The organism is Nonomuraea sp. NPDC049419, assembly GCF_040676995.1.
GTDB lineage: Bacteria > Actinomycetota > Actinomycetes > Streptosporangiales > Streptosporangiaceae > Nonomuraea > Nonomuraea salmonea.
In genome coordinates, this window is record NZ_JBFAQB010000015.1 from 55,048 (window position 1) to 112,126 (window position 57,079).

A 57,079-nucleotide genomic window follows, 5' to 3' on the forward strand; every position below is an offset into this window, starting at 1 on the left:
GTGCGCGCCCAGTAGTCGAGCTGCCTGTAGGTGATGCCGGCCGCGGCGCAGGCCGTGGGCCCGCGGTATCCGATGTCGTCCGGCAGCGCCGTCGGCTGCTCGTCGAAGAGCAGGCCCTGCTCCCCGGCACGCTGCCGCGCGCTCTCGCGCCGCACCGGATCTTCCTGGCCGGCCGTCTTTCCCTCGCCGCTGCTGACCGCCACGCGGACCTCCGGCTTTCTCTCATCCCGTGGCCTGATCTGGGGGTTCGTAAAGGGCGGCCACGGGTTTCACTTGCACCGTAGGACCGTGACCATGCTCAGTCAACGATCCGGCTCGGCGCGTCGTGAAGCGTAAATGCACTGAAATACCTACCCCGCCCTGCCGAAGTCCTCGGGAGTGATCGTGTCAAGGAACTCCCTGAACTTCTCCACCTCGTCCTCCTGGTCGTCGGGGATGATCACCCCGGCCTCCTGAACGACCTCTTCGCTGGCGAAGATGCGCGCCCCCGTGCGCAGGGCGAGCGCGATCGAGTCGGACGGCCGCGCGCTCACCTCCACGCCGTTGGAGAAGACCAGATCGGCGAAGAAGATGCCGTCGCGCAGGGCGACGATGTTGACCGCGCGCAGGCCGACACCCAGGGCGCTCAGCACGTCCCGGAAGAGATCATGGGTGAGCGGCCGCGGCGGCGGCTCCTCCGCCTGGGCCAAGGCGATGGCCGTGGCCTCGGTCATGCCGATCCATATAGGAAGGAACCGCTCCCCGTGTGCCTCCTTGAGCAAGACGATCGGCTGATTTGTGGGCATTTCAACTCGAACGCCCACGACCTCCATCTGCAACACGGGCTGCTCCGTATTCCTGACCGGTCACCCGGCACAGCTCTTCGAACATCGCTTCTGCTGACTGGTTCAATTCAACGTAACACCCAGTGGGCCTGGAATGTGCCCTCGCCTCCCAGCTCGCTCCGGCATCAACGGCCCAGGACCGACCGCACCCCCGTGCGCACAAGGGATGCGTGCAGGTCGAGCAGGAGAATGGACAGTTCGCGGGCGACCTCGTCGGCCTCGCCGATGGCTCCCGGGCGGCGCCGCTTGAGTATCGGGGCGACGGTCTGCTCGACCAGCCCCGCCTCACGCTCGGCCGCCGCCTTGACCGCCCGCAGATGACGGGCGTGCAGGCCGAACCTGGCCAGGGCGCCCACGGCGCGGGCCACCTTGAGCGCCTCTTCGTCGTAGCGCCTGGCCACGGGGACCAGGAGGCCGTAGTCCTCCAGCTCGGTGAGCGTCTCGTCGTCGATGCCCGCCGCCTCGAGCAGCTCGGCCCTGCTGAGCTTGACCTCCTGCGCCTGTTGCACCGCGCGCGGGCGGCCGAAGCTCTCGGCCATCTTGTCCTTGATCACGCGCAGCGGCAGGTAGTGGTCGCGCTGCTCGGTCAGGATGAAGCGCAGCTGCTCGACGTGCAGGTGCGTGAACTTACGGTAGCCGGAGGGGCTGCGCTCGGGCTCGATCAGCCCTTCGCCCTCCAAGAACCTGATCTTGGAGATCGTCACATCGGGGAACTCGCCCTGCAGGAGCGCGAGCACTTCCCCGATGCTCATGTGCGAGCGTGCCGCCTGAGAAGTCATACGCCGGAGTTGCCCCGCATCAGGAAGAGAAGGCGGAACTTGCCGATCTGCACCTCGTCTCCCGAGTGCAAAGGAACCTCCTCGATGCGTTCCCGATTGACATAGGTGCCGTTGAGGCTGCCCACGTCGCGCACGGAGAACTGGCCGCCGCGGTGGCGGTAGAACTCGACGTGGCGGCGCGAGACCGTGATGTCGTCGAGGAAGATGTCGCTCTCGGGATGGCGCCCCGTCGTGGTGAGGTCTTTGTCCAGCCGGAAACGGCTCCCCTGATTGGGGCCCCTGGTCACCGTGAGCAACGCCGTGCCGGGCGGGAGCTGCTCGACGATCGCCCGCTCGGCCAGAAGCATGTCACCGGTCTCAGCCTCGTACGCCTCGATTCCCGCTATGGAGATCGTCGAGGTGGTGTCCCCGGAGACCTCGGGTCTGGTCAGCGGCGACCCACAACGGGAACAGAAACGGGCATCCTCGGGGTTGGCGTGCCCGCACTGCGTGCAGTAGACGCTCGGCATCGATCGGCTCGGCCTCCTACCGCGAAGACGCGGCGACGGTGCTCTGGGCGCGCCTCGCTTCGCTTTTTCACGTTTGCGAATGCCGCAACTTACGCTGATCAGCGGCAAAGGTCAAGGCGGGGCGCTGCACTGTGGTTCGGACGCAGATAAAGTTACCGCCGCCCCCGCCCCGTGGTCCATGCCGCCGCGCGTTTCTACATTACGATCTTGCGGCACTCTCTGGGCACGTCATCGGCGAACACTTTCCGATCACTCTGCGTGAGGGTGTCACCCGGCCGCCTGCTCGACCACGCGGGCCCAGCGTTCGAGCAGGGCCTGGGCGCCGTCCATGTCGCCCGCCTCGGCCCACAGGTCGGTCACCGGGTCGGCGGCGGCGGGCAGCACCAGCACCCAGCTCCCGTCGTCGCGCGCCACGCGCACGCCGTCGGTGGTGTCGACGCGGTGACCGTCGGGCTGGGCCTCGGCCGCCTCGATGACCGAGCGCATGACCGCGCCCTTGGCCGCCCACGGGGTGGGCACCGTCCGCCTGAGCAGCCAGACCTCGGGGATGCGCGCGTCGATCTGGCTGAGCGACAGCCGGGTGCGGGCCACCAGCCCGAGCAGCCGCATGAACGCGGCCAGCCCGTCGATGGCCGGGCTGAACTCGGGCACCACGAAACCGCCGCGCCCGTCCGCGGCGAAGATCATGTCGGGCCCCGCGGCGGCGGAGGTGAGCGCGTCGAGCGCGGTGGGGGTCCACCGCACCTGGACGCCGTGGAAGCGGCAGACCTGCTCGGCGACCCTGGTCGTGGTGACCGGCAGCGCCACCTGGCCGCCCCGCCGCTCGGCGGCCACCAGGTCGAGCACGACGAGCAGGGCGCGTTCCTCGCTGATGAGCTGGCCCTTCTCGTCCACCAGGGCGATGCGCTCCCCCACCGGGTCGAACCGCACCCCGAACGCCGCCCTTGAGGAGCTGACCAGCTCCGACAGGCGCTGCAGGTCGCGGCGGCGCTCGGCCAGCGTCTCGGTGGGCGAGACGTCGTCGAGCCTGGCGTTGACCGTGAGCACCTCGACGCCGACCCTGGCCAGCAGCGTGGGCAGCACCAGCGAGGAGGTGCCGCCCGCGCAGTCGACGACGACCTTCATGTCCCTGACGCCGCTCACGCCGACGTGGCGCAGCAGCTCGTGGGTGTAGTCCTCGACCGCCCGCGCCGGGTAGGTCAGCTCGGCGATCTCTCCGGGGAAGGCGCGGCGGAACTCCTGGCGGGAGAAGACCCGCTCCAGCTTGCGCTGGGCGGCCGGCGGCAGGTCGGCGCCGCGGTCGTCCATGATGACGATGTCCACGCTCTGCGGGTCACCGGGGGTGGTGCGCAGCGCGATGCCGCCGGCCGCCGACACCCTGGCCGTGTGGAAGCGGGTGACGGGCAGCGGAGCGGCCTCCAGGTCGAGGACGTTGATGGCGCCCGCGGTCAGCGCGCCGATGACGGCCCGCTTGAGCGCCCTGGCCGCCAGCGAGCAGTCGCGGGAGGTGACGACGTGCTCGCCCTTCTTCAGGGTGGTGGCGTACGCGCTGGCCAGGCGGACGCACAGCTCGGCGGTGATCTCGACGTTGACCAGGCCGCTGACGCCGCGCGGGCCGAACAGGTTGCGCTGGCCGCGCGACTCCCAGATGACGCTGGTGTTGACCACCGCGCCGGCCTCGATGGTCTTGAACGGATAGACGCGGACGCCGCTGGAGACGTACGCCTCGGCCTCGATGACGCACTCGTCGCCGATGATCGCGTTCTCCTCGATGCGGGCGCCGGCCATCACGTCGGTGCTCTTGCCGATGACGCAGCCGCGCAGGTGGGCGCCCGGCCCCAGGTAGACGTTGTCGTGGACGATCGCGCGGTGCAGGAAGGCGCCCTCGCGGACGACGGCGTTGTTGCCGAGCACGGTGTACTCGCGCAGCTCGGCCCCCGCCTCGACCTTGGCGTAGTCGCCGATGAGCAGCGGGCCCTTGAGCACGGCGTCGGGGTCGACGGAGGCGGAGTCGGCGACCCACACGCCGGGTGAGAGCTCGAAGCCGCCGATGTCGAGGGCGACCCGGCCGGACAGGGCGTCGGCCTGGGCCTTGAGATAGCTGTCGTGGGTGCCGACGTCCTCCCAGTAGCCGTCGGCGACGTAGCCGTAGATGGCGGCGCCGGAGTGGAGGAGGGCGGGGAAGACGTCCGAGGACCAGTCGACGGGCTCGCCGGTGGCGACGGCGTCGAGGATCTCGGGTTCCATGACGTAGATGCCGGTGTTGACGGTGTCGGAGAAGACCTGGCCCCAGGTCGGCTTCTCCAGGAAGCGCTGGACCCGGCCCTCCTCGTCCACGATGATGATCCCGAATTCGAGCGGGTTGGGGACCCTTTTCAGACCGATCGTGACAAGCGCGCCTTTTTCACGATGAAAACGGATCATGTCCGATAAGTCGATGTCTGTCAGGGCATCTCCGGAGAGGACCAGGAAACGGTCGTCGCGCAGGCGGTCGGCGGCGTTCTTGACGCTGCCCGCCGTGCCGAGCGGGACGTCCTCGGTGGCGTACTGCAGGCTCATGCCCAGCTCGTCGCCGTCGCCGAAGTAGTTACGGACGAGGGCGGCGAGGAACTGCAGGGTCACCACGGTCTCGGTCACGCCGTGCCGCCTGAGCAGGCGCAGGACGTGTTCCATGATCGGGCGGTTGACGACAGGGAGCAGGGGCTTGGGCTGGTTGGCGGTCATCGGACGCAGCCGAGTGCCCTCCCCGCCCGCCATGACGACCGCCTTCACCCGATCAGCCCCTTCTGGCCGCCGTTACCAGTTGACGCACCTGTACGACATACAGCGCCCCCGCCCACCAGTACAGGCCCGTTCCCCACAGAGCGAACGCCCACCCGACAATGCGTGCTATTTCGGCATACCACCCGGAGTGCGAGGCAAGGAAGAGCAGGGGGAAGGCGTACATGAGGTTGAACATGGCTGCCTTGCCCAGGAAATGCACTTGAAGTGCCTTATATCCATATTTGCGAAGAACGGGGGCGAAACAGGCGACGAAGACGTCACGGCCCAGGACGACCACGACCAGCCACCACGGGATCACGTCGCGCAGCAGCAGGGCGATGATGGTGGCGAACACGTACAGCTTGTCCGCGGCGGGGTCGATGATCCGGCCCAGCCTGCTCGTCTGGTTGAACGCCCGTGCGATCTTTCCGTCGAGCCAGTCCGTGAAACCGGCGACCGCGAGGATCCCGATGGCCCACCCGTCGGCCTTGGGCCCGAGAACCAGCCAGAAGAACACGGGCACGCCCAGGAGGCGCAGGAAGCTCAGCAGGTTAGGAACCGTCCAGATCCGGTCCTCGGCGGAAGTTTCGCTCACGCAGGAGACCCTACTGCGTGGAACTCCCTCGCAGCGGCCCGCGCTTCCCCCACCTCATCGGCCTCAGGGGATCCCGGCGGCCCGTCAGGTGCGGAGGAAGGCGTGGGTGCGGGCCAGCTCGGTGAAGCCCAGCCGGCGGTAGAAGCGTTGAGGCCAGTCGTCGGCGTCGGCCAGCAGGAAGATCAGGCCGCTCTCTCCCCCGCCGCTCTCTCCCCCTGCGGTCTCTCCCGCGGCGGTCTCTCTCCCGCCGGTCCCTCCCCCGGCGGTTCCGCCCGCGGGCCGATCGGCCGCGCCGCCCGCGCCCCCGCTCCTGCTGCCGGCGAGCAGGGCCGCGGCTTCGGCGAGGAGAGCGGTCATGAGGGTGCGGGCGTGGCCGGCGCCCCGGTGGAGGTGGCCGGTGAAGACGTTCTCGATCTGGGCGACGCCGTCGTGGACGTACAGGTCGGCGCGGGCGGCGATCTCGCCGGACGTGGTGCGTACGCCGTGGAAGCGCACCACGTCGGCGCCCGCCGGGCGGGCCTCGACGCGGCGGGCGAGGCCCTCGATCACCTCTTCCGGGGCCTCGGGAAGCGTGTGGCGCCAGTCGCGGCGCAGGACGGGGAGCAGCTCGTCCGGCTCCAGGCGCTCGGCCGGGGGCGGCGCCTCGGGGAGGCCGCCGGTGAAGGTCATGACGAGCGTGGTCTCCCGCTCGTAGCCGGCGGCGGTGAACACGGGGGCGCAGGCGGTGCCGAGGCGGTCGTCGTCCACGCAGATCAGGCGGTGACCCCGGGTGGCCAGGAGGTCGTCGGCCGCCTTCAGCAGGAGAGCCGGGTCCGCGTCCTCGGTGACGATCAGCTTGTTGTCGTCGTACGAGCCGGGGAAACGGTCGTCGAGCACGGCGAAACCGCCCGGTGCGGGCAGCACGCGGGGCGCGCGGCGGCGGGCGAACCCGTGCAGGAAACCGAGCACCCGCGCCAGGTCGCCGGTGACGGCGGGCGGCTGCTCAGGCGCGCCCGGGTCGCGCCCGGCAGCGGAGGCGGGAGGGAGGTCAGACATCGAGGCCGCGGGCCGCCTCGAGGAAGGATCTGATGAGGTCGGAGTCCTTTTTTCCCGGGGCGGTCTCGACGCCGCTGGAGACGTCGACGCCCCACGGACGGGCGGCGGCGACCGCCTCGGCGACGTTGCCAGGGGCCAGGCCGCCCGCCAGCATCCACTGACCGGAGGGGCGGCCGCGGACCGCCGCCCAGTCCCACGGCTGCCCGGAGCCGGCGTGGGGCGCGTCGACGATGAGCAGGTCTTCGTCGTAGGCGCCGCAGCGCAGGTCGGCCTGCGCGTCCACGGCCCTGACCAGGCGCACCCCGAGGTCCTTGAGCGCGGTGAAGTCGCCGTGGGGGTGCTTGCCGTGCAGCTGGACGGCGCGTACGCCGGAGGTCAGCGCGGCCTCGCGCACGGCCGTCGGGTCCTCGCCGCGGAAGACGCCGACCGTGAGGACGTGGGGCGGGACCAGCGCGGCCAGCTCGGCGGCCCGCTCGGGCGTGATGCGGCGCGGGCTCTTGGTCATGACGAACCCGATGGCGTCGGCGCCGGCCTCGACGGCGGTGGCGACGTGTTCCGGCTCGCTCAGCCCGCAGATCTTCACGTACACGCCTTCGACCTTAGCGGCGGCGGGCCGCCGCCGGTGACCAGACCCAGATGAGCAGCGCGGTGATGAGGCCGAACAGGATCACGCCGTTGGGCAGGTGGGCGCCCAGCCACAGCCAGGTGACGTGCTGGGCGAGGCCGACGACGAACAGCGCCACGCTCGCCAGCGCGGGCCAGCCCGCGCCGCGTCCCGGCCGCCAGAACAGCACCGCCAGGACGATCTGGACGAGCGCCACGAGGTGGACGACCATGCCGGCCATGACGTGGCTCTCACCCATCGACGCCGTCTCGACGGCCTGCCCGGCGAACGACGCCGCGACGACGAGCGCGACGCCCTGCGCGGTGACGGCCAGCCGCAGCCCGTAGAGCAGACCACCGGAGATCCGGTCCGCGCCACCGCTCCGCCGCTCCTGTGAACTGAGGGTCTCCTGCATGGGGGGTCCTTCCGCTACTGCGATCAACGTGCGACCACATGCTCCCGGACCGCCCCCGGCCCGGTCGTCCGCCCACCGGGTGACGCGGGGGTACACCCGCAGGCGGACCCCCGCCCGAGGACGGCGGCCCGGCCGGGCGAGGGGTCAGGGGCGGGGGTGGCGGACCGGGCGGAAGGAGGCGTCCACCAGGCCGGTGCGGTGGGCGATGACGGCGGCCTGAATGCGGTTGCGCAGGCCGAGTTTCTCCATCGCGGCCGCGATGTGGGTCTTGACCGTGGTGACGCCGACGTGCAGCTCCTCGGCGATCTCGGCGTTGGACAGGCCGGTGCCGACCAGGGCGAGCACCTCCAGCTCACGCTCGGTCAGCCCGGGCGGCGCGGCGGGCGCGGCCTGCTCCTCGGCGGCGAGGAAGCGTTCGACGACCCGGCGCAGCACCGAGGGGGCGAGGAGCTGCTCGCCCGCCGCGGCCCTGCGGACGGCCTCGACCATGCGCTCGGGGTCGTCGTCCTTGACGAGGAAGCCGACGGCGCCGGCGCGCAGGGCGGCGTAGACGTTGCCGTCCTCGGCGAACGTGGTCAGCACGACGATCCTGGCACCCGGCCGGGCGGCGAGCACCCGCCTGATGGCCTCCAGCCCGTCGACTCTGGGCATGCGCAGGTCCATGAGGATGACGTCGGGCAGATGCCGCTCGGCCAGGCGGACGGCCTCGGCGCCGTCCTCGGCCTCGCCCACGACCTCCATGTCACCCGTGGCCTGCAGCAGCATGCGCACGCCCGCGCGGACGAGCGCCTGGTCGTCGGCCACCAGCACGCGGATCACGCGGCGCTCCCTGGGGACAGGCGGGTGGGCAGGTGGACGGCGAGCAGCCAGCCGCCCTCGCCGTCAGGTCCCGCGCTGAGGGTGCCGCCGAGGGTGCGGACCCGCTCGCGCATGCCCGCCAGGCCCCGGCCGGAGGAGGGCAGGCGCTCGATGGCGGTCGGCGGGCGGCCGTTGCGGACCTCGACGGCGAGCCCCTCTTCCGAGGGGGTCACGGATACGCGGACCCGGGTGCCTGGGCCGGCGTGTTTGAGCACGTTGGTGAGTCCTTCCTGGACGATTCTGGCCGCGGAGGCGCGGGCGATGAGCGGGGTCTGGTCGGTGGCCGGATCGAGGTCGAGGTCCACGACGAGGCCGGCGGCGGCCATGCGTTCGGCGGACTCGCGGACGACGTCGGCCGGGTTGGCCAGCAGGTCGGGCTGGCGTTCGGGGTCGCGCAGCAGGTCGAGCAGGTCGCGCAGGTCCTGCAGCACCTGGTGTCCCGTCTCGCGGATGTCGTTGAGCGCGTCGGCGACGGGGCCGTCGGGCGCGGTGTAGCGGGCGGCGCTGGCCCGCAGCACCATGGCGCCGACGTGGTGGGCGACGATGTCGTGCACGTCGCGGGCGATGCGCTCGCGCTCGGCGAGCTGGTCGGCGCGCACCTGGGCGACGGCGGCGCGGGCGGCCTCCTCGGCGCGCAGCCGCTCGGACGCGGCGGCGGCGCGGCGCATGCCGAGGTAGCGGCCGATCGCGATGGGCGTGGCGACGAGCGTCATGAGCACGCCGACGCGGAAACCGGTGATGGAGGTGTCGTCACCGACGACGGCGATGGCGGTGAGCAGGCAGCCGGTCAGGTACGCGGCCACCGTCCAGGCCCACGACACCACCCGCATGGCGAACACGCCGATCGCGATCAGGGTGAGGATCACGCAGGTGTTGACCGCCTGGTTGAGGTAGGCGTCGGCGGAGACGAGCAGCACGCCCTGCAGCAGGAAGACCAGCCCGGGCAGCCGCCTGGCGACGCCGAGTGACAGGCCGCCGACCACGGCGAGCAGCCCGACGACCCAGACGGGCTGGGCGCCGGAGTGCCAGGACGTCCACGTGCTGAGCACGGTGATGGCGACGCCGCCGGCGGCGAGCAGCGCGTCGGGGGTGACGTCGCGCTCGTCGAGCCGCTCGGCCGAGCTGCGCAGGTAGCCGCCGAGCACGGCGGGGAAGACGGGCAGCAGCACGGAGTACATCCACGTGTTGCCGGTGAGCGCGATGCCGGGGTCGGCGATGTTGAAGGCGGTGGCGACGATGGCGGCGACGACGGCGAGGGCGGTGGCGCGGGCGCTGGCGAGGTATCCGGCCACGCCGAGCGCCACGCAGAGCAGGATCTGCGCGGTGTTGGAGGTGAACGAGCCGAGCTGGTCGGTGGTGGCGAGCATGGCCGCCAGGTAGAGGGTGACGAGGACCGGCCGGTGCCGGACGAGCCCCATGGGCAGGCCGACCAGCAGCGCCATGGGGATGTTCGCCTCGGCGGGCAGGACGTCGGTGTCGCCCGCGTGTGCCGTGGTCAGCAGGTCGAGGGCCACCCCCGAGGCCGCGAGCAGGACATCGAGCGGCACACCACGCCAACGCATGCACCACACCGTATCCGCACCGCTCCACCGGCTGATCCTCCGCGCGGAGGACCGCGCCTCCTCCAAGTGGCCGCAGGTCCGCCCGGAGGGCGGAGCGATCGGCGGCGACCAGCGCCTACATTCAGGGCATGCCCAACGACACCGCACTGTTCATCGGACAGTTCCTGCGCTCCCCCGCCACGATCGGCGCGGTCGCGCCCAGCTCGCGGCGGCTGGCGGCGGCCGTCTGCGCGCCGATCCCCGAGCGGGGCGAGCCGATCGTGGTCGAGCTCGGGCCTGGCACGGGCGCGTTCACCGCGGAGATCCAGCAGCGGCTGGGCGGCCGGGGTCACCATCTGGCGGTGGAGCTGAACGAGCAGCTGGCGCGGCTGCTGGCCGAGCGTTATCCGGCGGTGGACGTGGCGCACGACGACGCGACGCGGCTGGGCGAGCTGCTCGGCGAGCGCGGGCTGCGGATGGCGGACGTGGTGGTGAGCGGGCTGCCGTGGGCGGCGTTCCCCGATGACGTGCAGCGGGAGCTGCTGGGCGCGGTGACGGGGGCGATGAGCCCGGGGGCGGCGTTCACCACGTTCTCCTACATCCACGCGATCCCGCTCAGCTCGGCGCGGCGCTTCCGCGCGCTGCTGGCCGAGCGGTTCGAGGAGGTCGTGCCGGGCCGTACGGTGTGGCGCAACACGCCTCCCGCCTTCGTCTTCCACGCCCGCAGGCCCCGCTGACGGCCGGGCTGACGGCTCCGCTGGCAACCGGGCTGACGACCGGGCCGACGACCGGGCCGACGATCGGGCTGACGGCCGGCTGGAACGGGCGACGGAGGGAGGAGCGCGGGGTGTCCGGCCGCCCGATCGGCGCCGGGATCGGACGGGCCACGCCTTCGGCCGGGAGCTGCCTGCTCAACCCCTGGCGGCGCGGGCGTCCGGACCGCCCCCGCGGTTTCCCGCCGGCCTGCCGGCCGGCGTGCCCATCGCCGTACGGATCGCGTCCCTGGTCCCGCCATGAGGCGAAGGGTGGACCGGCCGGTGGGCTGGTCGCCGTGAGATGATCACGACGGCTGGATGACCTCCTCCCCCTGTGCGATGGACGCCCGGGCTCCGGGTGCCGGGGCGGCGTTCTCGACCTCGGCGGAAAGCGGCCCTTCGACGTCCACGCGCCCCGACTACCCGAGGGCGGGGGAAGCACACCAGGACGGTGAAAGCCGAGGTCAGCCGAAAGCGGGCGGCCGCTTCCCGCGCAGGGCCCGGACGCCCTCGGCGGCGTCGGGCCCGGTGAAGCCGAGGAACTCCATGGCCAGCGAGGCGTCGAAGGACGGGCCGGCCAGGCGCAGCCAGTTGTTGAGCGAGTATTTCGTCAGCCTGATCGCGTCTTGGGCGCCGGCGGCGAGCCTGACCGCGATCTCCATCGCCTTCTCGTGCACCTCGTCGTCCTCGACGCACAGGCTCACCAGGCCCATACGCTCGGCCTGCTCGCCGGTGACCGGCTCGCAGAGCAGCAGGTGGTATTTCGCCTTGGCCATGCCGCACAGCAGCGGCCAGACGATGGCGGCATGGTCGCCGGCCGCGACGCCGAGCCTGGTGTGGCCGTCGATGATGCGGGCGGTGCGGCCGGCCACGGAGATGTCGGCCAGCAGCGCCACCGCGAGCCCGGCGCCGACGGCGGGGCCCTGGATGGCGGAGACGATGGGCTTGGAGCAGTTGAGCACGTTGTAGACGATGTCGCGGGCCTCGGTGAACACCCGCATCCGGGTGTCGTGGTCGCGCATCATGTCCTCGATCATGGACAGGTCGCCGCCGGCGGAGAACGCGGCGCCCTCACCCCTGACCACGATCGCGCGTACGGACGCGTCGCGGTCGGCGTCGCGCCAGATCTCGCCGAGCTCGCGGTGCGCGGTGGCGTCGACGGCGTTGAGCCTGGCGGGCTCGCTGATCGTGACGCGGAGCACGCCGTCGGCCGGGGTGTCGAGCCGCAGCTTGGTGTAGGCGTCCTTCACAGGTGCTCCCGCAGCCGCTGCGCCACGTAGTCGCGCGCCTCGACGGCCTGGTCGAACAGGCCGGGCAGGCCGAAGAAGCCGTGGATGGCGCCGTCGTACCTGCGCAGCTCGGCGGGGACGCCCGCGTCGGCGAGGCGGGCGGCGTAGCGCTCGCCCTCGTCCCTGAGGACGTCGTATTCGGCGGTGACCACGGTCGCGGGGGCGAGACCTGAGACGTCGGGCAGGCGCAGCGGCGACAGGCGCGGGTCGGCGGGGTCGACGTCGCCGGCGTACCGGCTGACGAACCAGGCCATGTCGGCGGCGTCGAGGCCGTAGCCCTTGGCGTTCGCGGTGTAGCTGGGGGTGTCCATGGCGGCGTCGAGCACCGGATAGACGAGCGCCTGGTGGGCCAGGCGCAGGCCGGCGTCGCGGGCCTGCCAGGCGGCCACGGCGGCCAGGTTGGCGCCGGCGCTGTCGCCGATGACGGCGACGCTGCCGTTGCTCTGGTAGAAGGCCGGGCGGGCGAACAGGTCGCGCACGACCGTCCATGCGTCGTCGGCGGCGGCGGGGAACGGGTGCTCGGGCGCCAGCCGGTAGCCGACGGAGACCACCACGGCGCCGGTGCGGATGGCGAGGTCGCGGCCGATCGCGTCGCTGCGCTTGACGCTGCCGAAGACCCAGCCGCCGCCGTGGAAGTAGACCAGGACCGGCAGGGGCGCGTCGCCCGGGTCGGCGCGGTAGATGCGGATGGGCACGCCCTCGGCCACCTCGTCGCGGACGAACGGCAGCTTGGTCAGCGGCCCCCGGTGGACGGCCATGGGGTCGCTCGCGCGCATCTCCTGGATGGCGGCCAGGTCGAGACCGGCCAGCCCTTCGTCGTCGGAGCCGGCTAGGAACTGGGCGACGTAATCCCGTGCCTGGGGGTGCAGCGGCATGATCAGCAGCCTAGCGGGCCGCCTCGATGAACGCATCGAAGAGCCGGGTGTCGGTGCCGCGTTCGGGGTGCCATTGGACGCCGACGCCGAAGCGGTGCCCCTGCAGCTCGATGCCCTCGACGATCTGATCCTCTGCCCAGGCCACGGCCAGCAGGCCCGTGCCGAGCCTGCGTACGGACTGGCGGTGGGGCGCGCTGACCTCGACGCGGTCGCCGACGGCCTTGCCGAGCTTGCTGGTGACGCTGACCTGGATGACGTGGCCGCCGTCGGGCTCCGCGTGGCGGTCGCTGTCGAGGACGTCGGGCAGCCACGGGATGAGGGTGCCGCCCTGGGCGACGTTGAGCACGTGCATGCCGCGGCCGATGGCGAGGACGGGCACGTCGGCCCGGATGGCGGCCCTGGCCAGGGCCAGCTCGAAGCGGTCGCGGTGGGGCTGCGGCTCGTCGGCCCTGGGGTCCTGCTCGCCGTTGTAGGTGTCGGCGGCCAGCTCGGCGCCGCCGGCCAGGACGACGCCGCGCAGGCCGCTGACGTAGTCGTCGACCGCGCTGGGGGCGATGGGCGGCAGCACGACGGGTGCGCCGCCCGCCCGGCCGACCATCTTGGCGTAGGAGGGGGGAGACAGCACGGCCTCGCGTACCCAGTCGCCCCAGCGGGCGGCCTCGAAGTAGGCGGTGATGCCGATCAGCGGTCGGGACATGCGATCTCCCAAGGGCATGGTGGAGTTCGTACGGCCGCCCTCCGCCGAGGTGCGGGGGCGGCCCCATGCACTCCCCCATCATGGCGCACAGTCTTTCCGATATGTCACCCCTCCTGAAGATCCCCTCGTGCGGCTTGCCTCCCGTCCGACACCCTCTTCCCGGGTTGTCCGGTTAGCCGGGCGCATCCCGCCGTAAGGGTGACGATCATCCCGCCATACACGCATTTTTCGTCGCTCAATATGAAAATTAGTTGTTTTCATATTCGGCGACCGAAATTCCAGAGATCCCGAGCGCGGAGAATGACGGAGCCATTACTGATAGTTCTGCTTCGCGCCGTATTGGGGGGAAACGGTTGTGGCGGGTCATCGCGGGTGTAAGACTCGATTTCGAGCGTACGGACATGCCGGGGAGGGGTCCCGCGCTCACGACCCGGAACGTCAGGGAGGTGAACGGCGAGACCGGAATGCGTTTCCGGTCAAAGGGTGGGGTTGTTTTCATGTCGTTGAATCCGCGCCTGGTGAAGGAGAGTTTCTCCCTCGTCGAACCCGTGGCCGCCAAGGCCACGGCCTACTTCTACGGCCGCTTGTTCGCCGAGAACCCGCACTTGCGAAGCATGTTCCCGCCCGCGATGAACGTGCAGCGGGACCGGCTGTTCAGCGCTTTGACCAGGATCGTGTGGAGCCTGGACAGCCCGGACGGCATGGCGGCCCACCTCGGCCAGCTCGGCCGTGACCACCGCAAGTACGGCGTCGTCGCCGAGCACTACACGGCCGTGGGCAACGCCCTGCTGGCCACGATCCGCCGCTTCGCGGCCGACGTCTGGAACGACGAGATCGAGGCGGCCTGGGTGGCGGCGTACTCGGCGGCCGCCAATCTCATGATCGGCTCGGCCGAGTCCGACTCGGGGGTGTCCCCCGCGTGGTGGCTGGCCGAGGTCGTCGACCACGAGCTGCGCCACCGCGACATCGCGGTCATCACGTTGCGGCCGACGCAGCGGCTGCCGTACACGCCGGGCCAGTACGTCACCGTGCAGACCGCGCGCTGGCCGCGTGTGTGGCGGACGTTCTCCATCGCCAACGCGCCGCGCCCGGACAACATGATCAAGCTGCACGTGCGCTCGGTGCCCGGCGGCTGGGTCTCGACCACGCTGATCAGGCACACCCGCATCGGCGACACGCTCATGCTGGGCCCGCCCATGGGCTCGATGACGCCGCGCGAGCACAGCCCGCGCGACGTGCTGTGCGTGGCGGGCGGCACGGGACTCGCGCCGCTGAAGGCGATCGTGGAGTCCATCATCGCCTCGGGCCGCCGCCCCAACATCCACCTGCTGTACGGCGCCCGCACCTCGGGCGAGCTGTACGACCTGCCGGACCTGATCAGGATGCAGTCGTCGTTCCCGTGGCTGCGGGTGCTGCCCGTGGTCTCGGACGAGCCGGGCTACGAGGGCATGCGCGGCCACCTGCCCGAGGTGACCCAGCGCTTCCACTCCTGGTCGGAGCACGACGTGTACGTGTGCGGCCCCTCCAGCATGGTCAACGAGACCGTGCGCCGCCTCCAGAGTGACGGCGTCCCGCCGGCCCGCATCCACCGGGACGCCGTGCACGGCGAACGCTGACACTCGTGATCGAAAGGTTGACAATCGGGCGTGGAAGAGGCCATCTGGAGGGTGACCCCCCACGCGGAGGTGGAGCGTGCCCCTTCCCGCCCGGCGCCGTACGATCGGCGGACTCGTCGCCCTCGTGGCCGCGGCGTCGCTGATCGCGCCGGCGCCCGCCACGGCGTCCGAGGCGGTCCCCCTCACCGAGATCGGCCCCGAGGTCAGCACCACCGCGCCGCGGCCCGGCCCGCAGGGCGGCGCCGACACCTACCAGTGGGGCGACGTGATCGTGGCGGCGCACCAGACGGGCCGGTTGCCCGACGGAGGCGCGGCCGGCATCGCGTACGCGATGTCCGGCGACGGCGGCGCCACCTGGAGCAGGGGCACGCTGCCCGGGCTCACCACGGCGGCGGGCGGCGTGCACGCGCGCGCCTCCGACCCCTCGGTGGCCTACGACGCCCTGCACGGCGTGTGGCTGATCACCTCGATCGGGCTCACCCAGACCAGCGAGGTGACCGGCGGGGTGACCGGCGGGGTGACCGGCGGGGTCACCGGGGCGGCCGTGCTGACCAGCCGCTCCACCGACGGGGTGGCCTGGTCGCCGCCGGTCGTCACCGCCGTGGGCGGCGACCTGGACAAGAGCTGGGTGGTCTGCGACAACGGGGACGGCAGCCCGTACCAGGGGCAGTGCTATGCCGTGTTCGACGACCACGCCGTGGCGAACGCGATCAGGGTGGCGCGCTCGGTCGACGGCGGCCTGTCCTGGACCGTCGCGGTCACCAGAGCCGGCGGGCTGGGCGGGCAGCCGGCGGTGCGGCCCGACGGGACCGTCGTGGTGCCGTACCTGAGCAACGACGGCGAGATCCGCTCGTTCCGGTCCCGCGACGGCGGGGCGAGCTGGAGCGAGAGCACGCTGGTCTCGCGGGTGGAGCGGCACACGCCGGCGGGCGGGCTGCGGGCGTTACCGCTGCCCTCGGCCGAGACCGACGCCGCCGGCACCGTCTACGTCGCCTGGCACGACTGCCGCTTCCAGCACGGCTGCGCCGGCAACGACATCGTGCTCAGCACGTCGGCCACCGGCGAGCGGTGGGGCGACGTGCTGCGGGTGACCGACGACGGCGGCGACCACGTCATTCCCGGGCTCGGCGTGGACCGCGCGAGCAAGGGCGGGCGGGCGCGGCTCGCGGTGACGTACTACCGCTACGCCGACGCCGCCTGCGTGCCCGCCACCTGCCGCCTCACCGTCGGCCACACCTCCTCGGCCAACGGCGGGGCGAGCTGGTCGGCGCCGCTGGAGCTGCACGGGCCGATGGCGGTCGGCTGGCTGCCGGTCACCGGCCAGGGCAGGACGGTGGGCGACTACATCTCCGTCTCCGTCGTGCCGGGCGGCAACGCCTTCCCCGTCTTCGCCGTCGCCGCGCCGCCCGCCGAGGGCCTGCCCGACGTCCGCACGCACACCGTCACCGGCGGCCTGCCGATCGTGCCGGGCCCCGCACCCCTCGCCTCGATCGAGGCCGCGGTCGCCGCCGGCGAGCCGCCGCCCGCGCTCCCCCTCACCGCCCGCTGACGCGGAACGCCGCCGCCGTCTCCTCGTCGGCCGGCCAGAACGTCTCGATGGCCAGCTCGGAGACCGTGACGTCCATCGGCGTGCCGAACGTCGCGATCGTGGTGAACAGCGACAGCACCCGGTCGCCCGCGGCGATGCGCAGCGGGATGAGGAGGTCGGACGGCCCCACCAGGTGCGCCACGTCGGCCTCGACGCCGGCCCTGTCCTTGTAGGTGTACGCGGCCAGCTCGTCGTGCAGCTCGGCCAGCCGCCCGTCGCCCGACGACTCGGCCTGGCGGCGCAGCTGGCGCAGCAGGTGGCCGCGTACCTCGGCCAGGTTGAGCAGCCGCCCGCCCATCGCGTCGGGGTGCAGCGACAGCCGCATCACATTGACCGGCTCCTGCAGCAGCTCATCGGGCACGCCCTCCAGGAACATCCCGGCCGCCGCGTTGGCCGCCACCAGGTTCCACGCCACGTCCACCACGACCGCCGGATACGGCTCGTGCCCCGCCAGGATCGTGTCCAGCGCCTGGCGGACGGCCTGCAGCTCGGGCGCGCGCACCTCGCGTTCCGGATAGACCGGGGCGAAACCCGCGGCCACCAGCAGCCGGTTGCGGTGCCGCAGCGGCACGTCCAGCTCCTCGGCCAGCCGCGTCACCATCTCGCGGCTCGGCCTGGCCCGCCCGGTCTCCAGGAAACTGACGTGGCGGGCCGACACCCCCGCCTCGATGGCCAGGTCGAGCTGGCTCACCCGGCGCCGCTGCCGCCACGAGCGCAGCAGCGAACCGAAGGACTCCTCATGTACGGCGACCGCTTCCATGCCCCTCACCGTAGCGATCAGAGGGAAGCGTCTCGATTACCCCCCAGGTAAGCGAGACGCTTGCGATCGGAATCGCCCAGTCCTCGGTAACTGTCGGTGGCGCGTGGCACGATGACCGCAAGCGAACATGGGAGCGAAGTCATGAGTGACGCAATGCTCGCGGTCGGCACCCGTAAGGGCCTGTTCCTGGCCCGCTCGACGGGCGGCGGCCCGTTCGAGGTCCAGCCGATCCAGTTCTCCACGGTCGCCGTGCACTCGGTGGCGATCGACACCAGGGGCGCCACGCCCCGGCTGCTGGCCGGCATCGAATACGGCCACTTCGGCCCGTCGGTGATGTACTCCGACGACCTCGGCGCCACCTGGCACGAGGCCGACCACCCGCCCGTCGCCTTCCCGGAGAAGACCGGGGCGACGCTCGCCAAGGTCTGGCAGCTCGCGCCGTCGCCGTCCGAGCCCGACGTCGTCTGGGCGGGGGCCGAGCCGGCCGCGCTGTTCCGCTCGGAAGACCGCGGCGTCACCTATCGGCTGGTCGAGGGCCTGTGGGAGCATCCGCACCGCGAGCGGTGGGAGCCGGGCGGCGGCGGGCTGTGCCTGCACACGATCGTCAACCACCCCACCGACCCCGAGATCATGGCCGTCGCCGTCTCGGCGGCCGGCTTCTACCGCACCCGCGACGGCGGGCTGTCGTGGGAGGCGGCCAACAAGAACATCAGGGCCCCGTTCATGCCGGAGGGCCAGCAATATCCTGAGTTCGGGCAGTGCGTCCACAAGGTGTCGATGCACCCGTCCCGGCCCGAGCGGCTCTACCTCCAGCACCACTTCGGCGTCTACCGCAGCGACGACTTCGGGGCCAACTGGCGCGACATCGGCACCTCGCTGCCGTCCGACTTCGGCTTCCCCATCGCGGTGCACCCGTCGCGGCCCGACACGGTCTACGTGCTGCCGCTCCACGCCGACATGGACCGCACGCCGGTCGGCCACCGCTACCGCGTCCACCGCAGCGACGACGGCGGTGCCACCTGGCAGGCGCGCTCCCAGGGGCTGCCCGACGAGCCGGTCTACTCCACCGTGCTGCGCGACGCGATGACCGCCTCCGACGCCGGGGTGTTCTTCGGCACCCGCTCAGGCGAGGTCTACGGCTCGCGCGACGACGGCGAGACGTGGTCCACGGTCGCCCGCCACCTGCCCGACGTGCTCACCGTGCGTGCGGCGGTGCTCTAGATCATGGCCAGGCCGGTGACGATGGTCGTGTTCGTGCTGCCCAGCTCGCTGCGGCGGTGGGTGAGCGGGCGCCAGGAGGTCGCGGTCTTCGCCGTGGGCGACGACCGCGACTCGCCGCCCACCCTGCGTTCGGCGCTCGACATGCTGCGGCGCACCCACCCCATGCTGGAGGAGCGGCTGCGCGACGAATACGGCCGCATCCGCCGCCACATCAGCATGTTCGTGTGCGGGGAGAACTCCAGGGGGCTCGGCGGCCTCGACTGCGCCATGCCGCCGGGCGCCGAGGTCTACGTGCTGCCCGCCCTCGCCTGATCCCCCGGGGTCAGACCTTGCGCCAGCCCGGGATCCAGGCCCCGTCCTCGACGACGTAGTCGCCGAAGAGGGCGGGGGCCTCCTCGCGCATCAGCTCGCCGATGCGCTGGAACAACAGGCGGATCTCCTCCTCCGCGCCGGCCGCGGTGCGGGCCTCGATGGTGTGCCGCAGGGTGCGCACGTTCGCGGTCCACACCAGGCCGGTCGCCACGCCCTCGGGGGCGAAGCGCCGCATGAACGACGTGCGGTGCTTCTTCTCGGAGAACGGCACGCCCTCCTCGTCGAGCCCGAAGTGGCCGGCCATCCAGATCTGGAACCGCTCCAGCTCCTCCAGCACGGCCGTGGCCCGCCGCATCAGCTCGTCGTCCTCGCGCGCCCACTCGGGAAACCAGAACGGCAGCTCGTCGAGGCGGACGAAGCGCAGTGACTCCTGCGAGATGGCCACGCCGGGCCGGTGGCGTACCAGCTCGTGGGTCAGCACCCGGCTGACGTCGTGCAGCACGAAGCTGAAGCTCACGTGCTCCAGGACCGAGCCGTGGGCGCTGGCCAGGATGTTGCGCAGGTAGTCGTCCTGGTTCTCCCTGATCTTCGTTACGTTGGGGTTGAGGCCAGGCTCGAACGAGCGGTAGCAGAGCCGGCCGGCGAACTCGGCGAGGTTCTGCGCGTCGAGGTCGCCGCGGTCGAGCCGCTCCAGCCAGCTCTCCCCGCCGACCTCGGCGAGGTAGCGGGCCAGCTCGTCGTAGTCGAGCGCCGGGCGGGCGACGATGAAGACCTCGGGTTCGGCAGTGCGCATGGGAGCCCCCGCTCGGTTTCCGCAGTGAGACGCCTGACCAGGGCTCGGCACCCGCCGCCCCCCTCGCATGGTGCGGCGGGCGCCTGCCCAGGTCAACCCGCGTGCGCGGGCCGTCGCCCGGCGGTCACCCGGCGGTCACCCGGTCCGGCGTCACGAGCCGGTACGGCAGCGCGGCGCGGGCCTGTCGCGGGTCACCAGGTCGGTGTTCCCGTCGGTGCCGTCGAGCCAGACGACGGTTCTGCCCTCTCCGGAGGCGAAGTAGTCCTGAAATCCCCGGTTGCACGAGTAGCGCTGCGGGGTTCCGCCGCCGAGCGGCACCTGGTGGATCTTCGGCAGGATCGCGTTCGAGATCCCGGTCCCGCTGCCGTCGGGCCACACGCCGATGGTGGCGACCTCGTCGTTGGCGTCGAACCAGTTCGGCCCGGGCGCCTGCGGGCCGTCCTGCACGACGACGGCCCTGCGGGTGCCGTCGGGTGCGGCCCGCATGATGCCGTAGCGGCCGTCGTCGTCCGCGTCGTACGTCCAGACGAGGTGACGGCCGGTCAGGATCGGCCTCGCGGTCCACGAGCCGGCCGGCATGGGGATGACGGTCTCGGCGCCGGTCCTGAGGTCGAGGACGGCGGGTGCGCTGCGCAGCGCGCCGTCCTCCGTCCAGTACCGCTCGTAGGCGAGCCTGCCGCCCTTGAGCGACGGCGAGAACCCGTGCACGGCGGCCTCGGCGGTGACCTCGACGGGCGCCGCCGAGCCGCGCTTGACCCAGACCCCGTGCTCGCCGTCGGCGCCGACGCCGTCCCACACGATCGTGTCGCCGTCGATCGCCACCGAGTCGACGAGGCTCGGGGCGTCGAAGACGAGCTCGGGCGGCGAGCTGCGGTCGAGCGGGCGGACGTGGACCTGGTAGTGCTCCTGCGCGGCGTCGAACGAGGTCCACGCGGCCCGCCTGCCGTCGGTGGCCGGGACGGAGTTCCACCGCTCGCCCTCCGACAGGCGCACCGGCTTGCCGCCGCCGATCCGGCCGGTGAGGATCACGCTCGGCGACAGGGCGTCGGGTGAGGTGTTGGAGACGACGTAGCGGTCGCCGGCCACGTCGGGGCGCGCCAGGCGGTCGGTGATGCCGTCGATCAGCACGCGCGAGTCGGTGCGCAGCGCGCGCTCCCAGCCCGCCCTGATGCCGTGCCGGTCGAACGCGCGGGCGACGGTCAGCTTGTCGCGGGCGGACATGCCGAGCGCGCGGGCCGCCGACTCGACGGCGCGGCGGCCGTCCACGAAGTCGTCCAGCGGCGTCATGTACTCGGTGAGCGCCTTGTAGACGAGCCGGTCGGCGACGGCGCCGCCCAGCGCCTCCCTGACGTCCCAGAGGGCGCCGGAGAAGATCGTGGAGTTGTAGTGCACGCCGCCGTTGTCGTAGCCGACGGCGAAGCCGAGGTAGTCCTCGCCGGCCACGCGGCCGTCGTCGAGGTCACGGCCGGCGCACTCCTCCGGCGGGGCGGTCTTGCACAGCGTCTCGCCGAGCAGGCTCGCGTTCGGGTCGCTCATCGGGATGCCGTACGTGTCCACCTGGATGGCGTTGCCGAAGTAGTCGGCCAGGCCCTCGTTGATCGCGCCGGACTGGCCGAGGTAGACCAGGTCGGCGCTGTGCGTGATGACGCCGTGGGTCATCTCGTGGCCGACGACGTCGAGCGCGGCGGCGAAGGAGTGGTAGTCGCCGCCTCCGCCGTAGACCATCTTGGTGCCGTCCCAGAAGGCGTTGGTGTACGGCTCGCCGTCCGCCGTGACGTTGACCACCGAGTACATGGTGCCGCCCTGCCCGTCGAGCCCGTCGCGGCCGAGCCCGCGGTAGTACGCGTAGACCTGGCCCGCGCTCCAGTGGGCGTCCACGGCGCCGGTCTCGGTGTGCTCGGGGCCGAAGGCGGGGGTGGCGGAGCGGACCAGCTCGGTGCCCTCAGGGATGCCGGGGGTGAAGAAGTCGAAGAAGGTGCGGCCGGCGGCGTCGTAGGTGAGGATCTCGCCGTCGGTGCCGTCCCACATCGGACGGGTGCGGTCGCGCAGCTCGTAGGCGCCGTCGGCGCGCTCGTAGGCGTTTAGCTCCACCGTACGGCCGTGCGAGGTCTGCCCGCTGCCGGTCACCGGGCCCTCCATGCGCAGGCGGTCCACGGCGAACAGGGGGCGGCCCGAGTGGGCGTCCACGTACGCGTCGAGCAGCAGCGGCTTCTTGGCGACCGCGTCGCGGCCGGTGAGCACCACGTGCCAGGCCAGCTGGCCGGCGCCGCTCGGCACCACGACGAGCCCCGCGGCCTGGGCGGTGGCGCCCTCGCGGGACCGGTGGTCGCGGATCATGGTGGTGTGGGCGATCCGCGCGGCGGTCTTCCCGGTGACGGTGGGGGTGGTGGAGACGGTCAGCTCGGTGAGGAACCGGCCGCCCGCGCCCACGACCTCGCGCCGGTCGCCGTCCTTGCGGAAGTGCACCAGGTAGTGGGCGCCGAAGACGGGCACGCCTCGGTGGCGCTGGGCGAATCTGACCGTCTCGTCGGCGCCGTCCACGACCGTCCTGAGCGGGGCCAGGTCGGCGGGGTCGAGGTGGTAGCGGGGCTCGGCCAGGTGCGCCTTGGCGGCGGCCACCGGGTCGCCCGCCTGGGCGGGCTCGGACAGGCCGTGCACCTCTGCCGGGGCGCGGGTGCCCGTACGCTGCTCCACCTCGGGCGGCGGGTCGTCGGCCGCCGCGGTGCCCGGCACGGTGAGCGCCAGGCATAACGCGGCCACGAGGGTGATGGGACGCCAGGACACGGCACCTCCAAGGGGTAGGTTTGTCTGGCGCCACCGATCATGACAGCGATATTGACAAATCGACAAGAAACGATCGGGCTTTTGAAAAACGGGAAATTTGGATTTTTATTCGGGCATTTCACCCCCAGGGCCCGGCACCGCGTGCGAAGGAGGCCGGCGACCTGCCCGAACGGGCGGCGAGGCCGAGGACAAGGCCCCATAGGCGCCTGCCGGCGCGCGGCAGAGGCCGAGGGGATGCGGCCGCGCGGGAAGGGGCGCGCGGCGGAAGCCGTTCAGCGGGTGGGCGTGAGTGGTGGCGTGCGCAGCCGTCAAAGGCGGTAGATGCGGCGGGCGTTTCCTGAGCCGATCATGTGGGCGATTCTGGAGGCGTCGGCGGTGCTCCACTCGCCCGAGTCGATTCTGGTGGCCAGGGCTCGGGACAGGGCTCGGCGGTAGGTGAGCGCGCCCAGGTAGGCGGTTTCGGCCAGGCCGCAGGCGCCGGAGCCGAACAGCTGCTTGTGGAACGGGGCCAGCTCCAGCAGCTCGTCGATGACGCGGGCCGCGGCGGCGGTGTGCGGCGGGGCGAGGCCGACGTCCACGTACACGTGCGGGAAGGCCGCCGCCAGATACGCGGCCTGGCGGTGGAACGGGTAGCTGTGCAGCAGGATCATCGGGACGCCGAGCGGCTGCAGCGCGCCCGCGAACGCGCTCAGCCTGGCCGGGTCCGCCCGATGCGGCTCGCCGAGCGGCCCGCCCCCGGGCCGGGATTCGAGGCCGCCTCCGAGGCCGCCTCCGAGACCGCCTCCGAGACCGCCTCCGAGGCCGCCTCCGAGACCGCAGTGGAACTGCAGGGGGAGGCCGCGTTCCCTGGCCACGTCCACGGCGCTCCAGACCAGGTAGTGGAGCAGGACCGGGTCGGTGAGCGGGGGCTTGGGGTCGGCGAGGCGGCGGTTGGCGGCGGCGATCACGGCGCCCCGGGCGGGCCTGGAGCCCTCCAGATCGAGGCCGTACAGCGCGCCCGCGACGGTCTTGAGCCCGACCGCGCGCGCCGCCCTGGCGGTGAGCTGCTCGCCCAGGTCGTCGAGGTAGTCGACGGCGAGCTGGGCGGAGGCGGCGACGTCGCGTTCGATGTGCTCGACGCGGACCAGCTCGTCGGCGGCGGCCCCGCCGTGGCGGCCCATCTCGGTGGCGCTCAGCAGCTCGCCGTCCTGCGAGGCGGAGTCGACGAGGAACGCCACCACCCCGGCCCCGGCCAGCAGCCGACGGTTGACCTCCCCGGCGCCCAGCTCCTCGCGGCGGGCCAGGTAGACGGCGGGCGGCGCGTGCGGCTCCAGGTCGAGCAGCGGCCCGCACCACCGCCGTACGGCGACGCCGAGCGGCGTGTCGAAGTGGGTGGTGCCGGGCGGCGCCGGGCTGCCGGCCCCGCTGATGAGCAGCTCGAAGCCGGCCCTGCCGAGGTCGTCGCGCCGCACCCCGTGGCAGTGGTGGTCGACGAGCGGGGCGAGCAGCGCGTCACGCACCGTGCCGGGCAGGTCTACGGGGAGCATGCGGAGACTCTAGGGGAGCCCCGCACGCCCCCGCCCGGGTTTTACTCATCTGCGGGCGAGCCGCAGGACGTTCGAGATGATCTTGGCGCCCGCGTTGCCCTCCTGGGTGAGGATCGACTCGGGGTGGAACTGCACCGCGAAGCGCCGCCGCGCGGTGTCCTCGATGGCCATGACGTTGCCGTCGGGCGTGAGCGCGGTCGGGGTGAAGCCGACCACGCCAGGCCGCTTGGCGTGCAGCGAGTGGTAGCGGGCCGCGGTGAACTCCTCGGGCAGCCCCTCCAGCAGCGCGCTCTCGCTCACCCTGGAGACCTGGCCGCGCTTGCCGTGCTCGGGGTAGTCGAGCAGCTCGAGGGTGCCGCCGGCCTGCTCGACCATGGCCTGCAGGCCCAGGCAGACGCCGAAGACGGGCAGGTCGCGGGCGTAGACCTCGTCGAGCAGCGCCGACATGCCGAAGTCGGTCGGCCAGCCGGGGCCGGGCGAGAGCACGACCAGGTCGGGCGCGATCTCGTCCATCATGTGGGTCGGGAAGCCGTGGCGCAGCGTGACGACGTCGGCGCCCTCCTGGCGGAAGTAGTCGGCCAGGGTGTTGACGAAGGAGTCCTCGTGGTCGACGAGCAGCACCTTCATGCCGAGGCCCGGCTGCTGCCTGGTCTCGGCGACCGGGACGGCGCCCGGCTGGTTGACCGCGGCGAGCGCGCCGAGCAGGGCGCTGGCCTTGAGCTCGGTCTCGCGCTCCTCGGACTCGGGGTCGGAGTCGAACAGCAGCGTCGCCCCTGCCCTGACGGCGGCGACGCCGTTCTTGATCTGCGCGGTACGCAGGGTGAGCCCGGTGTTCATGGACCCGTCGAAGCCGATGAAGCCGATGGCGCCGCCGTACCAGCGGCGGGTGGTGGCCTCGTGGTCCTCGATGAACTGCATGGCCCACGTCTTGGGGGCGCCGGTGACGGTGACGGCCCACATGTGGGTGAGGAAGGCGTCGAGGGCGTCGAACTCGGGGCGCAGCCGGCCCTCGATGTGGTCGACGGTGTGGATGAGCCGGGAGTAGAGCTCGATCTGGCGGCGGCCGATGACCTTGACCGTGCCGGGGACGCAGATGCGCGACTTGTCGTTGCGGTCGACGTCGGTGCACATGGTCAGCTCCGACTCCTCCTTCACGCTGGACAGGAGGGTGCGGATGGCCTCGGCGTCCTCGACCGGGTTGCGGCCGCGGGCGATGGTGCCGGAGATGGGGCAGGTCTCGACGCGGTCGCCGGTGACGCGGACGTACATCTCGGGTGAGGCGCCGACGAGGTGCTCGCCCTCGCCGAGGCTGATGATGAACTCGTACGGGGCGGGGTTGCTGGTGCGCAGGCCGCGGTAGAAGGCGGACGGGTCGGTGCAGGTGGCGTGGAAGACCTGGCCGGGCACGACCTCGAACAGGTCGCCGCGCTTGAACTTCTCCTTGGCGGCGGCCACGACCTTGGCGTATCCGCCCTTCGGCGGGTTGGGCGGCACCTCGGCGGGCGTGACGGGCGGCGCGGTGTCGCCGGTGCGCTCGAGGCCGCGGGTGGTGGCGCCGTCGACGGTGAACTCGTAGCGGTGCTCGACGCTGGTCTCGCGCTGGCGGTCGATGACCACGAGCCGGTCGGGCAGGTGCAGCACGAGGTCGCGCTGGTCGTCGGGGCGGACGAGCTCCTGCCTGATGGGCTCGAACTGGAAGGCCAGGTCGTAGCCGAAGGCGCCGTAGAGGCCGAGGTGCGGGTCGTCGCCCTTGAAGGCGGCGATCACCTCGCGGATGGCGGTGAACACGGTGGGCCTGCGGCTGCGCATCTCCTCGGGCAGCAGGTCCTCGGACTCGGGGACGTGGACCTCGACCCGGTCGGCGGTGGGCTCGGTGACGGGCTTGCCGGCGGCCAGCAGGCACGTGGTGATCGCGGGCAGCACGACGCGGCCACGCTCGTTGAGGGCGGTCGCCGAGATCGTCCGGCCCTTGGCGACGATCTCGAGACACGGATCGACGTAACCGAACGCCCATCGGCTGTAGCGGCCGGGGTAGTCCATGCCGGAGGAGAAGGCGCCGCCGCGCCGCTCCGACAGGGCTGTCACGATCTCTTCGAGTGCGGCCTCGTCCACCTCGCGTGTCTCGCGCTCGACACCGATGCCCCCGGCAGTGGTATATCCGCTCTTCTCCACTTCCTGCCCCTTCAAATGATCGAGCCCCGGGGGCGGACACGAGAAAGGCCGCCATCCGGGGCGGCCGTCCGTTGTGGAATGCGAAACACGCGCCGCCTAGAAGCGGCGCCACCACTGGAGCTGAGCGTGATTTCGCATGTGGCCAAGGTTAACCCCCCGGCCATGATCGCGCAACGCGCCCACTACCGGTGTGGCGCACCTAGGCACACTACCTCCTCTCCTTGGACGGCCCTCTATTTCAATACAGAGCAGTACTGTATCGTTTCTTAGCGAAGGGAGAGACCCCCATGACCGAGACGATCACCATGCCCGCCGGGCGGCCCACGCCGTTCGACCCGCCGGCCGAGCTGGCCCTGCTACGCGAGCGCGGCCCCATCGTTCCCCTCGCCTATCCCGACGGGCACCAGGGGTGGCTGGTCACCGGCCACGCCCTGGCCCGCGAGGTGCTGGCCGATCCGCGTTTCAGCGCCCGTTCCGAGCTGCGGCACCTGCCCACCGCGTCGGAGGCGCCGCAGGGGCGGCCCGCTCCGCCCGGGCTGTTCGTCGCGATGGACCCGCCTGAGCACACCCGCTACCGCCACCTGCTCACCGGCGAGTTCACCGTACGCAGGATGCGCCGGCTGACCGAGCGGATCGAGGAGGTCACGCGGACGTGCCTCGACGCGATGGAGCGGCAGGGGCCGCCGGCCGACCTGGTGGCGGCGTTCGCCGCGCCGATCCCCGCCGTGGTGATCTGCGAGCTGCTGGGCGTCCCCGAGGCCGACCGGCCCGCCTTCATCGCGCAGATGTCCAGGCTGAGCGGTCCTGAGCTGACGATCGAGGAGAAGTACGCCGCGTTCGCCGCCGTCCAGGGGCAGATCAAGGAGCTGGTGGCGGCCAAGCGGGCGGCGCCCTCCGACGACCTGCTGAGCGGGCTGACCCGCGGCGACCTCGACGACGACGAGCTGGCCACGATCGGGTTCATGCTGCTGGGCGCGGGCCTCGACACCACCGCGAACATGCTGGCGCTGGGCACGTTCGCGCTCCTGGAGCATCCTGGCGCGGCGGCCGCGCTGCTCGACGACGTGGACCAGGCGGTGGAGGAGCTGCTGCGCTACCTCAGCATCGTGCCGTTCCTCGTCCGCACCGCGCTGGAGGACCTCGACCTGGGCGGCGTACGGGTCGCCAAGGGCGAGTCGGTGACCGTCTCGCTGGCGGCGGCCGACCGCGACCCCGGCCGCTTCCCCTCCCCCGACCTGCTCGACCTGTCCCGTCGCTCCGGGAGCCACGTGGCCTTCGGGCACGGCGTGCACCAGTGCCTGGGCCAGCAGCTGGCGCGGGTGGAGATGCGGGTGGCCTTCCCCGCGCTGTTCGCCAGGTTCCCCTCGCTGCGGCTCGCCGTGCCGGCGGCGGAGGTGCCCCTGCGTACGGACATGGCGATCTACGGCGTGCACCGGCTGCCCGTCGCCTGGGACGCGCCTCAATAGACTCCTGCGGGACGACGGGACGCTGACCGGAGGGGCATGATCGACGACCAGGCGCCGCGGGTGCGGGCGGCGGGCCGGCCGCGCAGCCAGGAGGCCGACCTGGCCATCCTGGCGGCCGCGCTCGACCTGCTGATCGAGCAGGGCGCCCAGCAGACCAGCATCGAGCAGGTGGCGCGGCGGGCCGGGGTGACCAGGGCGACGGTCTACCGCAGGTTCGCCGACAAGACGGCGCTGCTGGTGCGCACGCTGGAGTGGGCCAACCACGACGACGACCCTGCGCTGACCGGCTGGCCCGACCTGGAGGCGATGTTCGCCGACTGGGGCCGCTACCTCGCGGTCCCCCGTAACAGGCGGCTGCTGCGCCGCCTGTACGGCAGCCGCGACGATTACCCGGAGCTGCTGGACACCTACAGGAAGGTCAACGGCGGGCGGCGCGCGGCGGCGGTGCGCGAGGTGCTGGCGCGCACCCGCGACCGCGGCCGCCTGCCCGCCGAGGTGGACGTGGACGTCGTGCAGGAGGTGCTGACCGCGGCGGTCATGCTGCACGTGGGCCTGGGTCCGGACGACGAGGACCCCGAGCGGATAGCGGCGCGTTTCATGGCCATCATGGCGCAGTTCGGCCACCGTTCCGCGTGAGACGGCTGGGGTTATGGACAGTTCGCCTGACCAGATTACATTTCTGTCCGCAAAGTAACTTTTTGCGACACCTATTGCTTTCCCGACATGATCAATTCACTCTTCTCGACAGAGGCGTAAAGATCACGCCTTCGCCCGTCGAGAAGGAGAGCACGTGCCCCAAACCCCCCGCTGGCGGATGATCCTCACGGGGATCGTCGTGGCCGCCACCGGTCTGCTGGTCCCGCAGACCGCGGCACAGGCGGCGCCAGAGTCCGACAAGATAGACGCCGCCGTGCAGGCGCGGCTGACGCAGGACGACAAGGCCACCTTCTGGGTCAGGATGAAGGGCTCCGCCGACCTCAGCGGCGCCCGCAGGGCCGCGACCAAGGAGCTCAAGGCCGAAGCCGTCTACGAGGCCAAGAGCGAGCGGGCGAAGTCCTCCCAGGAGGGCTTACGCAAGTTACTCGACGCCCGCAAGGCCGAGTACACCCCCTACTGGATCGTCAACGCGGTCAAGGTGACCGCCGACGAGAAGCTGGCCGGCGAGATCGCCAAGCTGCCCGAGGTCGAGCGCATCCAGCCGATCCGCCAGCTGAACGTGCCGAAGCCGGACGAAGGCCAGGCGCAGAACCGGGTGAACGCCGTCGAGTGGAACATCGACCGGGTGAACGCCCCGCGCGTCTGGGAGGAGCTGGGCGACCGCGGTGAGGGCATCGTGGTGGCCAACATCGACACCGGCGTGCAGTTCGACCACCCCGACCTGGCGGCCACCTACCGGGGCAGGAACCCCGACGGCAGCTACAGCCACGACTACAACTGGTTCGACCCGGCCCGCGTGTGCCCCTCGACCGCGCCGTGCGACAACAACGGCCACGGCACCCACACGATGGGCACGATGGTCGGCGCGAACGGCATCGGCGTGGCGCCGGGCGCGCAGTGGATCGCGGCCAAGGGCTGCGAGCTCAACACCTGCACCGACGCCTCGCTGCTCGCGGCCGGCCAGTGGATCGTGCGGCCCACCGACCTGAACGGCGACAACCCGCGTCCCGACCTCGCTCCCGACATCGTCAACAACTCCTGGGGCGGTGACGGCTTCGACCCCTGGTACAAGGAGGTCGTCGACTCCTGGATCGCCGCGGGCATCTTCCCCGCCTTCTCCAACGGCAACGAGGGCCCGTCCTGCCGCTCCAGCGGCTCACCCGGCCAGTACGTGACCGCCTACAGCGCCGGCGCCTTCGACGTGAACAACGCCCTGTACGCCCGCTCCAGCAAGGGCGAGGGCGAGAACGGCGAGATCAAGCCGAACATCGCCGCCCCCGGCGTCAACGTGCGCTCCTCGGTGCCCGGCAACGGCTACGACTCCTACACCGGCACCTCGATGGCGTCGCCGCACGTGGCCGCCACGGTGGCGCTGATCTGGTCGGCGGCCCCGGGCCTGACCGGCGAGATCGAGACCACCAGGTCGCTGCTCGACGGCACCGCCGTGGACACCGCCGACACCAGCTGCGGCGGCACCGCGGCCGACAACAACGTGTGGGGCGAGGGCAAGCTCGACTCCTACGCCGCCGTCCAGGCCGCGCCCAAGGAGGGCCTCGGCGACCTGTCCGGCACCATCACGGCCGGCGGCGAGCCGCTGTCCGGCGTGACGGTCACCGTCACGGGCCCGCTGACCCGCACGGTCACGACCGGCGCCGACGGCACGTACGCGCTGCCCCGCCTGCTGCCCGGCGACTACCGGCTGACCGCCGCCAAGTTCGGCTACGCCGAGGCCACGGCGGACGTGACGATCACCGCCGAGCAGGCGACCACCTCCGACCTGACCATGACGGCCCAGGCGAACGCCGTGGTGTCGGGCACGGTCAGCACGGCGGGCACGCCCGAGGCGGGCGCCACCGTCGCGGCCGCGGGCACGCCGGTGAGCACGGTCACCGACGAGGCGGGCCGCTACAGCCTGACGCTGCCGCACGGCTCGTACGAGCTGGCCGTCACGCCCTCCTCGCGCTGCTCCAGCACCGCGACCGCGGAGATCACGCTGGACGGCGACCTGACCAAGGACATCGAGCTGCCGCTGCGCGGCGACAACTTCGGCTACACCTGCGCCTCCGGCGCGCAGGCGTACGTCGAGGGCACCGAGAAGCTGGCGCTGACCGGTGACGACGAGGCCGTGCAGGTCACGCTGCCGTTCCAGGTGCCGTTCTACGGAGCCGGCCAGAGCCGGGCGTGGGTCGCCACCAACGGCTTCCTCACCTTCGCCACCGACCGGGCCACGGCCGCGGGCAACGTCCGGCTGCCGGCGAGCGGCACGCCGAACAACGCGGTCTACCCGTACTGGGACGACCTCATCGTGGACGCCCAAGGCGGCGTCTACACGGGTGTGACGGGCACGGCGCCGCACCGGCAGTTCGTGGTCGAGTGGCGCAACGTCACCTTCTACAACGAGACCGCGCAGCGGGTGTCGTTCGAGGCGCTGCTCGGTGAGGACGGCTCGATCGCGTTCCGGTACAAGGACGTCGAGAGCGAGCGCGACAAGGGCCTCAGCGCCACCATCGGCGTCGAGAACGCCGCGGGTGACGACGCGCTGCAGTACTCCTACCTGGAGCCGGTGGTCGCGACCGGGCAGGGCCTGACCTTCACGGCCAGCCGGCACGGCCTGGTCACCGGCGCCGTCACCGACGCCAACGACGGCGAGCCCATCGCCGGGGCGACGGTGAAGGTGGGCGACGTGGCCACGTTCACGACCGGCGAGAACGGCACGTTCTACGGGCAGGTGCTGGCCGGCGACTACGACGTCGAGGTGTCCAAGGAGCACTACGGCACCTTCACCCAGCCCGTCACGCTGGCGCCGACCACGGTGACGCGGGTGGACACGGCGCTGGTCACCGGCCGGGTGAGCGCGTCGTCGGCGGAGCTGACCGTCGTGCAGCCGGCCGACACCACTCGCAAGCGCACGATCGAGCTGACCAACCTCGGGGCGGCGACGCCGTACACGGTGACCGGCGACTCGTGGTTCACGGTGTCGCCGGCGTCCGGGCAGCTCGCCAAGGGGCAGAAGGCGAAGCTGACCGTGGAGGTGTCGAGCGCGGGGGTGGCCGCGGGCACGTACCGCTCGGGCACGCTGCTGGTGAAGTCGGCCAGCGGGCGGCAGCCGACCATCGAGGTCGCGGTGACCGTCGTGGTGCCCAAGCTGCAGGTCGCCGTGGACGTCGGCGCGACGAGGAACACGGTGGACGCCGCCGGTGACACCTGGACGCCCGACAGGAGGTACAGCACCGGCGGTCACGGCTACGTGGCCGGCAAGAACAAGACGCTGAGCACGTCCAAGAGCATCTCCGGCACCACCGACCAGACGCTGTTCAAGACGGCGCGGGAGGACATGCTGGAGTACCGCTTCGACAACGTGCCGGACGGGACGTACACCGTCGAGCTGAACTTCGCCGACCTCGAGCGCACGCAGATGGGCAGGCGGGTGTTCGACGTGCTGGTCGAGGGAGAGCTGGCGATCCCGGCGCTCGACCTGGCGCTGGAGGCGGGCACGTACACGGCGGTGAGCAGGCAGTACACGGTGCAGGTGACCGACGGGCAGCTCAACGTGCGGTTCGCGGCGCGGCAGGGCTCGACGCTCGTCAACGGGCTGCGCATCTCGGAGCGCCCCGACAAGGCGGCATCCTAGGGGGCCCTGATGGTGCGCCCCTGAGATGACCCTGATGTGCGCCGCCCCGGGCTACTCGCCCGGGGCGGCGTATGTTACTGGTTGGTATATGAGACGCGTGCGGATCAGACGCGACCTTCCCGTGCCGATGCCCGACGGCGTGACGCTGCTCGCCGACCACTACGCGCCGCCGCACGGCGGTCCCGCCCCCGTCGTGCTCATGCGCTCCCCGTACGGGCGGCGCGGCATGCTCGGCTGGTACTACGGGCGCGGCTTCGCCCGGCAGGGCCTCCACGTCGTCATCCAGAGCTGCCGCGGCGGCTTCGGCTCGGGCGGACTGCTCGACCCGCTCGGCGACGAGCACGACGACGGCCTGGCCACCATCGCCTGGCTGCGTGAGCAGCCCTGGTACGGCGGCTCGTTCGCCATGTTCGGCCCCTCCTACCTGGGTTACACGCAGTGGGCCGTCGCGCCCTTCGCCGGCCCCGAGCTGAAGGCGATGGCCACGCAGATCACCGCTTCCCAGTTCAGGGACGCCGCGTACGTGGGCGGCGCGTTCGCGCTGGAGTCGACGCTGAGCTGGACCACGCTCACCGACGGCATGTCGCGCAGGTTCGGCGGCGCCTCGGTGCTGACCGCGCCCCGCCTGACCCGCCGCGCGGTGCTGTCGGGGCGGCCGGTGGCGGAGCTCGACCTGGTCTCGGCGGGCCGGCCGCTCCGCTTCTACCAGGACCTGCTCGCCCACCACGCCGACCCGGCGGTCCCGTATTGGCACAAGCGCGATTTCTCCGCCAAGGTGGGCGAGGTGGAGGCGGCGGTGACGATGCTCGGCGGCTGGTACGACGTGTTCCTGCCGTGGCAGCTCAAGGACTACGCGGCGCTGCGGGCGGCCGGGCGGCGGCCGTACCTGACGATCGGCCCCTGGTACCACATCGACGCCAGGCACGGCCGGGCCACCATGGAGGAGGCGTCGGCGTGGTTCCGCGCCCACCTGCTCGGCGACCGGTCGCGGCTGCGGCCCGACCCGGTGCGGATCCACGTCACGGGGGCGGGCGAGTGGCGCGACTACCCCGACTGGCCGGTGCCGGGAATGCGGGAGACCCGCTGGCACCTGCGTGAGGGGTTCGGGCTCGGGCCCGGCGGGCCGCCGGAGGGCGGGCCCGACCGGTTCCGCTACCACCCGGACCACCCGACGCCGCGCATCGGCGGGCCCGTGCTGCTGGGCGACTCCAGGCCGCGCGACCAGCGGCGGCTGGAGGAGCGGCGCGACGTGCTGGTCTACAGCTCCCCCGCGCTGCGCTCGGCCGTGGAGGCGATCGGGCCGGTGCGCGCCGAGCTGTACGTCCGCTCCAGCACGCCGTACGTGGACGTGGTGGTGCGGGTGTGCGACGTGCATCCGGACGGGCGGTCGTACAACGTGTGCGAGGGGGTCAGGCGGTTGGGACCTGGGGCCACCGACGAGGACGGCGTGCGGCGGGTCGAGGTGGACCTGTGGCCGCTCGGGCACCGGTTCCGGCGCGAGCACCGGATCCGGGTGCACGTGGCGGCGGGGGCGTACCCGACGATCGCCCGCAACCCCGGCACCGGCGAGCCGCTCGGCTCAGGGGGCGGCCGGATGGTGCCGGCCGACGTCGAGGTGTTCCGTTCGCCCGAGCGGCCGTCGGCCGTGGTGCTGCCGCTGTGCGCGCCGCGCGGCTGATGTCGCTGGTCCTGCTGCTGCAGGCCAGGGGCGGGATGACGGCGGCCGAGCTGGCCAAGGAGCTGGAGGTCTCCGAGCGCACGGTGCACCGCGACGTGCTCGCGCTGTCGGAGGCGGGCGTGCCGGTCTACGCCGATCGGGGGCGCGGCGGGGGGTACCGGCTGCTCGACGGGTACCGTACCCGGCTGACCGGGCTGGACAGGGCCGAGGCCGAGGCGCTGTTCCTGTCGGGCGTGCCGGCGGCGCTGCGGGAGATGGGGCTGCAGGACGTCGCGGCGGCGGCCCGGCTGAAGGCGGCGGCGGCGCTGGCCCCCGCGCTGCGCGACGCGCCCGCGACGGCCGCGCAGCGCTTCCACCTCGACGCGCCGGGCTGGTTCGCGGGCGGTGACCCGCCGCCCGCCGCGCTGGCGCCGCTGGCCAGGGCGGTGTGGCGGGATCGGCGGGTCTCGGCGGTCTACAAGGACGTGCTGCGGGTGCTCGAGCCGTACGGGCTGGTGCTCAAGGCGGGGGTCTGGTACCTGGCGGCGCGGCACAGGGGGCGGTTCCTGATCTTCCGGGTGCACCGGTTCGGCGAGGTGTCGGTGCTGCGGGAGGCGTTCGACCGGGACCAGGACTTCGATCTCGCGGCCTTCTGGGCGGGGCAGGCGGCGCTGTTCGCCAGGTCGCTGCTGCGGGAGGAGATCACGCTGCGGCTGACCGGGCGCGGCGTGCGCATGCTGCGGCACGTGGCCGACCCGGCGGCGGTCGAGGACGCGATGGCCTCGCTGCGCGAGGACGGGACCGTGCGGCTGGCGGTGGAGTCGCTGCCGGTGGCGTTCTCGCAGGTGCTGCGGTTCGGGCCGGAGGCGGAGGTGCTCGGGCCGCCCGAGTTGCGGGCGATGGTCGCCGACGCCGCCGCGCACATGGCCCGCCTGTACGACCCTGACCACCCGTCCTGACAGGGCCTCACTGTCCGGTGTGGACGGATGACCGCTCGTCGCGGGCAACCGACCACTCGCCGATCAATGGCGGCGCTCCCCACCGGGGCGGAGTTATGGTGCTGAACGTCGCGCCCGCATGGTCGTCTCATATGCCGAGATATCAATTCGGCATTTAGGCCAAACCGTAACATGCCGTTCATTGGGATTAATCCCCATGAAAAGCTAATCTCCCTCCGTTGACGCAAAGTCAGGAGCATGGTCACCGCCAGCGCCTGATCTACCCATCGGAGGGCCGGATGACTACCGGGGATCCCGGGCAGCCACGCACCGACCGCAGCCCCTGGAACTGGCTGCTGCTCGTGCCCATCGTGCTGCCGTTGCTGACATTCCTGTACAACTTCGACGAGCCGCGCCTGTTCGGCTTCCCGTTGTTCTACTGGCTGCAGATCGCCTTCATCATCGTCGGCGTGGGCACCACCACTCTCGTCTACAGGATGACGAAGTGAGCGCTCACACGACCGAGCTGGTCGTCTTCATCCTGCTGTTCCTCATCGTCAGCGGCATGGGCTTCGTCGCCGCCCGCTGGCGCCGCCCCACCGACCTCGCCAGCCTCAACGAGTGGGGGCTCGGCGGGCGCAGCTTCGGCTCCTGGATCACCTGGTTCCTCGTCGGCGGCGACCTCTACACCGCCTACACCTTCGTCGCGGTGCCCGCGCTGGTGTTCAGCTCCGGCGCGCTCGGGTTCTACGCGCTGCCGTACACGGTGGTCGTCTACCCGCTGGTGTTCCTGGTGCTGGCCCGCATGTGGTCGGTCTCGCACGTGCACGGGTTCGTCACGCCCGCCGACTTCGTCAGGGCCCGCTTCGGCTCGCCCACGCTGGCGCTGGCCATCGCGATCACCGGGCTCATCGCCACGATGCCGTACATCGCGCTGCAGCTCGTCGGCATCGAGGCCGTGCTGAAGACGATGGGCATCACCGGGCACCTGCCGATCATCATCGCGTTCGCGATCCTGGCCGCCTACACCTACCAGTCCGGCCTGCGGGCGCCCGCGCTGATCGCGTTCGTCAAGGACTCGCTCATCTACATCGTGATCCTGGCCGCGGTCATCTACATCCCGGCCAGGCTGGGCGGCTGGGACTCGATCTTCGACGCGGCCAAGGCCAAGTTCGACGCCACCCCGGCTCCCGGCGACGGCTTCATCCTCAACGCCAACAACCAGCTCCAGTACGTGACGCTGGCCTTCGGCTCGGCGCTGGCGCTGTTCCTCTACCCGCACAGCCTCACCGGCGTGCTCGCCTCCAAGAACCGCAACGTCATCAAGCGGAACATGTCGGCGCTGCCCGCCTACAGCTTCGTGCTCGGCCTGATCGCGCTGCTCGGCTTCATGGCCATCGCGGCCGGCACCAAGCCGGTCGTCACCGACGGCAAGGCCGACGCCAACACGATCGTGCCGCAGCTGTTCAACGACATGTTCCCCGACTGGTTCGCGGGCGTCGCCTACGCCGCCGTCGGCATCGGCGCGCTCGTGCCCGCCGCCATCATGTCGATCGCGGCGGCCAACCTGTTCACCCGCAACATCTACCGCGAGTACATCAACAAGACCGCCACCGACGCCCAGGAGGCCAACGTCTCCAAGATCGTGTCGCTGCTGGTCAAGGTGGGCGCGGTGCTGTGCATCCTGCTGCTCGACCCGCAGTTCTCGATCGACCTGCAGCTCATCGGCGGCGTGATCATCCTGCAGACGCTGCCGTCGGTGGCGCTCGGCCTCTACACGCGCTGGTTCCACAAGGGCGGGCTCATCGCGGGCTGGGCGCTCGGCCTGGCGGCGGGCATGTGGATGCTGTACCTCATCCCCAACCCGGCCAACGGCAAGGCGCACTTCGGCGGGTCGGCGTTCCCGCTGTCGAACTTCGGCTTCGACACCAAGATGACGATCTACGCCGGGTTCCTGGCGCTGATCGTCAACCTGGTGGTGGCGGTGCTCGGCACGGTCATCCTGAAGGCGGCCAAGGTCGCCGACGGCGGCGACGCCACCAAGCAGGACGACTACTTCGCCGACGAGGGCGACCCGAAGGTCAAGGACCTGGACCTCACCGGCTCCCACTGATCCCAGGGGTTTTCGCGGCCCGCTTCCCCTATGGGGGCGGGCCGCTGCTCATCGCGTCTGGGGGTAGGCGGGGTTGGCGACCGCCGGCTTCGCGCGTACGGGCTCCTCCAGGGCGGCGAGCAGGCGCTCGTCGCCCTGGAGGCGGCCCGCGCGGATGGCTTCCGCCAGCTCGGCCTCGTCCGCGACGCCCCGTGGCGCGAGCCCCGACGTACCGGAAATGTCTCCTTTTATCTGGGTCCGATCATGTCGGGGTTAGTCTGCGGCCATGCAGACACAGTCCCCCCTTGCTCCGCCCCACCTGCTCACCCCGCGCCTGATCCGGGCCGAGATCTTCGTCGTGCTGTCGGTGTCGCTCGGGGCGAGCGCGCTGGTGGCGTTGGTCCGGTTGATCGGGGCGCTCACCGCGCCTCGGGAGCTGAAGGGGCAGCAGGCCGTGCTGGTCGGGTCGATGGCGCCCGGCCGGCCGTGGCTGGACCTGACGCTGCAGCTGGTGCAGATCGCGGTGGCGGTGGCGCCGGTGGGGCTGGTGGCGTACCTGATGGTGCGCTCGAACGAGTCGCTGCGGACGATCGGCGCCGACTTCCGCCGGCCGGGCGGCGACCTGCTGCGCGGCGCGGCGCTCGCGGCGGCGATCGGCGGGTCGGGGCTGGCGTTCTATCTCGTGGTCTGGGCGGCGGGGGTGAACCTGACCGTCGTGCCGGGAGCGCTGCCGGAGGTGTGGTGGCAGGTGCCGGTGCTGCTGCTGGCCGCCGCGCAGAACGGGGTGCTGGAGGAGGTCGTGGTCGCCGGCTACCTGCTGCACCGGCTGGGGCAGGCCGGGTGGACGCCGTGGAAGGCGGTCGTGGTGTCGTCGCTGCTGCGCGGGTCGTACCACCTGTATCAGGGTTTTGGGGGGTTCGTCGGGAACGTGGTGATGGGGCTGGTGTTCGGGCGGCTCTACCAGCGGTGGGGACGCGCGATGCCGCTGATCGTGGCCCACACGCTGATCGACGCCGTCGCCTTCGTCGGGTACGCGTTCCTGCGCGGCAAGGTGAGCTGGCTGCCCTGAGGCCGTTGACCGGAACCGACGGACCGACGGCGGTGCACGCGTTCATGACCGAGCGGGTCGAAGCCGCCGAGCCCGTGCTCCACCGGGGGCGGTCCCGAAGGCATCAGGGCGGTGCCTCACCCGCCCAGGATAGATCGCCTGCGGACCGGGAGCAGCGCGGAGAGCACGAGGAAGGCGCCGGTGAGCGCGTACAGGCCGGTCATCCCGGCAAGCGTGCCGGGCGGCTCGCCCGGCGCCGCCCACGGGACCGGGCCGGTCGGCCAGGGCAGGCCGCCGGTCCGCGCCCACGGCAGCGTGGCGGCCACGCCGACGGCGGCGTCGAGGTCGAGGGCGAACAGCGCGCCGGCCGCCGTCAGCGGCACGCCACACGCCAGGCCGGCGACCGGCCACACCGTCAGGACCCTGATGAGGACGGCGACGCCCGCCACGTACGCGAGCGCGGCCGGAGCGGGGGCGAAGGCCACGGTGCCGCCGCGCAGCGCCCTGGCGGCGGCGTCGGTGAGGTAGTAGACGGGGATCGCGGCGGCCAGCCCTGCGACGGCAGCCAGTGCCTGCCCGCCTCGCCTCACCTGTCACCCCTTCCCCGTCACGGTCGTGGAAACCCTAGCCGCCGAACGCCCCCTCGCGCTGCCCACCTGCGAAAACGGACCTGCTTCTGCGGGAGGCCACCCGGTTGTCCCCCGGCGCGGCGACCTCGCCGGGATGCGCGGTCCGCCCGGCGGAGTGAGCGGTCACCGGGCCAGGCGCAGCAGCAGGTCCTTGACCTCGGTGGCCGCGTACCGGTCTCGCGCCGGTGCCGGGTCCGAGCAGAGCAGGACGGGCGCGTCGGCGGGGTCGGCGGGCAGCAGCCCGTGCGAGCCCCGTACGGCGCGCGCGCCCGCGTCCAGCCCCACGACGCTCATGAGGTAGCGCATCCCCAGCTTCTTGCGCAGCAGCGCGAGGCCCGCCCGCCGCTTGGCGGCGCCCGGCGCGGCCGGGTCGAAGAACAGCTCGGCCGGGTCGTAGCCGGGCTTGCGGTGGATCTCGACCAGGCGGGCGAAGTCGGGGGCGCGGGCGTCGTCCAGCCAGTAGTAGTAGGTGAACCAGGCGTCGGGCTCGGCGAGCAGGACCAGCTCGCCCGAGCGGGGATGGTCGAGGTCGTGAGCGGCCTTGCCGTCCTGGTCGAGCACGGCTCCGACGCCGGGCAGCGCGGCGCAGAGCTTGGCCACGGCGGGCACGTCGGCGGGGTCGCGGACGTAGACGTGCGCCACCTGGTGGTCGGCGACGGCGAACGCCCTGGACGTCCACGGGTCGAGGTACTCCATGCCGTCCTGGGTGTGCACGCGCAGCAGCCCTTCGGACCGCAGCAGCCGGTTGACGTCCACGGGGCGGGCGACGTCGGTGATGCCGTACTCGGACAGCACCACCACGGTCCTGTCGCCGGCCGCGTCGAGCAGCGGCCCCAGCTCGGCGTCCAGCTCGGCGGCGGCCGCGGCGGCCTGCGGGTGGCCCGGGCCGAAACGCTGCAGGTCGTAGTCGAGGTGCGGCAGGTAGGCGAGGGTGAGGTCGGGGTTGTGGGCGGTCATGACGTGCCGGGTGGCGCGGGCGATCCAGCGGGACGACGCGATGCCGGCGCCCGGACCCCAGTAGGTGAACAGCGGGAACGTCCCCAGCTCCGCGGTCAGCTCGTCGTGCAGGCCGGGCGGGTCGGTGTAGCAGTCGGGGTCCTTGCGGCCGTCGGCGCGGTAGATCGGCCTGGGGGTGACGGTCCAGTCGACGTCGGCGCCCATGGCGTACCACCAGCAGACGTTGGCGACCGTGTAGCCGGGGCGCTCGCGGCGCGCGGCCTGCCACAGCTTCTCCCCCTCGACCAGGGCGTTGTGCTGGCGCCACAGCAGCACCTCGCCGAGGTCGCGGAAGTACCAGCCGTTGCCGACGATCCCGTGCCCCGACGGCGGCAGGCCGGTGAGGAACGTGGACTGCACGCTGCACGTCACGGCCGGCAGCACGGTGCCGAGCCCGGCCTGGAACCCGCGCTCGCCGACGGCGCGCAGGCGCGGCATGTGGGCCAGCAGCCGGGGGGTCAGCCCCACCACGTCCAGGACCAGTAGCGAAGTCATGCCGTCACTCCTGCCTCGAGCATGTGAGTACGGGCGAAGTCCAGCTCCCCCGCGATGCCCGCGGCCAGCTCGGCGGGGGTGCCCGGGCGGAGCGCGGCGGGCAGCACGTTCCAGGTGTAGGTCTCGACGTCGAAGTGGTCGCACAGAGGCTCGGGCCCGCCCACCAGCTCGGCGAGCGCGTCGCGCAGCACGGGCGCCGTGGTGGCCAGCGGCGCGGCGGGGGCGGCGTGCAGCGGCACGTGGTAGTGGACCCGCCACGTGCCGGGCAGCCCGCGGGCGAGCGCCTCGTCCAGGTCGTCGGCCTGCTCGCCCGCCCTGGTGCGGGTCTGGTGGAGGAAGCGCGGCTCGGCGTACTCGCGCAGCGCCTGCGGCTCCGCCGTCTCCAGGGCGGCCGACAGCTGCACCTTGACGATCGGCAGCCCGGCCGCGGCCAGCGCCTTGAGCGCGGCGGCGGGCTGCTCCCAGGCGCAGGCGAGGTGCGCGAGGTCGAGGCAGACGCCGAGCCGGTCGGTGTCGGCGCGCGACAGGTGCGCGACGGCCTGCTCGGTGGTCTCCACGACGCAGCCTGGCTCGGGCTCGAACCCGACCCTGATCGTCCGCCCGGTCGCCGCCTCCACCTCCGCCAGCCCGGCGGCCAGCTCGTCGAGGTGGCGGGCGGCGGTGCCGGCCATGGCGGCGTCCCAGGGGTCGCGCCAGCCGAGCGGCAGCGTGGAGATCGAGCCGCGCGCCGCGTCGCCGGGCAGCAGCCTGGAAAGGACGCGCGCCAGGTCCAGCGTGTACGCCAGCCGCTCCCGCGTGGTCCAGTCCGGCCGGTAGACGGCGTGCTTGACGACCGGGTCCTGGAAGGCCGCGTACGGGAAGCCGTTGAGCGTCACCACCTCCAGGCCCCGCGCGTCCAGCTCCCCGCGCAGCCGCCGGAGCGCGGCCGGGTCGGCGGCCAGCTCGGCGGCGGCGGGCGCGGCCAGCCAGAGGCCGAGCCCGAGCACGCCGGCGCCGAGGCGGTCGCGGATGGGGACCGCGTAGGCGTCGAGCTGGGCCACGATGCCGGCGACGTCCTCGGCGGGGTGCACGTTGGTGCAGTAGCCGAGGTGCAGCGGCGTGCCCGACGGATGCCGCAGCCGCATCACTCGCCGCCGCGCTTGATCGAGCTGCCGGCGAACGTCGGCTCGGCCGCGCCGGTGACCGCCGTCAGGTCGAGCCGCCCCGACTGGCTGTAGAACGCGATCGGGTTGCGCCAGAACACCTGCTCCACGTCGTCCTCACCGAACCCGTCGGCCAGCATCGCCTCGGCCGTCGCCAGCGTGAGCAGCGGGTCGGAGACGCCCCAGTCGGCGGCCGAGTTGACCAGCATGCGTTCCAGGCCGTACTTGCGCAGGATCGCCACCATGCGCGGCGGCGACATCTTCGTCTCCGGGTAGATCGAGAACCCGGCCCAGCAGCCCGAGCCGTGCACCAGCTCGATCGTCACCTCGTTGAGGTGGTCGATCGCGACCCGCTCGGGCGCGATGCCGGAGGCCGCCACGACCTCCAGCGTGCGCCTGGTGCCGCGGGCCTTGTCGCGGTGCGGGGTGTGCACGAGCGCGGGCAGGTCGTGCTCGACGGCGAGGGCGAGCTGGCGTTCGAACGCGTCGTCCTCCTCCGGCGTCATCGAGTCGTAGCCGATCTCGCCGACCGCGACCACCCGGTCCTTGTCGAGGTAGCGGGGCAGCAGATCCAGGACGGGACGGCAGCGCGGGTCGTTCGCCTCCTTGGGGTTGAGCGCGATCGTGGCGTGGTGCACGACGCCGAACTGCGCCGCCCGGTACGGCTCCCAGCCCAGCAGCGAGTCGAAGTAGTCGGTGAACGAGCCGGGGTTCGTGCGCGGCTGGCCGAGCCAGAAGGCCGGCTCGACCACGGCCAGCACGCCCGAGGCGGCCATCCTGGCGTAGTCGTCGGTGGTGCGCGAGGTCATGTGGATGTGGGGGTCGAAGATGCGCATCAGGTCTCCTCGCTGGTGAGCCGGTGCAGCAGGGCCGCGGCGTCGGCGGGCATGGGGCGGCCGGCCGCGGCCCGTTCCTCGGCGAACGCGGCCAGCATCGCCGCCAGCTCGGCGTCCGCGCGCCGGTCGAGGTCGTGCACGGCGTCGAGCGGCACGCCCATGAACACGCACTTCAGCACCGCCTGCCGCCAGGACGGCTGGTCGAGGTGGCGGGCGTACGGGCCGAGCGCGGCGGCCAGCAGGCGGGCGTCGTTCGTGCGGATGGCGTCCTGCAGCAGCGGGACCGCGTCCGTGCCGGCGTTCAGCAGCGGCAGGGCCTTGAGCACCGCGCGTTTCTCGTCGGCGTCGCCGTGCTCGTAGTAGGCGCTGGCCTGGCCGGGCGGCAGCGCGGCGAGCAGCAGCGCCCTGGCGGCCTCGTCGGCCGTCCAGCCGGGGGCGTCCGCCAGCGCCGCGCGGCCCGCCCTGCGTCCCGCGGCGGCGAACGACCGCACGGCGCTGTCCGGGCGGTCCGCGGCGGCGGCCAGCGCCTCCTCCAGCCAGGGCCATGCGGGGGTGACGGCGAGCGCCTTGCGCAGCCGGTCGGTGGTCATCACGTGCTCCCTCCCTCGGGGCCGGGGCGGCGAGACTCGTGGCGGGACTCCTCTTCCGCGCGGCGCAGGAAGGCGAGGGAACGGGCCGCCACGCCGGGGGCGGCGTGCGAGTGCCTGGGCAGCTCGACGGCGACCAGGCCCCGGTAGCCGGAGGCGGCCAGCGCCCGCAGCACCGGCGGGAAGTCGATCTCCCCCTCGCCGAACTCCAGGTGCTCGTGCGTCCCACGCCGCATGTCGTCGATCTGGACGTTCACCACGTGGCCCGCCACGGACGTCACGCAGTCGGGCACCGGGTCGGGCTCGTTGCAGCGGCAGTGCCCGATGTCGAGCGTGAGGCCGAACCGCTCGGGCGCGCCCAGGGCCTCGCGCAGCCCGCGCCAGCCGGCGATCGTGTCGACCAGCATGCCGGGCTCCGGCTCGAATCCCAGCTTCATGGTCCCGGTGCCCTCCAGGACCTGCGCGCAGCCGTCCACCAGGCGGTCCCAGGCGAGGGCGGGCGTGACGTGTGCCGGGCGCACCCCTGACCAGAACGACACCGCCTCCGCCCCCAGGTCATCGCCCACCGCGACGGCGCGGCGCAGGAAGTCGATGCGCTTGTCCCGGTCGTCGTCGAGGAGGGTGGGCGCGTGCTTGCGGCGCGGGTCGAGCAGGTAGCGGGCGCCGGTCTCGATCACGACGGCCAGGTTCAGCGTACGGAGGCGGTCGGCGACCTTGGCCACCCGGTGCGCGAGGCCGTCGGCGTAGGGGTCGAGGTGGTGGTGGTCGAGGGTGAGGGCGACGCCTTCGTAACCCAGCCCGGCGATGACGTCGAGCGCGTCGGTGAGGCGGTGGTTGGCGAAGCCGTTCGTGCCGTAGCCGAACCTGATCATGTGGGTGACACCTTCCTGGCCAGGCGGCGGGCCAGCGGCACCAGCGCGGCGAGCACGACTCCGGCGCGCGGCGCCCCTGACCGCGCGGCCAGCGCGCCCTGGAGCGCGGGCAGGCTGACGATCCCGGCCGCCACGGCGTCCCGCACCCGCGCCGCCGATGGCTCCGCCACCGCCCGCGCCTGCGACCTGCCGAACTGCACGGCGTACCATCCCGCCAGCGCCCCCTGCGCCGGCCCCGACGCCGGCGGGACGGCGACCGTGGTGGCCAGGGCGAGGGTGGCGGCCAGGGTGGTCGCCGGGCGGGCGGGGGTGGTGCCGGTGGTCTCGGCGCGCGACAACTCGGTGAGCAGGTACGTGTGCGCGGCGATCGTCAAAGCGGCCGGCAACGCCCCGACCAGCGAACAGCCCGGCGGCGCGGGCGCGGGACTCGAGGTGGCGCCCAGGAGGACGTCCAGGCCGCGGCACACGGCCATCAGCAGGGGGCCCGCGCGGGTGTTCTTGGCTGCGAGGTCGTAGGTCCAGACGGCGGCCGCGAGCGGGGCGGCGATCGCCAGCGCGCGGCGGCCGCCGGTGAGGCCCGCCACGGCGAGGCCCGCGACCGTGAGGCCGGTGGCGACGGCCAGCGCCTCCCCCGGGCGCACCCGGCCGGACGGGATCGGCCGCTCAGGGCGCTCGGCCGCGTCGAGGTCACGGTCGGCCCAGTCGTTGGCCGCCATCCCCGCCCAGTACAGGCAGACCGACGAGCAGGCCAGCCCGGCCGTGCCGGGACCCAGCGCCCGGCCGGCGGCGGCTCCGGCGATCACGTCGCCCGGCACCGACAGCGCGGCGGGCGCGCGGACGAGCTCGGCCAGGTCCCGGAGTCTCACCATCGTCAAGCCCCTTTCGCCGGCCCTTTCACCGGCCCCTTTCAGCGGCCCTTTCACCGGACCGGCCGACACGTCGGCCTCACACCCGCCTCCCCGCCGAGGCAAGGTCACCGGCCGGAGTCCAAGGCGTCGATGAAGGCGCACAGGGCCTGCCACTGCTCGGCCAGCCCGTGCGGGACGTCACCCAGCGGATCCTTGAAGAAGAAGGCCAGCTCGGGCAGCGCGCCCGTCCGCCCGCTCCGGTGGGCGGCGGCGGTGAGCCGGGTCAGGTCCAGGATGAGCGGCGCGGCGAGCGCGGAGTCGCAGCCGTGCCAGGTGAACTCCATCCGCATGGCGGTCCCGAGGAAGCCCTCGAACGTGACGAGATCCCAGGCGGTCTTGAAGTCGCCCAGGTCCTCCAGGTAGTCGATGCGGGTCTCGCCCTGGGGCGCGTACCCGAGGGTCTCGGCGAGGACGCGCTGCTTGCTCGCGGCCTTCGCGGCGTTGGCGCCGGGGCGGGCGAGGTTGGCCCCGTCGCCGCCGCCCAGCAGGTTGACGCCGGACCAGGTGCGCACCTTCAGGTTGCGCTGGGCGAACATGGGCGCCAGCACGGACTTGACGAGCGTCTCCCCCGTCTTGCCGTCGTGCCCGCCGTACGGCAGGCCGCGCTCGCGGGCGAGGGCGTCGAGCGCGGGCAGGCGGGCCCCGGTGGACGGGGTGAAGTCGACGTACGGGCAGCCGGCGTGGAAGGCGGCGTAGGCGGCCAGCGCGCTGGGCGGCAGGACGGCGCCGGGCTGCCCGAGCGCGGCGCGCAGCTCCGGCAGGCCGGCGTGCGCGGGGTGCGGCGGCGGGGCGGGCTCGGTGGTGGAGACGTTGACGACGACGACCCGGTCGAGGTCGTGGCGGCGGCGGAAGCGGTCGAGGTCGGCGCCGATGGCGGCGGCGGTCTCGGCCTGGGTGGCGGCCGAGGGCAGCGGCCGTACCTGCTGCTCGATGACCGACAGCTCCTCCTGCACGGCCGCGACGAGCGCCGCGGGCACCACGCCCGCGGCGGCCAGCTCGGTGGCCTTCTTGTCGAGCGGCACCGAGGTGACGTCGTGCCCGCCGAACACCAGGTCGCCGATCCCCGGGCGGATGCGGTCGCGCAGCGCGGGCGATTCGAGGACGCATCCGGTGGGCCCGGTCAGCCCCGCCCTGACGGCCAGGGCGCCGATCATGCTGGTGACGGCGACCGAGCCGCGTGCTCCGATCAGCCATGCTCCCGTTCTCATGCGCTCTCCTCCGGCGTGGCATCGGTTCGCGTGGGGATGATCGGGCTCCCGTGATGAGAATGCGCCGTAATGCGCCGCCGATCAAGCAGAAACCGAAGCTTGTTCAGTTTTCCTGCGGTCGACCCCATATGGCAACGCGCACTATCAGGTGGGGCCTCGGCTAAAGTGCTCATCGCACGATGACGCGAGGGGGAAGCATGGCACGACGTCCCGACCTGGTCGGCCTGACCGTGCTGGCCATGCTCTCGCTGCGCCCCGCCCACCCCTACGAGCTGCACCGCTTCATCGTCGACACGCACAAGGACTATGTGACGGGCCTGCCGAGAAGCCTCTACCACGCGGTCGAGAAGCTGGCCGGCCAGGAGCTGATCGTCCCCGTCGAGACCAGCAGGCAGGGCCGCCGCCCCGAGCGCACCGTCTACCAGATCACCGGCGAGGGCCGCCGCGAGCTGGCCACCCGGCTGCGCGCCCTGCTGGAGAGCCCGGGCGCCGAACGCCGCACCTTCACCGCGGCCGTCTCCCTCATGGGCGTGCTCCCGGTGCCCGACGCGCTGCAGTCCCTGCGGACGCGAGCGGCGTCCCTGGAGGGCGCGCTGGCCGGGCTGAACGCCCACCTCGGCGCGCTGCGCGCCTCCGGCCTGCCCGAGGTCCTCATGGTCGAGCTCGACTACGAGCGCACGCTCAGCGAGGCCGAGCTGGCCTGGGTCAGTCGGCTCGTCGCCCGGCTGGAGTCGGGCGAGCTGACCTGGTCGGGCACGCTCAACGAGGACCTGCTCGCCGAGGTGCTCGGCGAGCAGGGGGGCGCGGCCTGAGGCCGTGTGACAAGGTCAGCGGGTCCGAGCCACCAGCAGGGCGATGTCGTCCTCGGCCGGGGTGTCGCCGAGCATCGAGGAGACCACCGACGTGCACAGCCGCTCCAGCGGCCGCGGCGCGGCGGCCAGCGCGGCGCCGAGCCGGCGCAGGCCCGTCTCCAGGTCGCCGGCGCGCGTCTCGATGAGGCCGTCGGTGTAGAGGGCGAGCACGGTGCCCGGCTCCAGCTCCAGCTCCAGCGACGCGAAGGCCCCGAGCCCGACGCCGATCGGCGTGCCGCTGGGGATGCGGGGAAAGGACATCTCGCCCGACGGGAGCAGCAGCGCGGGCGGCGGATGCCCGGCCCCGGACATCACGCAGCGGCGGGTGGCCGGGTCGTACACGGCGTACAGGCAGGTGGCGCCCGTGGGGTCGTTGGGGTTGTCGTCCTCTTCCTCGCTCAGCCGGACGACGAGCTGGTCCAGGTGCGTGAGCACCTCGTGCGGGCTCAGCCCCACGTACGCCAGCGTGCGCACGGCCGTCCGCATCCGGCCCATGGTGGCGGCTGCGTTGATGCCGTGCCCGGTCACGTCGCCGACGACCAGCCCGATGCGGCCGTCCGGCAGCTTGATGACGTCGAACCAGTCACCGCCGACGCCCTCGTGCACGTCGGACGGCAGGTAGCGGGAGGCCACCTCCAGCGCGTCGCCGCCGCTCAGCCCGCGCGGCAGCAGGTCGCGCTGCAGCGCGAGCGCGGTGTTGCGCTCGCGGGTGTACTGGCGGGCGTTGTCCAGGCTGAGCGCCGCCCTGGCGGCCAGCTCCTCGGCGAGGATGAGGTCGTCCCTGCTGAACGGCTGCTCGTTGTCGGTGCGGGCGAACACGGTGACGCCCAGGACGTCGCCGCGCGCCTTGAGCGGCACGATGAGCAGCGTGTGCATGCCCGTCGCGCGCATGAGCCCCGCCCGCTCGGGGTCGCGGTCGAGCCAGGAGCCGGGCGAGAAGTCGATGACGGGCTCGTAATGCGTCCGGCCCGTGGCCACGACGTGCGAGAACGGCGACGCCTGCCGGATGAAGACCGCGTCGTTCAGGTGCCAGCGGGCCTCGGGGATGCCCTCGTGCACGGAGGCGAGGCCGGCCCGGCGGAAGGCGGGGATCCGCACCGGCTCCGGCTCGGTGGCCAGCCGCTGCAGCGGCGTGGTGTCGGGCAGCACCGACTCGCCGAGGTCCACGCAGACGAAGTCGGCCAGCGCGGGCACGGCCAGCTCGGCCAGCTCCTGCGCGGTCTTGCGCACGTCGAGCGTGGTGCCGACCCTGATGCTCGCCTCGCGCAGCAGGTGCAGGCGGTCGCGGGCGCGGCTGTCGGTGATGTCGAGCACCAGCGTGCACACGCCGAGCGGCCGGCCGTCCACGCCGTCGAGGCGGGAGATGGACGACGACAGCATGCGTTCCTCGTTCTGGTCGGCCGAGGTCCACCGGGACTCGCGATCGATGACGGGCACGCCGTCCTTGAGCACCCTGCGCATGACCTCCAGGAGGTTGCCGTTGTCCCGTCCCGGGACGGGGTCGGCCATCGACTGGCCGATGCCGTAGTAGGGAAAGCCCTCGGTGAGCCGCTCCGCCTCGGCGTTGCGCCAGACGCAGCGCAGGTCGCGGTCCCAGATGGCCATCGCCACGGGGAAGCTGTTGATCAGCGACTCCAGCAGCGAACCCGTCTTGCCCGACAGGTCCTCGTCGGCCGGCACCGCCGACAGCAGCCACGCCTGCCCGGCCAGCCTGGTCGCCAGCCGCGCGCCCTCGACCCTGACGAGCAGCCGGTCGCCGTCGCGGTGGCGCAGCTCCGCCAGGCCGTGCCAGCGCTCCTTGTCGTGGAGCCGGCCGCTCCACAGGTTGGTCCTGCCGGGCATGAGCAGCAGGCGTCCCGACCGGCCCACGATCTCCTCCGACCGGTAGCCGGTGAGCTCCTCGGCGGGCGCCGTCCATCCGATCACGGTGCCCACGACGTCGACCACGAACAGGGCCGGCGACTTCTTCGTGCCCGCGCCCAGCATGATGTCGGATACCGCCATGTCCCTCCCCGTCCGGTTTGCCGTGAACCGCCCCAGACGCCCCAGCATAGCCACGCTGACCTGGGATGACGCGTTCATGGCCGGCGCTTTGCGCCCCGCTGGTCAGCCGAGCGCGTGGTCGAGGTTGAAGGCCGCGCTGATGAGCGCGAGATGGGTGATGGCCTGCGGGAAGTTGCCGAGCTGCTCGCCGTTGTGCCCGATCTCCTCGGCGTACAGGCCGAGGTGGTTGGCGTAGGTGAGCATCTTCTCGAACGCCAGCCTGGCCTCGTCGAGGCGACCGGCGCGGGCCAGCGCCTCGACGTACCAGAACGAGCAGATCGAGAACGTGCCCTCGGGCCCTTCCAGGCCGTCGGGGCTCATCTCGGGGTCGTAGCGGTAGACCAGCGAGTCGGAGACCAGCCCCTGGCCGAGCGCGTCGAGCGTGGACAGCCACTTGGGGTCGGTCGGCGAGACGAACTTGGCCAGCGGCATCATCAGGATCGAGGCGTCCAGCACGTCCTCGTCGAAGTGCTGCACGAAGGCGCCCAGGTCGGGCCGCCAGCCGTGCCGCATGATGTCGCGGTAGATGGTGTCGCGGGTGCGCCGCCAGCGCGGCGTGTCGGCGGGCAGGCCGCGCTGGGCCGCCATGCGCATCGCGCGCTCGATCGCCACCCAGCACATGAGCCGCGAGTAGACGAAGTTCTTACGCCCGCCGCGCGTCTCCCAGATGCCCTCGTCCGGCTGGTCCCAGTTGTCGCACACCCAGTCGACCAGCCTGCACACGTCCTCCCAGCGGTCACTGGAGATCGGGTCGCCCCACTTGTTGTAGAGGTAGATGGAGTCGATGAGGGCGCCGTAGATGTCGAGCTGGAGCTGCTCGGCGGCGGCGTTGCCGATGCGCACGGGCGCCGAGCCGCGGTGGCCCTCCAGGTGGCGCAGCTCCTGCTCGGGCAGGTCGGCGCGGCCGTCGATGCCGTACATGATCTGCAAGGGGCCCGCGCGGCGGTCGCGGCTCACCTTGATGTGCTCGGACAGGAAGCTCATGAACGCCTCCGCCTCCTCGGTGAAACCGAGCCTGAGCAGGGCGTAGACGCAGAACGCGGCGTCGCGGATCCACACGTACCGGTAGTCCCAGTTGCGCCCGCCGCCGATGCGCTCCGGCAGGCTCGTGGTGGGAGCGGCGACGATGCCGCCGGTCGGCGCGTACGTGAGGAGCTTGAGCGTCAGCGCCGAGCGGTGCACCACCTCGCGCCAGCGGCCCCGGTAGCGCGAGGCCGACAGCCAGCGCCGCCAGAACCGCACGGTCGCGGTGAACTCGGCCTCCGCCTCACTGAGCGGGCAGCCGCGCGGCGCGACCCCCGGCGCCATGTTGTCGAGGGCGAAGACGGCGTGCTCGCCCTCGCTCAGCTCGAAGGCCGCCCAGGCGTCGCGCTCGTCGGTCTCGAGCGGCACGCTGGAGGTCAGCGAGAGCGCCAGCGACGGCGAGGCGAACGTGACGATGCCCGCCTCGCGGGTGACGACGTGGGGCTGCCTGGCGTAGTCGAAGCGGGGCGACACCCGGGCGCGGAACGGGATGCTGCCGCGCACGCAGGAGACCCGGCGGATCAGCCGGTGCCGGTCGGCCTCGCCCGAGCCGTCGGCCACGGGCATGAAGTCCTGGATCTCCCCCACGCCGTCGTCGGCGAAGAACCGGGTGATCAGCACGTTGGTGTCGGGGAAGTAGAACTGCTTGGTCGTGGCCGGCACGTCGGCGCACAGGTCGAAGGAGCCGCCCCGGTCGGCGTCGAGGATCGAGGCGAAGACGCTGGGGGCGTCGAAGCTGGGGCAGCAGTACCAGTCGACCGTGCCGTCGGTGCCCACGAGCGCGACCGTCCGCAGGTCGCCGATCAGTCCGTGCTCGCCGATCGGCAGGTATCGGGCGTCGCCGCCGGGTGCCTGCATGCCACCAACGTACGCCGCCGCCCGTCAGACGCGGCTCTGCCGCAGGTAGGGGCAGGTCAAAGGCCATCAGATCTTCCTCATGGTTTGGCGATCTCCTCCCGGGTAAGGAGCCACGTCGCCCGCGGAACCTCCCGGCCCTCGGCGGGCAGGATGACATGCCTCTGGAGTTCGAACTGCGGTGCCCGATCTCGGCCGACCTCGGCCTGATCAGGGACATGGTGCGCCTGCACGGTCAGTACTGCGGGCTGCCCGAGCGACGCCTCGAAGACCTCGTGCTGGCCACCAACGAGGCCGTCACGAACGTGCTCGACCACGGCGGCAAGGCCGGCGTGCTGACCGCCCGCGGCCTGCCCGACGGGGTGATGGTGCAGGTGCTCGACGTGGCGGGGCAGCTCACCCGCGCCCATCTCGCCGCCGCGAGCCTCGACCAGACCGCCTCGCACGGCTACGGCCTGTGGGTGATCCAGTATCTGTGCGACGCGGTGACGGTGGAGCAGACCGACGAGGGCTCGCTGCTCACCCTGTACGTTCACCACGACCCGCGCCCGCCGGCCCGCAACGGCAGCCGGCCGCAGCGCGTAGGGGGCTGATCTTCGTCGTACCCCGGGGTTAGGTTCTGACCATGCGCGAATCTGGCACGGGCCCCGGCCCCATCACCCCCGACGGATCCCCTGTCGACTTCTACACCCTGCTGCGCGCCGGCGCCGAGCCCGGCCTCATCGCCGGGGTGACGCCGCCCGGCGGCTCGATCCTCGAGCTGGGCTGCGGCGTGGGACGCGTGACGCACCCGCTGGTCGAGCGCGGTTTCACGGTGGTCGCCGTGGACGAGTCGCCCGACATGCTGGCTCACGTGCGCGGCGCGCGGACCGTCCTGTCCCGCGTCGAGGACCTGCGGCTCGCCGAGCGCTTCGACACGGTCGTGCTGGCCTCGCAGCTCGTCAACACCGTGGACGACGCCGCGCGGCGCGCGATGCTGGCCACCTGCGCCGGGCACGTCGCGCCCGGCGGCGCCGTGGTCCTCCAGTGGATGCCCGCCGAGGCGCAGGACCGCTGGAAGGCCGGCACGATCCGCACGGAGGGCGACGTCACGATCATGATGTCGGCGCACGAGGTGGTCAGGCCCGGCGTCTCGGCCGCGACCATGGAATACGCCCACGTCAAGGACGGCGCCAGGACGGTCTGGACGCAGTCGTTCGAGTCGCTGCGGCTGACGGAGGACGACCTGGCCGCGGAGCTGGCGGCGGAGGGGCTGCGCCTCGACCGGTTCCTCACCGGGGACCGCACCTGGGCGATCGCCTTTACGGCGTAGATCACACCAAGGCGTCGATCTTCCAGATTTACTGGAAAATGCTGGGACTGTTGGTAAAGTCGCGCCATGAGTGACCGGCTGGACGATCTCGAACGGCGGATCGACGAGCTGCGGGCCGGCGTGCGCAAGGCGATGCGCGCCAGGGACGGCGCCGCCGCGCGGGTGCTGCGGGCCGAGCTGCGCAGCGCCGAGCGCGCCTGGGACGCCCTGGTGTGCGGCGCCCGGCCCACTGATGAGCCCGCCGAGGAGCCCGCCAAGGAGGGGCCGCCGCGCCTGGTCACCGTGCGCGAGCAGGTGCACCAGGGGCTGCGGCTGCTCGGTGCCGCCGCCCAGCCGCGGCTCATCGTGGCCGTCAGCGAGGCGTTCTTCGGCGGCACCATCCGCAGCGGCCAGCTCACCAGCCTGCGCAGGGACGAGGAGCGCTCGTTCCGCGCCACGCCGTTCGGGCGGCCGTACTATCTGTGCGCCGCGCTCACCGACCGCCTCTCCCCCGCCCGCGGCCTGCTCACGCTGAGCACCTGGCCGCTGGAGCGGCGCGTGGTCGGCCCGCTCAGCCCCCGCGTCGACTTCCTCGCCTGCGCCATCGCGGTGGCCCGCGAGCAGGCGAGCAGGGAGCGAGAGCAGGGCGCCGAAAGAGGCAGCCGCTTATTGCTGCGCATGGCGCGCAACATCCCCGGCGCCACGGACGGCACGCTGGGCCCGCCCGACCCTGAGCGGGTGGCCCGCGCGGCCCAGGCCGAGCTGCGCGTCCACGTCGATCGCGACACGCGGGACCGCGCTGAGCTGGCAGAACGCGCCGCCGCGCAGCTCGGTGACGCCGCCAGGCTGTTCGGCGCCGCTACGCTGAGCACGATCAAGAAGGAGAACGCCAAGTGAGCGGCTTGAAGCGCGAGGGCGACCACGTGCACCGCCTGGAGGCGCTGCGGGGCACCACACCGCAGCAGCCGCACGACGCCCGCGCCATCGCGGCCCTGGCCGCCAACCCCGGCTGCGCCCGCCGGGCCCTGATGGACGGCGCCGGCATCGACAAAGACGCCGCCGCCCGCCACCTGGGCTTCCCCGCGCCGTTCGGGCAGTCGCCGTTCGCGATCACGCGCGGCAACATGTTCGAGGCGCAGGTGAAGGCCGACGGGTGCGCGGAGCTGCTGCGCATGCTGCGCGAGCTGCTCGGCCTGCCCGTCGCCGAGGTCGCCTACCACGACGTGGAGAACGTCGGCGCCCACCTGCGCCACGCCCACACCAGGACGCTGATCGACCGGGCCGCCCGCGACGAGCACGACGCCGGCACGCTCTACGACCATCCGCTGCTCACCCTCGACATCGCCGGCCACACCGCCTACCTGGAGCCCGACGTGGTGGCCTTCCAGCTCGGCGGGCGCTTCCACATCGTGGAGATCAAGTCGTTCGCGGTGATCGACGGGCAGGCCGACCCCGCGGCGGTCGCGGCGGCGGCCCGGCAGGCGGCGGTCTACGTGCTGGCGCTGCGCACGCTGCTGGAGGAGCTGGGCCACGACCCGCTCAAGGTCTCGCACGACGTGGTGCTGGTCTGCCCGGAGAACTTCGCCAACCGGCCGGTCGCCTCGCTGGTCGACGTGCGCAGGCAACTCGCCGTGCTGCGCCGCCAGCTCACCCGGATGACCACCCTCGACCGGCTGCTCGCCGACCTGCCCGACGACCTCAGCTTCGACCTGCGGCCCGGCGAGGACGGCCGGCCCACCAGGCCGGTGGCCGAGCTGGCCGACGCGCTGCACAGGACCACCGCCCGCTACGCGCCCGACTGCCTGTCCACCTGCGACCTGTGCTTCTTCTGCCGCGACGAGGCCCGCCAGGAGGGCGCGTCCGACCTGCTCGGCCGGCAGGTGCGCGACGAGCTAGGCGGGGTGGCCTCGGTCACCGAGGTGCTCGGCCTCGCCGACGGCTCGCTCGACCCCGCCGAGGGGCAGGAGGAGATCGCCCGCCTGCTCCGCAACGCCGAACGCCTGCGCAGAGAGTGCCTGACGTGAACCCGACCCCGCCGCCCGGCCCGGCTCCCCTGCGGGAGAGCCCGGCATGAGCCTGCTGACCTCGCTCGCCCGGCTGCGGGCCCTCCAGGAGGGCATCGCGCAGCCCGTCGCGACCGTCAGGCACTGCCACCTGTCCGAGCGGCCCATGGTGTTCATCCCGCTGAAACTGTCGGGCGAGGCCGCCGCGCCGCTGGCCGCCATGCTCGGCACCGAGCGCGACCGGCCGCGGCTGCTCGTGGTGACGCAGCCGCGCAACCGCGACCTGCGCTTCGCGTGGGCGGCCGAGGTGGCGGGGGTGCTGCTGCCGTACATCGAGGGGTTCCTGCACGACACCGAGACGGTCGAGCGCAGGAACGCCGACCCCTACGAGCGGGCGCTGGACGCGCCGCAGGTGATCGTGCCCAACCCGGCCGGCGTGGCCTTCACCCGGCTGCTCGGCCGCTCGACCCGGTTCCGCCGCGCCGACGGGCCCTACCCGGTGCCGGAGTCGGTGCCGCTGCTCGGGCGGTGGCTGACCTATCTCGGGGAGCGGGCCGCGTACCCCGGCTCCTCGCTGATGCTGGCCGCGACGGAGGAGCTGGGCCGCCACTGGGCCAGCGGGCAGAGCTCCCTGGAGGACGCCAACCTGGCCGCGCTGCTCGGCTGGATCACCACCGGGCCCAGCGACGACGCCGAGGACCCGCTGATCTGGCCGCCCGCCGGGCCCGCCACCGATCCCGGGTTCGACGCAGAGGTGCTCGCGCCGGCGATCGAGAGCGAGTCGCCCGAGCGCATCACCGAGGCGCTGCGCACCCAGCTGGAGCCCACCTGGCGGCTGATGTGGCAGGCGATCGACCTGCTGGCCGGGCTGCCGGCGGGCGCGAGCGTGGCGCAGCGCTGGGAGCAGGACCGCGGCTCGTTCAGCGGCATGGCCGTGCACATCGCCGAAGGCGCGCCGCCGCAGGCCAGGCGCGACGGCGCGGTGGCCGCCGCGGCCAAGCTGGCCCGCATGGAGCGCGCGCAGGCCGCGTACGACGTGCAGCGCGCCTACGACGACCCCCTCGTCATGGCCGAATACCGGCTGACCGGCGAGGCGTTCGCCGGCGAGGTGGTCGAGACGGTGCCCGACAACACCGAGGGCGAGGGCCGCTCGCGCAAGCTCCGCCCGCTCGTGGTGATCAAGACCGACGATCCCGTACGCCTGCCGCCCGGCACCTCGCTCGGCACCCCGCAGCGCCGCGGTCAGGGCGCCGAGCTGGTGGAGGCCGCCCAGGGCCTGGTCACCCTGAAGATCACCAAGGGCATGGGCAGGGGCAAGACGCCCGCGCCGGGCGCGGTGCCGGAGCTGGGCGAGCGGGTCTGCTACACCTCGCTCACCGACGACTTCCAGGGCTCCCCCGCCCTGCCGGAGGCCGAGGCCACGCCGTGGACGCACGGCGGCCCGCCGCAGGAGTACGTGCCCGACGACGAGGACGCCCAGGAGGACTGGTCGTGACCGACAGCCCCGAGCAGGTCATCAGGAACGTCCTGGCCGACCTGCCCAGGCACCGCGGCGTGGTGGTCGACTCGCCGCCCGGCGCGGGCAAGTCCACCCTCGTCGTACGCGCCGCCGCCCACATCGCCGCCACCGGCGAGCCGCTGATGATCGTCGCCCAGACCAACGAGCAGGTCGACGACCTGGTGGCGCGGATCTCCGACAAGCACCCGCACCTGACCGTGGGCCGGCTGTCGGCGAGCGGGTACGTGCCGCCGCTGCGCATGCTGGAGCTGCCCGGCGTCCGCGTCGGCACCCGCATCCAGGACCTCGGCGACCCCGACGTCGTCATCGCCACCGCCGACAAGTGGGCGTGGATCGGCGACCGGGTGTGGCCGTGGGCGATCGTGGACGAGGCGTACCAGATGCGCTCGGACAAGCTGCTGCGCATCGCGGGGCTGTTCGAGCGGGCGCTGTTCGTGGGCGATCCTGGGCAGCTCGACCCGTTCTCGATCGTGGACGGCGACCGCTGGTCCGGCCTGTCGTGGGACCCGTTGCAGAGCGCGGTCGCGGTGCTGCTGCGGCACAACCCCGACCTGCCCGTGCACCGGCTGCCGGTGTCGTGGCGGCTGCCCGCCTCCGCCGCGCCGGTGGTGTCGCGGGCGTTCTACCCGTTCACCGGGTTCCGCTCCGGCACCGGCGAGGGCGACCGGCGGCTGGAGCTGTCCACCGGGGGCATGGGCACCGTGCACGACCGGGCGCTGGAGGAGGCGGCGCGGTCGGGGTGGGCGCTGCTGGAGCTGCCGAACCGGCACACCGTGCGTACCGACGGCGAGGCCGTGCAGGCGGTGGCGCTGCTGGCCGAGCGGCTGCTGCAGCGCGGCGCGGTGGCCGGCTCGGAGCAGGGCGAGCGGCCCGTGACGGCCGACAGGATCGCGGTCGGCGCGGCGCACCGCGACCAGGTGGCCGCCATCCGCGCCGCCGGGCTGCCGCCCGAGATCACCGTGGACACCGCGAACCGGCTGCAGGGCCGCGAGTACGACGTCACCATCGTGCTGCACCCGCTGTCCGGCCGCCGCGACGCCACGGCCTTCCACCTGGAGTCGGGCCGGCTGTGCGTGCTGGCGTCCCGGCACCGGCACGCCTGCGTGGTGGTGGCCAGGGCGGGCATCGCCGAGCTGCTCGACGCCCATCCGTCGGCCGAGCCGGTGCAGCTCGGGGTGCCGGTGAAGTTCCCCGACGGCTGGGAGGCCAACCAGTCGGTGCTGGAACACCTGGCCAGGCACCGCGTCTGAGCGCGAGGCCGGAGCGGGCGGCACGCGTCTGAGCGCGAGGCCGGAGCGGGCGGCCGGAGCGGGCGGCACGCGTCTGAGCGCGGGGTCAGGGTCGGCGGCGGGTGTCTGGGCGCGGTCTTATGCGGGTGCGGATGCTCCCGCGGCTGGTTCCGCGGTCAGGTTGCGGCGCCAGACGTCGACGACGAGGACCGGGCGCATGCCGGCCGACTCGTACAGGCCGAGTGCCGGGGTGGTGTTGTTGGAGTCGACGTGCAGGAGCGTGCCCTTGCGGCCGCGGGCGGCGTCGGCGGCGAAGGCGTGCCGCAGCAGGAACCTGCCGAGCCCCCTGCCGCGGAAGGCGGGCAGCACGGCGAGCGTGGCGACGTAGCCGCAGTCCTCGTCGGCGACGAACTGGTCGTTGCCGATGACCACCGCCGCCGGGACGCCGTCCACGCGGGCCAGCGTGAGCTGCGACCAGTCGGTGACGGACATGGCCTGGCGGCGTTCGTACCACTGCTCGTAGCCGACCCGGACGAAGCCGAAGTGCTCGGCGAACCCTTCCTGCTGCACCGCGTGCGCCGCGCGCCGCACCTCCTCGCTCTCCCCCGTGTGCAGGGTGACGCCCGCGGGCACGTCAGGAGGCTGGAGCGGCCCGTCGTGGTCGATGCGCATGCGGTGGAAGCAGGTGCCTGGCTCGAAGCCCAGCTCGCGGACGCCGGCCTGCTTGCGGACGTCGTCGCGGTAGACGCCGAGGTGCAGCGTGACGCTGTCGTGCCCCAGCTCGGCCCCCAG

The 57,079-nt window shown here is 72.6% G+C and carries 51 protein-coding genes (2 of these 51 running past the window's edge); 20 read left to right on the forward strand and 31 right to left on the reverse strand.

What is annotated here, in order from left to right; translation table 11 throughout:
• The 11 genes from AB0K12_RS33745 to AB0K12_RS33795 all read right to left on the reverse strand — a co-directional run.
• A protein-coding gene (locus AB0K12_RS33745) for a MerR family transcriptional regulator (RefSeq protein ID WP_345403573.1) crosses the window boundary here: on the reverse strand, positions 1–203 show its start. Its footprint begins 418 nt before the window's first position; only the first 203 of its 621 coding nucleotides appear in the window; the start codon lies at positions 201–203; the stop codon falls past the left edge of the window.
• A 147-nt stretch (positions 204–350) separates the two neighbouring features.
• Positions 351–821 (reverse strand): bifunctional nuclease family protein, encoded by a 471-nt coding sequence (locus tag AB0K12_RS33750; protein WP_090771501.1) that lies wholly within the window; start codon positions 819–821, stop codon positions 351–353.
• Between the two features lie 128 nt (positions 822–949).
• Positions 950–1,576, reverse strand: coding sequence for a MerR family transcriptional regulator (locus AB0K12_RS33755; RefSeq protein ID WP_364570453.1), 627 nt, complete (start codon positions 1,574–1,576; stop codon positions 950–952).
• A gap of 23 nt (positions 1,577–1,599) precedes the next feature.
• A complete protein-coding gene (locus tag AB0K12_RS33760) occupies positions 1,600–2,112 on the reverse strand; it encodes an FHA domain-containing protein (protein WP_364570456.1) in 513 nt (170 codons plus the stop codon).
• Between the two features lie 267 nt (positions 2,113–2,379).
• Positions 2,380–4,884 carry a mannose-1-phosphate guanyltransferase gene (locus tag AB0K12_RS33765; RefSeq protein WP_364570459.1) on the reverse strand — a complete coding sequence of 835 codons (2,505 nt, stop codon included), beginning with the start codon at positions 4,882–4,884 and terminating at the stop codon, positions 2,380–2,382.
• Between the two features lie 4 nt (positions 4,885–4,888).
• The gene (locus tag AB0K12_RS33770) at positions 4,889–5,470 is read right to left on the reverse strand and encodes a CDP-alcohol phosphatidyltransferase family protein (protein WP_364375929.1); all 582 of its coding nucleotides are present in this window, start codon (positions 5,468–5,470) and stop codon (positions 4,889–4,891) included.
• A gap of 84 nt (positions 5,471–5,554) precedes the next feature.
• On the reverse strand, positions 5,555–6,505 hold the full coding sequence (locus AB0K12_RS33775) for a hypothetical protein (protein ID WP_364570463.1): 951 nt from the start codon (positions 6,503–6,505) through the stop codon (positions 5,555–5,557).
• Complete coding sequence (locus tag AB0K12_RS33780) at positions 6,498–7,094, reverse strand: phosphoribosylanthranilate isomerase (RefSeq protein ID WP_364570466.1); 597 nt, start codon at positions 7,092–7,094, stop codon at positions 6,498–6,500. Before AB0K12_RS33780 ends, AB0K12_RS33775 begins: the two co-directional genes overlap by 8 nt.
• 10 nt (positions 7,095–7,104) lie before the next feature.
• Positions 7,105–7,524, reverse strand: coding sequence for a hypothetical protein (locus tag AB0K12_RS33785; protein WP_364570469.1), 420 nt, complete (start codon positions 7,522–7,524; stop codon positions 7,105–7,107).
• A 144-nt stretch (positions 7,525–7,668) separates the two neighbouring features.
• Complete coding sequence (locus tag AB0K12_RS33790; protein ID WP_355422561.1) at positions 7,669–8,343, reverse strand: response regulator transcription factor; 675 nt, start codon at positions 8,341–8,343, stop codon at positions 7,669–7,671.
• Positions 8,340–9,944, reverse strand: coding sequence for a histidine kinase (locus tag AB0K12_RS33795; protein WP_355422563.1), 1,605 nt, complete (start codon positions 9,942–9,944; stop codon positions 8,340–8,342). The genes AB0K12_RS33790 and AB0K12_RS33795 overlap by 4 nt, the downstream gene beginning before the upstream one ends.
• A 128-nt stretch (positions 9,945–10,072) precedes the next feature.
• Here AB0K12_RS33795 and AB0K12_RS33800 point away from each other — a divergent pair, with 128 nt between their 5' ends.
• Positions 10,073–10,660 (forward strand): SAM-dependent methyltransferase, encoded by a 588-nt coding sequence (locus AB0K12_RS33800; RefSeq protein ID WP_364570474.1) that lies wholly within the window; start codon positions 10,073–10,075, stop codon positions 10,658–10,660.
• Between the two features lie 482 nt (positions 10,661–11,142).
• Here AB0K12_RS33800 and AB0K12_RS33805 read toward each other — a convergent pair whose 3' ends face one another.
• The 3 genes from AB0K12_RS33805 to AB0K12_RS33815 are packed head-to-tail and all read right to left on the reverse strand — an operon-like array spanning position 11,143 to position 13,539.
• Positions 11,143–11,928, reverse strand: a complete 786-nt coding sequence (locus AB0K12_RS33805; protein ID WP_364570477.1) for an enoyl-CoA hydratase/isomerase family protein — start codon at positions 11,926–11,928, stop codon at positions 11,143–11,145.
• Positions 11,925–12,842 carry an alpha/beta hydrolase gene (locus AB0K12_RS33810; protein WP_364570480.1) on the reverse strand — a complete coding sequence of 306 codons (918 nt, stop codon included), beginning with the start codon at positions 12,840–12,842 and terminating at the stop codon, positions 11,925–11,927. Before AB0K12_RS33810 ends, AB0K12_RS33805 begins: the two co-directional genes overlap by 4 nt.
• A gap of 10 nt (positions 12,843–12,852) precedes the next feature.
• Positions 12,853–13,539, reverse strand: coding sequence for a gamma-glutamyl-gamma-aminobutyrate hydrolase family protein (locus tag AB0K12_RS33815; RefSeq protein WP_364570483.1), 687 nt, complete (start codon positions 13,537–13,539; stop codon positions 12,853–12,855).
• A 497-nt stretch (positions 13,540–14,036) separates the two neighbouring features.
• Between AB0K12_RS33815 and AB0K12_RS33820 the strand changes: the two genes are divergently transcribed.
• Complete coding sequence (locus AB0K12_RS33820; RefSeq protein WP_364570487.1) at positions 14,037–15,155, forward strand: globin domain-containing protein; 1,119 nt, start codon at positions 14,037–14,039, stop codon at positions 15,153–15,155.
• A 76-nt stretch (positions 15,156–15,231) separates the two neighbouring features.
• Positions 15,232–16,704, forward strand: a complete 1,473-nt coding sequence (locus AB0K12_RS33825; protein WP_364570490.1) for a sialidase family protein — start codon at positions 15,232–15,234, stop codon at positions 16,702–16,704.
• On the opposite strand, the gene AB0K12_RS33830 is transcribed toward AB0K12_RS33825, so the two are convergent.
• Positions 16,691–17,503: a helix-turn-helix transcriptional regulator gene (locus AB0K12_RS33830; RefSeq protein ID WP_364570493.1), complete on the reverse strand. Its 813-nt coding sequence runs from the start codon at positions 17,501–17,503 to the stop codon at positions 16,691–16,693. The two genes, AB0K12_RS33825 and AB0K12_RS33830, sit on opposite strands and share 14 nt — an antisense overlap.
• Positions 17,504–17,644: 141 nt before the next feature.
• Here AB0K12_RS33830 and AB0K12_RS33835 point away from each other — a divergent pair, with 141 nt between their 5' ends.
• Together AB0K12_RS33835 and AB0K12_RS33840 are read left to right on the forward strand one after the other, a co-directional pair.
• Positions 17,645–18,724: an exo-alpha-sialidase gene (locus AB0K12_RS33835; protein ID WP_364570496.1), complete on the forward strand. Its 1,080-nt coding sequence runs from the start codon at positions 17,645–17,647 to the stop codon at positions 18,722–18,724.
• 3 nt (positions 18,725–18,727) lie between these two features.
• Positions 18,728–19,036: a molybdopterin synthase sulfur carrier subunit gene (locus AB0K12_RS33840; protein WP_345403508.1), complete on the forward strand. Its 309-nt coding sequence runs from the start codon at positions 18,728–18,730 to the stop codon at positions 19,034–19,036.
• 10 nt (positions 19,037–19,046) lie between these two features.
• Here the strand turns inward: AB0K12_RS33840 and thyX are convergent, their stop codons facing one another.
• From thyX to AB0K12_RS33860, 4 genes are all read right to left on the reverse strand, one after another.
• On the reverse strand, positions 19,047–19,829 hold the full coding sequence (gene thyX, locus AB0K12_RS33845) for an FAD-dependent thymidylate synthase (protein WP_364570500.1): 783 nt from the start codon (positions 19,827–19,829) through the stop codon (positions 19,047–19,049).
• 150 nt (positions 19,830–19,979) lie between these two features.
• Entirely contained in the window at positions 19,980–22,613 is a 2,634-nt protein-coding gene (locus tag AB0K12_RS33850; protein ID WP_364570503.1) for a M4 family metallopeptidase, read from the reverse strand.
• A gap of 308 nt (positions 22,614–22,921) precedes the next feature.
• A complete protein-coding gene (locus AB0K12_RS33855) occupies positions 22,922–24,139 on the reverse strand; it encodes an amidohydrolase family protein (protein WP_364570506.1) in 1,218 nt (405 codons plus the stop codon).
• A gap of 45 nt (positions 24,140–24,184) precedes the next feature.
• Positions 24,185–26,311: an anthranilate synthase component I gene (locus tag AB0K12_RS33860; RefSeq protein ID WP_364570509.1), complete on the reverse strand. Its 2,127-nt coding sequence runs from the start codon at positions 26,309–26,311 to the stop codon at positions 24,185–24,187.
• A gap of 287 nt (positions 26,312–26,598) precedes the next feature.
• Between AB0K12_RS33860 and AB0K12_RS33865 the strand changes: the two genes are divergently transcribed.
• The 7 genes from AB0K12_RS33865 (at position 26,599) to mctP (ending at position 36,773) form a co-directional block, all read left to right on the forward strand.
• Positions 26,599–27,777, forward strand: a complete 1,179-nt coding sequence (locus AB0K12_RS33865) for a cytochrome P450 (RefSeq protein WP_364570512.1) — start codon at positions 26,599–26,601, stop codon at positions 27,775–27,777.
• A gap of 36 nt (positions 27,778–27,813) precedes the next feature.
• On the forward strand, positions 27,814–28,413 hold the full coding sequence (locus AB0K12_RS33870; RefSeq protein ID WP_364570515.1) for a helix-turn-helix domain-containing protein: 600 nt from the start codon (positions 27,814–27,816) through the stop codon (positions 28,411–28,413).
• A gap of 154 nt (positions 28,414–28,567) precedes the next feature.
• Positions 28,568–32,065: a S8 family serine peptidase gene (locus AB0K12_RS33875; RefSeq protein ID WP_364570518.1), complete on the forward strand. Its 3,498-nt coding sequence runs from the start codon at positions 28,568–28,570 to the stop codon at positions 32,063–32,065.
• Between the two features lie 88 nt (positions 32,066–32,153).
• Positions 32,154–33,743, forward strand: coding sequence for a CocE/NonD family hydrolase (locus AB0K12_RS33880; RefSeq protein WP_364570521.1), 1,590 nt, complete (start codon positions 32,154–32,156; stop codon positions 33,741–33,743).
• Positions 33,725–34,681, forward strand: coding sequence for a WYL domain-containing protein (locus tag AB0K12_RS33885; protein ID WP_364570524.1), 957 nt, complete (start codon positions 33,725–33,727; stop codon positions 34,679–34,681). Before AB0K12_RS33880 ends, AB0K12_RS33885 begins: the two co-directional genes overlap by 19 nt.
• Before the next feature lie 278 nt (positions 34,682–34,959).
• A complete protein-coding gene (locus tag AB0K12_RS33890) occupies positions 34,960–35,169 on the forward strand; it encodes a DUF3311 domain-containing protein (RefSeq protein WP_355432664.1) in 210 nt (69 codons plus the stop codon).
• On the forward strand, positions 35,166–36,773 hold the full coding sequence (mctP, locus tag AB0K12_RS33895) for a monocarboxylate uptake permease MctP (RefSeq protein WP_364570529.1): 1,608 nt from the start codon (positions 35,166–35,168) through the stop codon (positions 36,771–36,773). Before AB0K12_RS33890 ends, mctP begins: the two co-directional genes overlap by 4 nt.
• Before the next feature lie 48 nt (positions 36,774–36,821).
• Here mctP and AB0K12_RS33900 read toward each other — a convergent pair whose 3' ends face one another.
• Entirely contained in the window at positions 36,822–37,004 is a 183-nt protein-coding gene (locus AB0K12_RS33900; RefSeq protein ID WP_364570874.1) for a DUF6285 domain-containing protein, read from the reverse strand.
• Between the two features lie 34 nt (positions 37,005–37,038).
• Here AB0K12_RS33900 and AB0K12_RS33905 point away from each other — a divergent pair, with 34 nt between their 5' ends.
• Complete coding sequence (locus tag AB0K12_RS33905; protein WP_364570532.1) at positions 37,039–37,821, forward strand: CPBP family intramembrane glutamic endopeptidase; 783 nt, start codon at positions 37,039–37,041, stop codon at positions 37,819–37,821.
• A gap of 116 nt (positions 37,822–37,937) precedes the next feature.
• Here AB0K12_RS33905 and AB0K12_RS33910 read toward each other — a convergent pair whose 3' ends face one another.
• The 8 genes from AB0K12_RS33910 to AB0K12_RS33945 form a co-directional block, all read right to left on the reverse strand.
• A complete protein-coding gene (locus tag AB0K12_RS33910; RefSeq protein WP_364570535.1) occupies positions 37,938–38,390 on the reverse strand; it encodes a hypothetical protein in 453 nt (150 codons plus the stop codon).
• A gap of 162 nt (positions 38,391–38,552) precedes the next feature.
• Positions 38,553–39,920, reverse strand: coding sequence for a nucleotide pyrophosphatase/phosphodiesterase family protein (locus tag AB0K12_RS33915; RefSeq protein ID WP_364570538.1), 1,368 nt, complete (start codon positions 39,918–39,920; stop codon positions 38,553–38,555).
• Positions 39,917–41,044: a metabolite traffic protein EboE gene (gene eboE / locus AB0K12_RS33920; RefSeq protein ID WP_364570541.1), complete on the reverse strand. Its 1,128-nt coding sequence runs from the start codon at positions 41,042–41,044 to the stop codon at positions 39,917–39,919. Before eboE ends, AB0K12_RS33915 begins: the two co-directional genes overlap by 4 nt.
• Positions 41,044–41,898, reverse strand: coding sequence for a TatD family hydrolase (locus AB0K12_RS33925; RefSeq protein ID WP_364570544.1), 855 nt, complete (start codon positions 41,896–41,898; stop codon positions 41,044–41,046). Before AB0K12_RS33925 ends, eboE begins: the two co-directional genes overlap by 1 nt.
• The gene (locus AB0K12_RS33930) at positions 41,898–42,488 is read right to left on the reverse strand and encodes an EboA domain-containing protein (protein ID WP_364570547.1); all 591 of its coding nucleotides are present in this window, start codon (positions 42,486–42,488) and stop codon (positions 41,898–41,900) included. The genes AB0K12_RS33925 and AB0K12_RS33930 overlap by 1 nt, the downstream gene beginning before the upstream one ends.
• Positions 42,488–43,357, reverse strand: a complete 870-nt coding sequence (locus AB0K12_RS33935; RefSeq protein ID WP_364570551.1) for a sugar phosphate isomerase/epimerase family protein — start codon at positions 43,355–43,357, stop codon at positions 42,488–42,490. The genes AB0K12_RS33930 and AB0K12_RS33935 overlap by 1 nt, the downstream gene beginning before the upstream one ends.
• Positions 43,354–44,226 (reverse strand): SCO3242 family prenyltransferase, encoded by an 873-nt coding sequence (locus tag AB0K12_RS33940; protein WP_364570554.1) that lies wholly within the window; start codon positions 44,224–44,226, stop codon positions 43,354–43,356. Before AB0K12_RS33940 ends, AB0K12_RS33935 begins: the two co-directional genes overlap by 4 nt.
• 104 nt (positions 44,227–44,330) lie before the next feature.
• Positions 44,331–45,473 carry an inositol-3-phosphate synthase gene (locus AB0K12_RS33945; RefSeq protein ID WP_364570557.1) on the reverse strand — a complete coding sequence of 381 codons (1,143 nt, stop codon included), beginning with the start codon at positions 45,471–45,473 and terminating at the stop codon, positions 44,331–44,333.
• A gap of 197 nt (positions 45,474–45,670) precedes the next feature.
• On the opposite strand from AB0K12_RS33945, the gene AB0K12_RS33950 reads away from it, so the two are divergent.
• Entirely contained in the window at positions 45,671–46,285 is a 615-nt protein-coding gene (locus AB0K12_RS33950) for a PadR family transcriptional regulator (RefSeq protein ID WP_364570560.1), read from the forward strand.
• Between the two features lie 15 nt (positions 46,286–46,300).
• On the opposite strand, the gene AB0K12_RS33955 is transcribed toward AB0K12_RS33950, so the two are convergent.
• Both AB0K12_RS33955 and AB0K12_RS33960 read right to left on the reverse strand, forming a co-directional pair.
• Positions 46,301–48,328, reverse strand: a complete 2,028-nt coding sequence (locus AB0K12_RS33955; RefSeq protein WP_364570563.1) for a SpoIIE family protein phosphatase — start codon at positions 48,326–48,328, stop codon at positions 46,301–46,303.
• A gap of 102 nt (positions 48,329–48,430) precedes the next feature.
• Complete coding sequence (locus AB0K12_RS33960) at positions 48,431–50,248, reverse strand: glycoside hydrolase family 15 protein (protein ID WP_364570566.1); 1,818 nt, start codon at positions 50,246–50,248, stop codon at positions 48,431–48,433.
• A gap of 155 nt (positions 50,249–50,403) precedes the next feature.
• Between AB0K12_RS33960 and AB0K12_RS33965 the strand changes: the two genes are divergently transcribed.
• The 6 genes from AB0K12_RS33965 to AB0K12_RS33990 all read left to right on the forward strand — a co-directional run bounded on the left by AB0K12_RS33965 (position 50,404) and on the right by AB0K12_RS33990 (position 56,308).
• Positions 50,404–50,838: an ATP-binding protein gene (locus AB0K12_RS33965; protein ID WP_364570569.1), complete on the forward strand. Its 435-nt coding sequence runs from the start codon at positions 50,404–50,406 to the stop codon at positions 50,836–50,838.
• Between the two features lie 32 nt (positions 50,839–50,870).
• The gene (locus AB0K12_RS33970) at positions 50,871–51,557 is read left to right on the forward strand and encodes a class I SAM-dependent methyltransferase (RefSeq protein ID WP_364570572.1); all 687 of its coding nucleotides are present in this window, start codon (positions 50,871–50,873) and stop codon (positions 51,555–51,557) included.
• Between the two features lie 66 nt (positions 51,558–51,623).
• Positions 51,624–52,433: a hypothetical protein gene (locus tag AB0K12_RS33975; RefSeq protein ID WP_364570575.1), complete on the forward strand. Its 810-nt coding sequence runs from the start codon at positions 51,624–51,626 to the stop codon at positions 52,431–52,433.
• Positions 52,430–53,560 (forward strand): hypothetical protein, encoded by a 1,131-nt coding sequence (locus AB0K12_RS33980; protein WP_364570578.1) that lies wholly within the window; start codon positions 52,430–52,432, stop codon positions 53,558–53,560. The genes AB0K12_RS33975 and AB0K12_RS33980 overlap by 4 nt, the downstream gene beginning before the upstream one ends.
• 46 nt (positions 53,561–53,606) lie before the next feature.
• Complete coding sequence (locus AB0K12_RS33985) at positions 53,607–55,034, forward strand: hypothetical protein (RefSeq protein WP_364570581.1); 1,428 nt, start codon at positions 53,607–53,609, stop codon at positions 55,032–55,034.
• Positions 55,031–56,308, forward strand: coding sequence for an AAA family ATPase (locus tag AB0K12_RS33990; RefSeq protein ID WP_364570584.1), 1,278 nt, complete (start codon positions 55,031–55,033; stop codon positions 56,306–56,308). The genes AB0K12_RS33985 and AB0K12_RS33990 overlap by 4 nt, the downstream gene beginning before the upstream one ends.
• Before the next feature lie 117 nt (positions 56,309–56,425).
• Here the strand turns inward: AB0K12_RS33990 and AB0K12_RS33995 are convergent, their stop codons facing one another.
• Positions 56,426–57,079, reverse strand: partial view of a GNAT family N-acetyltransferase gene (locus AB0K12_RS33995; RefSeq protein ID WP_364570587.1) — the 3' portion only. The gene runs 312 nt beyond the window's last position; only the last 654 of its 966 coding nucleotides appear in the window; the start codon falls outside the window, past its right edge; the stop codon is at positions 56,426–56,428.

Coding starts and splice junctions, on each gene's coding strand:
- AB0K12_RS33835 (WP_364570496.1), top strand. CDS start 17,645: ATGAGTGACGCAATGCTCGCGGTCGGCACCCGTAAGGGCCTGTTCCTG.
- AB0K12_RS33970 (WP_364570572.1), top strand. CDS start 50,871: ATGCGCGAATCTGGCACGGGCCCCGGCCCCATCACCCCCGACGGATCC.
- AB0K12_RS33975 (WP_364570575.1), top strand. CDS start 51,624: ATGAGTGACCGGCTGGACGATCTCGAACGGCGGATCGACGAGCTGCGG.
- thyX (WP_364570500.1), bottom strand. CDS start 19,829: ATGCGCACTGCCGAACCCGAGGTCTTCATCGTCGCCCGCCCGGCGCTC.
- AB0K12_RS33960 (WP_364570566.1), bottom strand. CDS start 50,248: ATGCAGGCACCCGGCGGCGACGCCCGATACCTGCCGATCGGCGAGCAC.
- AB0K12_RS33755 (WP_364570453.1), bottom strand. CDS start 1,576: ATGAGCATCGGGGAAGTGCTCGCGCTCCTGCAGGGCGAGTTCCCCGAT.
- AB0K12_RS33760 (WP_364570456.1), bottom strand. CDS start 2,112: ATGCCGAGCGTCTACTGCACGCAGTGCGGGCACGCCAACCCCGAGGAT.
- AB0K12_RS33870 (WP_364570515.1), top strand. CDS start 27,814: ATGATCGACGACCAGGCGCCGCGGGTGCGGGCGGCGGGCCGGCCGCGC.
- AB0K12_RS33880 (WP_364570521.1), top strand. CDS start 32,154: ATGAGACGCGTGCGGATCAGACGCGACCTTCCCGTGCCGATGCCCGAC.
- AB0K12_RS33925 (WP_364570544.1), bottom strand. CDS start 41,898: ATGCGCATCTTCGACCCCCACATCCACATGACCTCGCGCACCACCGAC.
- AB0K12_RS33915 (WP_364570538.1), bottom strand. CDS start 39,920: ATGACTTCGCTACTGGTCCTGGACGTGGTGGGGCTGACCCCCCGGCTG.
- AB0K12_RS33965 (WP_364570569.1), top strand. CDS start 50,404: ATGCCTCTGGAGTTCGAACTGCGGTGCCCGATCTCGGCCGACCTCGGC.
- AB0K12_RS33810 (WP_364570480.1), bottom strand. CDS start 12,842: ATGCCGCTGCACCCCCAGGCACGGGATTACGTCGCCCAGTTCCTAGCC.
- AB0K12_RS33950 (WP_364570560.1), top strand. CDS start 45,671: ATGGCACGACGTCCCGACCTGGTCGGCCTGACCGTGCTGGCCATGCTC.
- eboE (WP_364570541.1), bottom strand. CDS start 41,044: ATGCGGCTGCGGCATCCGTCGGGCACGCCGCTGCACCTCGGCTACTGC.
- AB0K12_RS33945 (WP_364570557.1), bottom strand. CDS start 45,473: ATGAGAACGGGAGCATGGCTGATCGGAGCACGCGGCTCGGTCGCCGTC.
- AB0K12_RS33985 (WP_364570581.1), top strand. CDS start 53,607: ATGAGCCTGCTGACCTCGCTCGCCCGGCTGCGGGCCCTCCAGGAGGGC.
- AB0K12_RS33775 (WP_364570463.1), bottom strand. CDS start 6,505: ATGTCTGACCTCCCTCCCGCCTCCGCTGCCGGGCGCGACCCGGGCGCG.
- AB0K12_RS33940 (WP_364570554.1), bottom strand. CDS start 44,226: ATGGTGAGACTCCGGGACCTGGCCGAGCTCGTCCGCGCGCCCGCCGCG.
- AB0K12_RS33855 (WP_364570506.1), bottom strand. CDS start 24,139: ATGCTCCCCGTAGACCTGCCCGGCACGGTGCGTGACGCGCTGCTCGCC.
- AB0K12_RS33905 (WP_364570532.1), top strand. CDS start 37,039: ATGCAGACACAGTCCCCCCTTGCTCCGCCCCACCTGCTCACCCCGCGC.
- AB0K12_RS33815 (WP_364570483.1), bottom strand. CDS start 13,539: ATGTCCCGACCGCTGATCGGCATCACCGCCTACTTCGAGGCCGCCCGC.
- AB0K12_RS33865 (WP_364570512.1), top strand. CDS start 26,599: ATGACCGAGACGATCACCATGCCCGCCGGGCGGCCCACGCCGTTCGAC.
- AB0K12_RS33830 (WP_364570493.1), bottom strand. CDS start 17,503: ATGGAAGCGGTCGCCGTACATGAGGAGTCCTTCGGTTCGCTGCTGCGC.
- AB0K12_RS33785 (WP_364570469.1), bottom strand. CDS start 7,524: ATGCAGGAGACCCTCAGTTCACAGGAGCGGCGGAGCGGTGGCGCGGAC.
- AB0K12_RS33955 (WP_364570563.1), bottom strand. CDS start 48,328: ATGGCGGTATCCGACATCATGCTGGGCGCGGGCACGAAGAAGTCGCCG.
- AB0K12_RS33820 (WP_364570487.1), top strand. CDS start 14,037: ATGTCGTTGAATCCGCGCCTGGTGAAGGAGAGTTTCTCCCTCGTCGAA.
- AB0K12_RS33890 (WP_355432664.1), top strand. CDS start 34,960: ATGACTACCGGGGATCCCGGGCAGCCACGCACCGACCGCAGCCCCTGG.
- AB0K12_RS33795 (WP_355422563.1), bottom strand. CDS start 9,944: ATGCGTTGGCGTGGTGTGCCGCTCGATGTCCTGCTCGCGGCCTCGGGG.
- AB0K12_RS33800 (WP_364570474.1), top strand. CDS start 10,073: ATGCCCAACGACACCGCACTGTTCATCGGACAGTTCCTGCGCTCCCCC.
- AB0K12_RS33935 (WP_364570551.1), bottom strand. CDS start 43,357: ATGATCAGGTTCGGCTACGGCACGAACGGCTTCGCCAACCACCGCCTC.
- AB0K12_RS33930 (WP_364570547.1), bottom strand. CDS start 42,488: ATGACCACCGACCGGCTGCGCAAGGCGCTCGCCGTCACCCCCGCATGG.
- AB0K12_RS33840 (WP_345403508.1), top strand. CDS start 18,728: ATGGCCAGGCCGGTGACGATGGTCGTGTTCGTGCTGCCCAGCTCGCTG.